At 65.8% G+C, this 57,476-nt stretch carries 47 protein-coding genes; 19 read left to right on the forward strand and 28 right to left on the reverse strand.

What is annotated here, in order from left to right:
* Positions 1–1,860, reverse strand: a 1,860-nt coding sequence (locus N5D45_RS16320; protein WP_279939280.1) for an ABC-F family ATP-binding cassette domain-containing protein, incomplete at its 3' end; no start/stop codon positions are given.
* Positions 1,861–2,194: 334 nt separating this feature from the next.
* Between N5D45_RS16320 and N5D45_RS16325 the strand changes: the two genes are divergently transcribed.
* Entirely contained in the window at positions 2,195–4,582 is a 2,388-nt protein-coding gene (locus N5D45_RS16325) for a TonB-dependent receptor (RefSeq protein ID WP_227200419.1), read from the forward strand.
* Between the two features lie 104 nt (positions 4,583–4,686).
* Here the strand turns inward: N5D45_RS16325 and N5D45_RS16330 are convergent, their stop codons facing one another.
* The 3 genes from N5D45_RS16330 to N5D45_RS16340 form a co-directional block, all read right to left on the reverse strand.
* Positions 4,687–5,538, reverse strand: coding sequence for a hypothetical protein (locus N5D45_RS16330; RefSeq protein ID WP_279939282.1), 852 nt, complete (start codon positions 5,536–5,538; stop codon positions 4,687–4,689).
* A gap of 156 nt (positions 5,539–5,694) precedes the next feature.
* Complete coding sequence (locus tag N5D45_RS16335; protein ID WP_279939283.1) at positions 5,695–6,192, reverse strand: hypothetical protein; 498 nt, start codon at positions 6,190–6,192, stop codon at positions 5,695–5,697.
* A gap of 79 nt (positions 6,193–6,271) precedes the next feature.
* Positions 6,272–6,775: a hypothetical protein gene (locus N5D45_RS16340; protein ID WP_279939285.1), complete on the reverse strand. Its 504-nt coding sequence runs from the start codon at positions 6,773–6,775 to the stop codon at positions 6,272–6,274.
* A gap of 483 nt (positions 6,776–7,258) precedes the next feature.
* Here N5D45_RS16340 and ybaL point away from each other — a divergent pair, with 483 nt between their 5' ends.
* On the forward strand, positions 7,259–8,956 hold the full coding sequence (ybaL, locus tag N5D45_RS16345; protein WP_049411118.1) for a YbaL family putative K(+) efflux transporter: 1,698 nt from the start codon (positions 7,259–7,261) through the stop codon (positions 8,954–8,956).
* 275 nt (positions 8,957–9,231) lie between these two features.
* On the opposite strand, the gene N5D45_RS16350 is transcribed toward ybaL, so the two are convergent.
* A complete protein-coding gene (locus tag N5D45_RS16350) occupies positions 9,232–10,518 on the reverse strand; it encodes an aminotransferase class V-fold PLP-dependent enzyme (protein WP_049454259.1) in 1,287 nt (428 codons plus the stop codon).
* A gap of 182 nt (positions 10,519–10,700) precedes the next feature.
* On the opposite strand from N5D45_RS16350, the gene N5D45_RS16355 reads away from it, so the two are divergent.
* From N5D45_RS16355 to N5D45_RS16365, 3 genes are all read left to right on the forward strand, one after another.
* Positions 10,701–11,438 (forward strand): response regulator transcription factor, encoded by a 738-nt coding sequence (locus N5D45_RS16355; RefSeq protein WP_164194026.1) that lies wholly within the window; start codon positions 10,701–10,703, stop codon positions 11,436–11,438.
* A complete protein-coding gene (locus N5D45_RS16360) occupies positions 11,435–12,724 on the forward strand; it encodes an ATP-binding protein (RefSeq protein ID WP_053443414.1) in 1,290 nt (429 codons plus the stop codon). The genes N5D45_RS16355 and N5D45_RS16360 overlap by 4 nt, the downstream gene beginning before the upstream one ends.
* A 140-nt stretch (positions 12,725–12,864) precedes the next feature.
* Positions 12,865–13,665: a MipA/OmpV family protein gene (locus N5D45_RS16365; protein WP_057502347.1), complete on the forward strand. Its 801-nt coding sequence runs from the start codon at positions 12,865–12,867 to the stop codon at positions 13,663–13,665.
* A gap of 72 nt (positions 13,666–13,737) precedes the next feature.
* Here N5D45_RS16365 and clpB read toward each other — a convergent pair whose 3' ends face one another.
* Together clpB and N5D45_RS16375 are read right to left on the reverse strand one after the other, a co-directional pair.
* Positions 13,738–16,323, reverse strand: a complete 2,586-nt coding sequence (gene clpB / locus N5D45_RS16370; protein ID WP_164194028.1) for an ATP-dependent chaperone ClpB — start codon at positions 16,321–16,323, stop codon at positions 13,738–13,740.
* Between the two features lie 179 nt (positions 16,324–16,502).
* Entirely contained in the window at positions 16,503–17,324 is an 822-nt protein-coding gene (locus N5D45_RS16375) for a DUF3014 domain-containing protein (RefSeq protein WP_279939288.1), read from the reverse strand.
* Positions 17,325–17,494: 170 nt separating this feature from the next.
* On the opposite strand from N5D45_RS16375, the gene N5D45_RS16380 reads away from it, so the two are divergent.
* Entirely contained in the window at positions 17,495–18,205 is a 711-nt protein-coding gene (locus N5D45_RS16380) for a glutathione S-transferase (protein WP_279939289.1), read from the forward strand.
* Between the two features lie 27 nt (positions 18,206–18,232).
* Here the strand turns inward: N5D45_RS16380 and N5D45_RS16385 are convergent, their stop codons facing one another.
* The 4 genes from N5D45_RS16385 to N5D45_RS16400 form a co-directional block, all read right to left on the reverse strand.
* Entirely contained in the window at positions 18,233–19,843 is a 1,611-nt protein-coding gene (locus N5D45_RS16385) for a hypothetical protein (protein ID WP_164194032.1), read from the reverse strand.
* Positions 19,844–20,453: 610 nt separating this feature from the next.
* Positions 20,454–22,172, reverse strand: a complete 1,719-nt coding sequence (locus N5D45_RS16390; protein WP_164193724.1) for a thiamine pyrophosphate-dependent enzyme — start codon at positions 22,170–22,172, stop codon at positions 20,454–20,456.
* A gap of 109 nt (positions 22,173–22,281) precedes the next feature.
* Positions 22,282–23,139 carry an SH3 domain-containing protein gene (locus tag N5D45_RS16395; protein ID WP_164193727.1) on the reverse strand — a complete coding sequence of 286 codons (858 nt, stop codon included), beginning with the start codon at positions 23,137–23,139 and terminating at the stop codon, positions 22,282–22,284.
* Between the two features lie 36 nt (positions 23,140–23,175).
* On the reverse strand, positions 23,176–23,658 hold the full coding sequence (locus tag N5D45_RS16400) for a DUF3574 domain-containing protein (protein ID WP_164193729.1): 483 nt from the start codon (positions 23,656–23,658) through the stop codon (positions 23,176–23,178).
* Positions 23,659–23,872: 214 nt separating this feature from the next.
* On the opposite strand from N5D45_RS16400, the gene N5D45_RS16405 reads away from it, so the two are divergent.
* From N5D45_RS16405 to otsA, 4 genes are all read left to right on the forward strand, one after another.
* Positions 23,873–26,308, forward strand: a complete 2,436-nt coding sequence (locus N5D45_RS16405) for a TonB-dependent receptor (protein ID WP_164193732.1) — start codon at positions 23,873–23,875, stop codon at positions 26,306–26,308.
* 166 nt (positions 26,309–26,474) lie between these two features.
* The gene (gene otsB, locus N5D45_RS16410; RefSeq protein WP_010481547.1) at positions 26,475–27,233 is read left to right on the forward strand and encodes a trehalose-phosphatase; all 759 of its coding nucleotides are present in this window, start codon (positions 26,475–26,477) and stop codon (positions 27,231–27,233) included.
* A 39-nt stretch (positions 27,234–27,272) separates the two neighbouring features.
* Complete coding sequence (locus N5D45_RS16415) at positions 27,273–29,054, forward strand: glycoside hydrolase family 15 protein (RefSeq protein WP_049481918.1); 1,782 nt, start codon at positions 27,273–27,275, stop codon at positions 29,052–29,054.
* Positions 29,051–30,415, forward strand: coding sequence for an alpha,alpha-trehalose-phosphate synthase (UDP-forming) (otsA, locus tag N5D45_RS16420; RefSeq protein WP_049413347.1), 1,365 nt, complete (start codon positions 29,051–29,053; stop codon positions 30,413–30,415). The genes N5D45_RS16415 and otsA overlap by 4 nt, the downstream gene beginning before the upstream one ends.
* Positions 30,416–30,487: 72 nt before the next feature.
* Here the strand turns inward: otsA and N5D45_RS16425 are convergent, their stop codons facing one another.
* Genes N5D45_RS16425 through rluD form a run of 4 tightly spaced genes read right to left on the reverse strand, consistent with a single transcriptional unit; the run spans position 30,488 to position 33,186 of the window.
* Positions 30,488–30,925 carry a thiol-disulfide oxidoreductase DCC family protein gene (locus N5D45_RS16425; protein ID WP_164193738.1) on the reverse strand — a complete coding sequence of 146 codons (438 nt, stop codon included), beginning with the start codon at positions 30,923–30,925 and terminating at the stop codon, positions 30,488–30,490.
* Complete coding sequence (locus tag N5D45_RS16430) at positions 30,900–31,406, reverse strand: DUF4166 domain-containing protein (RefSeq protein WP_019338720.1); 507 nt, start codon at positions 31,404–31,406, stop codon at positions 30,900–30,902. Before N5D45_RS16430 ends, N5D45_RS16425 begins: the two co-directional genes overlap by 26 nt.
* Before the next feature lie 20 nt (positions 31,407–31,426).
* On the reverse strand, positions 31,427–32,197 hold the full coding sequence (pgeF, locus tag N5D45_RS16435; protein WP_109814728.1) for a peptidoglycan editing factor PgeF: 771 nt from the start codon (positions 32,195–32,197) through the stop codon (positions 31,427–31,429).
* Positions 32,197–33,186: a 23S rRNA pseudouridine(1911/1915/1917) synthase RluD gene (gene rluD / locus N5D45_RS16440; RefSeq protein WP_010481528.1), complete on the reverse strand. Its 990-nt coding sequence runs from the start codon at positions 33,184–33,186 to the stop codon at positions 32,197–32,199. Before rluD ends, pgeF begins: the two co-directional genes overlap by 1 nt.
* A 114-nt stretch (positions 33,187–33,300) precedes the next feature.
* On the opposite strand from rluD, the gene N5D45_RS16445 reads away from it, so the two are divergent.
* Positions 33,301–34,188 carry an outer membrane protein assembly factor BamD gene (locus tag N5D45_RS16445; protein ID WP_029379759.1) on the forward strand — a complete coding sequence of 296 codons (888 nt, stop codon included), beginning with the start codon at positions 33,301–33,303 and terminating at the stop codon, positions 34,186–34,188.
* Between the two features lie 190 nt (positions 34,189–34,378).
* The gene (locus N5D45_RS16450) at positions 34,379–35,578 is read left to right on the forward strand and encodes a lipase family protein (RefSeq protein WP_279939293.1); all 1,200 of its coding nucleotides are present in this window, start codon (positions 34,379–34,381) and stop codon (positions 35,576–35,578) included.
* A 120-nt stretch (positions 35,579–35,698) separates the two neighbouring features.
* On the opposite strand, the gene N5D45_RS16455 is transcribed toward N5D45_RS16450, so the two are convergent.
* From N5D45_RS16455 to sucC, 3 genes are all read right to left on the reverse strand, one after another.
* A complete protein-coding gene (locus tag N5D45_RS16455) occupies positions 35,699–37,333 on the reverse strand; it encodes an NAD+ synthase (protein ID WP_279939294.1) in 1,635 nt (544 codons plus the stop codon).
* 224 nt (positions 37,334–37,557) lie between these two features.
* Positions 37,558–38,433, reverse strand: coding sequence for a succinate--CoA ligase subunit alpha (gene sucD, locus N5D45_RS16460; protein ID WP_005410793.1), 876 nt, complete (start codon positions 38,431–38,433; stop codon positions 37,558–37,560).
* Positions 38,434–38,453: 20 nt separating this feature from the next.
* Positions 38,454–39,623: an ADP-forming succinate--CoA ligase subunit beta gene (gene sucC, locus N5D45_RS16465; protein WP_004154430.1), complete on the reverse strand. Its 1,170-nt coding sequence runs from the start codon at positions 39,621–39,623 to the stop codon at positions 38,454–38,456.
* Positions 39,624–40,028: 405 nt separating this feature from the next.
* Between sucC and N5D45_RS16470 the strand changes: the two genes are divergently transcribed.
* Positions 40,029–41,642 (forward strand): ATP-binding protein, encoded by a 1,614-nt coding sequence (locus tag N5D45_RS16470; RefSeq protein WP_164193746.1) that lies wholly within the window; start codon positions 40,029–40,031, stop codon positions 41,640–41,642.
* Between the two features lie 60 nt (positions 41,643–41,702).
* Entirely contained in the window at positions 41,703–43,076 is a 1,374-nt protein-coding gene (locus tag N5D45_RS16475) for a sigma-54 dependent transcriptional regulator (RefSeq protein ID WP_109814725.1), read from the forward strand.
* 185 nt (positions 43,077–43,261) lie between these two features.
* Here the strand turns inward: N5D45_RS16475 and pilB are convergent, their stop codons facing one another.
* From pilB to N5D45_RS16490, 3 genes are all read right to left on the reverse strand, one after another.
* Positions 43,262–44,989, reverse strand: coding sequence for a type IV-A pilus assembly ATPase PilB (gene pilB, locus N5D45_RS16480; RefSeq protein WP_019336432.1), 1,728 nt, complete (start codon positions 44,987–44,989; stop codon positions 43,262–43,264).
* 128 nt (positions 44,990–45,117) lie between these two features.
* Positions 45,118–45,528, reverse strand: a complete 411-nt coding sequence (locus N5D45_RS16485; RefSeq protein ID WP_080355120.1) for a pilin — start codon at positions 45,526–45,528, stop codon at positions 45,118–45,120.
* Between the two features lie 232 nt (positions 45,529–45,760).
* A complete protein-coding gene (locus N5D45_RS16490; RefSeq protein WP_279912834.1) occupies positions 45,761–46,243 on the reverse strand; it encodes a pilin in 483 nt (160 codons plus the stop codon).
* A gap of 338 nt (positions 46,244–46,581) precedes the next feature.
* Between N5D45_RS16490 and N5D45_RS16495 the strand changes: the two genes are divergently transcribed.
* From N5D45_RS16495 to coaE, 3 genes are read left to right on the forward strand one after another with little or no spacing between them, the layout of a single operon-like run.
* A complete protein-coding gene (locus tag N5D45_RS16495) occupies positions 46,582–47,841 on the forward strand; it encodes a type II secretion system F family protein (RefSeq protein WP_049401613.1) in 1,260 nt (419 codons plus the stop codon).
* An 8-nt stretch (positions 47,842–47,849) separates the two neighbouring features.
* A complete protein-coding gene (locus N5D45_RS16500; RefSeq protein WP_032128827.1) occupies positions 47,850–48,713 on the forward strand; it encodes an A24 family peptidase in 864 nt (287 codons plus the stop codon).
* 11 nt (positions 48,714–48,724) lie between these two features.
* Positions 48,725–49,336, forward strand: coding sequence for a dephospho-CoA kinase (coaE, locus tag N5D45_RS16505; protein WP_279939296.1), 612 nt, complete (start codon positions 48,725–48,727; stop codon positions 49,334–49,336).
* Positions 49,337–49,491: 155 nt separating this feature from the next.
* Here the strand turns inward: coaE and N5D45_RS16510 are convergent, their stop codons facing one another.
* From N5D45_RS16510 to rimK, 5 genes are all read right to left on the reverse strand, one after another.
* Positions 49,492–49,878: a hypothetical protein gene (locus N5D45_RS16510; protein WP_279939298.1), complete on the reverse strand. Its 387-nt coding sequence runs from the start codon at positions 49,876–49,878 to the stop codon at positions 49,492–49,494.
* A 480-nt stretch (positions 49,879–50,358) separates the two neighbouring features.
* On the reverse strand, positions 50,359–51,726 hold the full coding sequence (locus tag N5D45_RS16515) for a HAMP domain-containing sensor histidine kinase (protein WP_032952284.1): 1,368 nt from the start codon (positions 51,724–51,726) through the stop codon (positions 50,359–50,361).
* On the reverse strand, positions 51,689–52,366 hold the full coding sequence (locus N5D45_RS16520; RefSeq protein WP_005410804.1) for a response regulator transcription factor: 678 nt from the start codon (positions 52,364–52,366) through the stop codon (positions 51,689–51,691). Before N5D45_RS16520 ends, N5D45_RS16515 begins: the two co-directional genes overlap by 38 nt.
* Before the next feature lie 13 nt (positions 52,367–52,379).
* On the reverse strand, positions 52,380–52,865 hold the full coding sequence (locus N5D45_RS16525) for a hypothetical protein (protein WP_057504389.1): 486 nt from the start codon (positions 52,863–52,865) through the stop codon (positions 52,380–52,382).
* A 278-nt stretch (positions 52,866–53,143) separates the two neighbouring features.
* Positions 53,144–54,022, reverse strand: coding sequence for a 30S ribosomal protein S6--L-glutamate ligase (rimK, locus tag N5D45_RS16530; protein WP_005418651.1), 879 nt, complete (start codon positions 54,020–54,022; stop codon positions 53,144–53,146).
* A 131-nt stretch (positions 54,023–54,153) separates the two neighbouring features.
* Between rimK and N5D45_RS16535 the strand changes: the two genes are divergently transcribed.
* Positions 54,154–54,576, forward strand: coding sequence for a thioesterase family protein (locus N5D45_RS16535; protein ID WP_071306350.1), 423 nt, complete (start codon positions 54,154–54,156; stop codon positions 54,574–54,576).
* Between the two features lie 109 nt (positions 54,577–54,685).
* Here N5D45_RS16535 and N5D45_RS16540 read toward each other — a convergent pair whose 3' ends face one another.
* Positions 54,686–55,867, reverse strand: a complete 1,182-nt coding sequence (locus N5D45_RS16540) for a hypothetical protein (RefSeq protein ID WP_279939299.1) — start codon at positions 55,865–55,867, stop codon at positions 54,686–54,688.
* Positions 55,868–55,978: 111 nt separating this feature from the next.
* On the opposite strand from N5D45_RS16540, the gene N5D45_RS16545 reads away from it, so the two are divergent.
* On the forward strand, positions 55,979–56,836 hold the full coding sequence (locus tag N5D45_RS16545) for a PoNe immunity protein domain-containing protein (RefSeq protein WP_279939301.1): 858 nt from the start codon (positions 55,979–55,981) through the stop codon (positions 56,834–56,836).
* Between the two features lies 1 nt (position 56,837).
* On the opposite strand, the gene N5D45_RS16550 is transcribed toward N5D45_RS16545, so the two are convergent.
* Positions 56,838–57,242 (reverse strand): DUF805 domain-containing protein, encoded by a 405-nt coding sequence (locus tag N5D45_RS16550; protein WP_019336442.1) that lies wholly within the window; start codon positions 57,240–57,242, stop codon positions 56,838–56,840.
* Between the last annotated feature and the right edge of the window lie 234 nt (positions 57,243–57,476).

The following is a 57,476-nucleotide window of genomic DNA, read 5'->3' on the forward strand; positions in this document are numbered from 1 at the left end:
GCGCTGTCGTTCCATCCACGCTGCCTCAGCTTTTTCCAGCTGGGCGGCGGCGGTTTCGCGGTCACGGCCGATCACCGCCATGCGGGTGGCATCGGCGTAGTTGGCCGGGTCGGCCAACTGGCGGTCCAGCTCGGCCAGCGCGCCTTCCAGCTCGGCTACCTTGGCCTCGGCGGCGGCCAGCTTGTGCGGGTTCACCGGCTTTTTCTGCACCACCTGCGCCACCGGCGCGGTCTTGACCACCACCGGCTCTTCCACCTGCTCCATGCGGGCCTTGGTGCCCTGTGCCTGCGGGCGGGTACGCAGCCACGCGGCGTAGGCATCCAGATCGCCGTCGAACGGCTCGACCACGCCATCAGCCACGCGCCAATAGGTATCGCAGACCAGGCCGATCAGGTGGCGGTCGTGCGAGACCATCACGATCGCGCCTTCGAAGGTGGCCAGTGCTTCGGCCAGCGCTTCGCGCATTTCCAGGTCAAGGTGGTTGGTCGGTTCGTCCAGCAGCAGCACGTTCGGCTGCTGCCAGGCGATCAGCGCCAGCGCCAGGCGCGCACGCTCGCCACCGGAGAAACCATCGACCGGCTCGAACGCGCGGTCGCCCGGGAAATTCCACTTGCCAAGGAAATCGCGGAACGACTGGTTCGGCGCATCCGGGGCGATTTCGCGGAAGTGCTCCATCGGCGACTGGCCTTCGTGCAGCGACTCCACCGTGTGCTGGGCGAAGTAGCCGATCTTCAGATCGGGATGCGCCATTCGCTCGCCCACGATCGGTGCCAGTTCGCCCACCAGGGTCTTCACCAGGGTGGTTTTACCCGCACCGTTCGGGCCGAGCAGGCCGATGCGCTGGCCCGCTTCCAGGCCGAAGCCGACGTTGTGCAGGATCACCGCATCCTTGCCGTAACCGGCCTCGACGTGGTTCAGGCGAATCAATGAGAACGGCAGCTTGGCCGGCGGCGCGAATTCGATGCGGAACTCGCGCTCGGCACGCACCGCTTCGGTACCGGCCAGCTTGGCCAGGCGCTTCATGCGGCTCTGCGCCTGCGCGGCCTTGCTGGCCTGCGCCTTGAAGCGGTCGATGAAGCTCTGCAGGTGGGCGCGCTCGGCCTGTTCCTTCTCGTGCGCGATCTGCTGCTGGCGCAGCTGTTCGGCGCGCTGGCGCTCGAAGTCGGTGTAGCCGCCCGGGTAGAGCTTGGCGCCGCCACCGTGCAGGTGCAGGGTGTGGGTGGCCACGTTGTCGAGGAACTCGCGGTCATGCGAGATCAGCAGCAGGGTGCCCGGGTACTTCAGCAGCCACTGCTCCAGCCAATACACCGCGTCCAGATCCAGGTGGTTGGTCGGTTCGTCCAGCAGCAGCAGGTCACTGGGCATCATCAGCGCGCGGGCCAGGTTCAGGCGCACGCGCCAGCCGCCGGAGAACGAGGACACCGCGCGATGGTGGGTCTCGGCCGGGAAGCCGAGGCCATGCAGCAGCTTGCCGGCGCGCGCTTCGGCGTCGTAGGCATTGAGCTCGGCCATCTTCGTGTGGGCTTCGGCCACCGCTTCCCAGTCTTCACGGGCGGTGGCCTCGGCCTCGGCGGCCAGCACCGCGGCCACTTCGATGTCGCCGCCCAGCACGAAGCTCAGCGCCGGGTCGGGCAGCGACGGGGTTTCCTGGGCAACGCTGGCGATGCGCACCTTGCCGGGCAGATCGACATCGCCCTTGTCCGCCTCCAGCTCGCCCTTCACCGCCGCGAACAGGCTGGACTTGCCAGCACCGTTGCGGCCGACCACACCCACCCGGTAACCGGCGTGCAGGGTCAGGTCGACATTGGACAACAGCAGCCGCTCGCCGCGGCGCAAGGCGAAATTACGAAGGGAGATCATCGGGGGAGGCGTCCATATAACCGAATGGAATGTGCTGGTGAGCACTGTTCCTGCGACGCAATTCTAGCGTTAACGAATACTTGACGCGCCCTGGGATGCGCAGCGGCCGGCGTTTCTCTCTCCCACGTCCTCGCCGCGCGCCTCCCGGGCCCCTCCCCGCAAGCTCCGATCCGGGCTAAATGGTTGCTTCTGCAACGTTTTTCCCGATGACCGGCATTTGACAGCCACTGAATATCCCGTTAATTCCTGCTTTGCGCACCGCAACAACCGCCGTCCGCCTCACCCCCGTGATGTCGATTCCGGTGCCGCCCCCGCCAACCGGAGCCCCATCCCGATGACCCGCAAGACCAGCCTGATCGCCGCCGCCGTCGCTGTCGCACTCGGTGGCTCTCCGTTCGTTGCCGCTGCCCAGCAGGCCGGCACCGCCGCCAACACCCTGGACACGGTGATCGTCACCGGCACCCGCGTGGCCGACCGCACGGTCGCCGAATCGCAGTCGCCGATCGACATCATCACCCCCGAAGCCCTGCAGTCCACCGGCACCAGTGAACTGGCCACCGCGCTGTCGCGCGCGCTGCCCTCGCTGAACTTCCCGCGCCCGGCCCTGACCGATGGCACCAGCGGCGTGCGCCCGGCGCAGCTGCGCGGCCTGTCACCCGACCAGGTGCTGGTGCTGGTCAACGGCAAGCGCCGCCATACCTCGGCGATGATCAACGTCAACGGCAGCATCGGCCGTGGCTCGTCCGCCGTGGACATCAACGCGATTCCGATCGCCGCCATCGAGCGCGTGGAAGTGCTGCGTGACGGTGCGTCGGCGCAGTACGGCTCGGACGCCATTGCAGGCGTCATCAACATCGTGCTCAAGGGCAGCGGCAGTGGCGGCAGCCTGGCGGTGGACTACGGCCAGTACTCGGCCGGTGACGGCAACAAGTACCAGCTCTCCGGCGATACCGGCGTCGAGTTCGGCAACGGCCGTGGCCGCGTGCACGTGGCCGGCCAGATCAGCCAGCAGGACGAAAGCAACCGCGCCGGCCCGTACCGCGGCACCACGCCGAACACCGGTAACTTCCCGAGCATCGGCCAGAAGACCTTCATCGTCGGCGACCCGCGCGTGGATGCGACTGCGGCATCGGCCAACGCCAGCTTCGACTTCAGCGACCACGTGACCGGCTACGCCAGCGCGCTGCTGAGCAACCGCGACATCACCTCGTTCGCGTTCTACCGCTCACGCAACCACAGCGGGCAGAGCGCGCTGCTGGCGCAGACCTACCCGGATGGCTACGTGCCGGAGATCAACCAGTATTCCAAGGACCGTTCGCTGGTGGCCGGGGTCAAGGGCAACACCGACAACGGCTGGACCTGGGACCTGAGCCTGAACCATGGCGAGAACACCCTCGATTTCCACACCCGCAACAGCATCAACTACAGCCTCGGTGCGACCAGCCCGCGCTCGTTCTACGACGGCACGCTGAAGTACCAGCAGGACATCTTCAACGCCGACCTGACCAAGTCACTGGACTGGGGCCTGGCCTACCCGGTAACGCTGTCCTTCGGTGGTGAGTACCGCAAGGAGAAATGGGACCAGAAGCCGGGCGAGCTGAACTCGTACACCGGCAGCGGCGCGCAGGGCTTCGCGGGCTTCACCCCGACCAATGAAGTGCATGCCGACCGCCACAACTACGCGGTCTATGCAGGCCTGGAAGCGGACCTGACCGAGAAGTTCTCGGCGGGCATCACCGGCCGCTACGAGGACTACTCGGACTTCGGCGACCGCTTCTCCGGCAAGCTGTCGGCGCGCTATGCATTCACCGACAAGGTCGCGCTGCGGGCCACCGCATCCAGCGGCTTCCGTGCACCGTCGCTGGCGCAGCAGGGTTACCAGGCCGTCACCAGCCAGTTCCTCAATGGCGTGTTCGTTGAACGCGGCACCTTCCCGACCACCAGCCCGGCCGCGCAGGCACTGGGCGCCTCGCCGTTGAAGGCCGAGACCTCCACCTCCTACAGCCTGGGCCTGGTGCTGCAGCCGGTCGACCGCCTGTACATCACCGTCGATGCGTACCAGATCGACATTGATGACCGCATCGCGCTCTCGTCCAGCATCACCACCAACGCCGCCACCAGCGCGCTGCTGGGCACCCTCGGCCTGCCGCAGGTGACCGCGTTCTCGTACTTCACCAACGGCCTGGATACGCGCACCCGCGGCGTCGACTTCGTCTCCAGCTACACCGTGCCGTTCAGCGCCAGCAGCCTGGAGCTGACCGCCGCCTACAGCTACAACGACACCGAAGTGCGCCGCGTCGGCGGCACCCCGGCGGTGTTTGGCACGCTGGGCCTGACCCAGTCACTGATCGGCCGAGATGAGATCGGCCGCATCGAGGACAGCTACCCGCGCGACAAGGCGATCCTGAGTGGCACCTGGCGTTCGGACCACTGGGAACTGGGCCTGGCCGCAACCCGCTACGGCAAGTTCACCGTGCGCAACTCGGCCACCGCGCTGCGCGACCAGACCTACGGCGATGCCTGGGTGGTGGATGCTTCGGCCAGCTACAAGCCGAGCAGCAACTGGACGCTGACCGTGGGCGCCGACAACCTGCTGGACAAGTACCCGGACCGTACCGAAGACCTGCAGAACTCCACCTTCGGCATGCTGCCGTACAGCAACTACTCGCCGTTCGGCTTCAACGGCGCGTATGTGTACGGGCGGATCAAGTACACCTGGTAAGCGACGCTCTGGTAGTGCCGGCCGCTGGCCGGCAACTCCTAGCCGCATCTCTCACACCCGCCGGAGTGATCCGGCGGGTGTTTTGTTATGTGCTGCGGGCAAGATCAGCCGCGCGGCTGGCAATTGGACGTGCGATGACCTTCTACGATCACACGGACAGACTCGAGACAGTTATCCAGACTGTCAAAATTCACGCTCACTTGAAGACCAGGCAGCGACCACCTCGCGCTGCCAAACGTTCCTTCATCAAGCCAACGACTGGCTCGTTGATCCATGCGCTCTTCGAGAATGGACGGCGGATCATCGAATTGAAGGCCGAATGGCAGCGGCCCAGCCCAGGCTCTTGAGTTTCCCAGTCGATCGCGGACGAAACTGATGCCGGTGCATACCGGATGGCTACCGGGCACGCCCTGCCTACTGTCGAAGTAAAGGATGAAGCCATGCTCGTCGGCTCTATCAACGACCTCGCTGCTCGCCTCCGCCATCAGACTCGCAAGACCAAGGTCCCGGAACGCGACCTGGAAATCGGGGTCATTGGTCGATCTGCCGAGGAAAGAGAGCACCTGCTCCGCCGAAGGGTACTCGCGCGTTGCCGGTGCGCAAGCCAATGGATGCATGGGAATTCCCAAGCTGATATCAAAGATCCCACACGCTCCTGCCTGTTTGATGCATCCAGCCTGATACGTCAGACGGATGCGGTAGTCAGGCAACCACCACGCGTCACGCCTGCCGGCGTGCAAGCTATCCCCAAAGCCCGCCGTGGCGAGCCTTTCGCGCGCTGTCGTCCTGTCGTCCTCCCATTGCAGGCCAAACAGCAGGTCGCCTTCGTACCTGCGCATGACATCCGGAATGCCGGCCGTCACCGCAACGTTGGTGAAGATCAGCTCACCGCTCTTGCCGTGCGAAGCAATGGATCGCCCGTTCCAGTAGTTGCGCTCGCTGAAGGAGAACAGCATGCCCCGCGCGCTCACACGCACAATCGCCTCGTAAGGGCTTTTGGCAGGACGGGCCAGCTCTGGCCTTCGCCTGACGCCAAGCGACTGCAGCATCGTTGAGACGGCTGGGTCAGTGGCGCTTCTGCCAAACAAGGCCGTTATCGCCTGTAGGTCCATTCATTCCTCTTGTGGCAGCCCCAGGCTGACGCAGCGGACTCCCCTTTCACCGTCGTAGTCGACAGCCAGCTCCAGCTTTCCGAGCATCCATGCGTCGACATTGCCAGACAGACCAAACACCATTGGCGCCCCCAGATCGGCAGATGCGTCCGACCTGATCTGGTCCCTGGACATCAGGAAGTTCAGGCCGAAAGGTATCGGCCCTTCATACTGGGTGCCGGTGTCATTTCGCCAGCCCCAGAAGATCACGTCGGTGAGCATCCAGGGGCCATCATCGATGTCGTGATAGGCGGTCTCTGAGACCAGACCGGCATCCTTGAATTCAAGCTGCAGTCCAGCAGCGTCATCTGCCCAGATCCGGTGACCACTGACACCCAGGCGGTAATCATCCAGATTCTGAAGCTGGATTCCGATCCTGGAAAAGATGGTTTCGAGTTCCTTCGATTCCGAATCTCTACCGATCGCGGCGATGAACTCTTCAACGGTGGGATGATTCATGAAATTCCGCCTATCTGTATGGGCGAGATGCGCCTACGTAGCGCTTACGGATGGTGATCGCTACGCTTGATGGGGATGCTCAACGAATGCAGCGAATCGAGTCATCTGGACCAGAGAAATCAACCGCAAGCTCCAAGCCACTGACGCACCAGACATCCACCTCACCATCAAATCCCATTTCAACAGCATTCCCTGCACTCAACGCGGCGAGTCGCTCCCTTACATGCTGGCGCAGCATGGAAAAGCTCAGTCCACAGGGCAACGGGCCTGAGTAGGCAGGCTTCTCCTTCCTGACTTTGTTCTTCTTACTCACTCTCGCTCCCCAGAGCGCTACGCTCGTCAGTACCCAGGGCCCTTCGTCCAGGTCGTGGTAAGGAATGTCCACCAGCAGCCCGACGTCCTTGAATTCCAACTGCAGCGTATTTTCCTCGTCAGTCCAGAACCGCATTCCCGCCAACTTCAACGGATAGTGACGAAAGTCGCGCTCACCAATTTCCAGATCAAGGAGCAAGCGGGACAGGGGCGCCGAGCTTGTGTCTTGACCTATCGCCTGAATCACTACGTCAATGGCGGGAAGCTTCATGTGGTCGTTCGCCCATGCGGTCTGGAGAGAGCAGGCCCCTCTGATTGGTCAGCAGAACGGAGTAGCGGACACATGGTGACGTGTTCCGGACTCGAGGAACCCTCCGCCAGATTGCAAACTTCAGCCCCGTCGCCTGCGCCTCCCGGCCGGCCACCGGCCCTTGGATGCTGTCGCATCGACTGAAAACCTTGGCGCACAGGGGCAAAGGGTCCTGCGATGGCACCGCCGCGTATCGAACCCATCCCCTTCCCTTGCCTTTCTCGGGTGGCGTCGGCCTGGCTGCGGTTCACGGTCCAGAGCCACTGGCCACCCCAAATAGGTCCGATCCCGACAGCGCCACCCTCGACCGCCCCGCACACGCCAGGTCGGACGCCGACCACTGATGGCTCCGCCCACGCAACGATCCGATACGCTGGCCCGGTTTGCCGTATCTGGCCGCATCGGTGAAAATCGGGGCATTCCCCCGATTTCCTGCGAGTGCCGATGCACCATGACACCGACCTGATCAACATCGTTGCCGTTGGCCTGGGGCTCGCCTTCATCTTCGGCGCGCTGGCCAACAAGCTCCGCTTGTCTCCCCTGGTCGGTTACCTGATTGCTGGCATCTGCGTAGGCCCGTTCACCCCCGGCTTCGTCGCCGACCAGGCGCTGGCCAACCAGCTGGCCGAACTGGGCGTGATGCTGCTGATGTTCGGTGTCGGCCTGCACTTCTCGCTGAAGGACCTGATGGCGGTCAAGGCGATCGCCATCCCCGGCGCCATCGGCCAGATCGCGGTGGCCACCCTGCTCGGCTGGGGTGTGGCCTCGCTGATGGGCTGGCCGGCCATCCATGGGGTCATCTTCGGTTTCTCGCTGGCCACCGCCAGTACCGTGGTGCTGCTGCGGGCGATGGAGGAACGCCGGCTGCTGGAGACGATGCGCGGCAAGATCGCGGTCGGCTGGCTGATCGTGGAAGACCTGGCCTGCGTGCTGGCACTGGTGATGATGCCGGTGATGGCCGGCGTGTTCGGTCCCGACGCGGCCAAGGAATCGCACTCGCTGGGCAGCGTGCTGGCCGACATCGGCTGGACCTTCGTGCAGCTGGGCCTGTTCGTGGCGGTGATGCTGGTGGTCGGCCGCCGGGTCATTCCGTGGATCCTGGAGCGTATCGCCGGCACCGGCTCGCGCGAGCTGTTCACCCTGTCGGTGCTGGCGATCGCGCTGGGCGTGGCGTTCGGCTCGGCCATGTTGTTCGGCGTCTCCTTCGCGTTGGGCGCGTTCTTCGCCGGCATGCTGCTCAACGAATCGGAGCTGAGCCACAAGGCCGCGACCGATTCGCTGCCGCTGCGCGATGCGTTCGCGGTGCTGTTCTTCGTCTCGGTCGGCATGCTGTTCGACCCCAACATCCTCGTCCAGCACCCGTGGCAGGTGCTGGCCACGGTGCTGATCATCATGTTCGGCAAATCGGCCGCGGCGTTCTTCATCGTGCGTGCGTTCGGCCATCCGACCAGCACCGCGCTGACCATCTCGGCCAGCCTGGCGCAGATCGGCGAGTTCGCCTTCATCATCGCCGGCCTCGGCGTCGCCCTGCAGATCCTGCCGAAGGAAGGCCAGTCGCTGGTGCTGGCCGGTGCGCTGGTGTCGATCATGCTCAACCCGCTGGTATTCGGGCTGCTGGACCGTTGGCAGGCCAAGCAGGAGCAGTCACCCCAGGCCGCCGAGCCCGAAGAGGCCACCGGTCCCTCACGTGACCTGCATGACCACGCCATCGTGATTGGTTATGGCCGCGTGGGCAGCGAACTGGCCCAGGTGCTGCGCGACCGTGGCGTGCCGGTGCTGGTGATCGATGACAACAAGGAGCACGTCGAGCAGGCGCACGCCAAGGGCCTGGCGGCGATCCGCGGCAGCGCCGCCGCCGACCGGGTGCTGGCCGAGGCCCATCCGGAGCGCGCGAAGATTGCGGTGCTGGCGATTCCGCAGCCGCTGGAAGCCGGTGAGGCGCTGGCCAAGCTGCGGGCGATCAACCCGGACCTGACCCTGCTGGCGCGCGCACACAGCGATGCGGAAGTGAAGCATCTGCTGGAACACGGTGCCGATGGCACGGTGATGGCCGAACGTGAGCTGGCGTATTCGCTGGCGGAGATGATCATGTCCACGCCGCCGTACCGGAATCTGGGGCAGCACAGCATTCCGGTGGTGTGAGGGGTGTGGGTGCGGCAGGGCTTGCAGCCCTGCACCTGCCGAGGCAACGGCAAAAGCAAAGGCTGACTATCCGTGGGATGGCGGGGTGGGTCCCCGCTGCTGTTGGTGGGTGTCGACCTTGGTCGACACGGCGACACAAAAAAATCCCCGGTCGACCCGCATCGACCGGGGATCTGGATCGCCACGTTGCCATGCCTTGGAGAGGCAGTTCCACCGTAGCGCATCGCGGTGCCGGTGGTGATCGCCAGTAGCGATGACGACCAAGCGCGTAGCTATCAGGCGCCGGCCAGGGCCTGTTCCAGGTCGGCGCGCAGGTCGCCGATGTGCTCGATGCCGATCGACAGCCGCACGGTGTCTTCGCTGACGCCGGCCTTGGCCAGTTCGGCGGCATCCAGCTGGCGATGGGTGGTGGAGGCCGGATGGGTGGCCAGCGACTTCGCATCGCCCAGGTTGACCAGGCGGGTGAACAGCTTCAGCGCATCGAGGAAACGTGCACCCGCCTCACGGCCGCCGGGCAGGCCGAAGGTCAGTACGCCCGAGCCGTGTCCCCCCAGGTAGCGCTGCGCGGCGGCGTGCTCCGGGTCGTCGGCCAACCCGGCGTAGCGTACCCAGGCCACCTTGTCGTGCGCCTTCAGGTACTGCGCGACGGCCAGTGCATTGGCATTGATGCGCTCCATGCGCAGGGCCAGGGTCTCGATGCCCTGCAGGATCAGGAACGCGTTGAACGGTGACAGCGCCGCGCCGGTATTGCGCAGTGGCACCACCCGCGCGCGGCCGATGTAGGCCGCTGGCCCCAGTGCTTCGGTATAGACCACGCCGTGGTAGCTCGGATCGGGCTGGTTGAGGCGTGCGAAGCGTTTGGGCTGCGCGGCCCAGTCGAAGCGGCCGGAGTCGATGATCGCGCCGCCGAGGCTGTTGCCGTGGCCGCCCAGGTACTTGGTCAGCGAGTGCACGACGATGTCGGCACCGTGCTCGAACGGGCGCAGCAGGAACGGTGTGGCCACCGTGTTGTCCACGATCAGCGGCACGCCGGCGGCATGCGCGACCTCGGCGATGGCGGCAATGTCGGTGACGTTGCCACGCGGGTTGCCGATCGATTCGACGAACACCGCCTTGGTGCGCTCGTCGATCAGCGCGGCGAACGCCGCTGGATCGGCGGGGTCGGCGAAGCGCGCCTGGATGCCGTACTGCGGCAGCGTGTGGGCCAGCAGGTTGAGGCTGCCGCCATACAGCGCGCTGGAGGCAACGATGTTGTCACCGGCCTCGGCGATGGTCTGGATGGCATAGGTGATCGCGGCCTGTCCCGAGGCCAGCGCCAGTGCGCCGATGCCACCTTCCAGGGCGGCCAGGCGCTGCTCCAGCACGTCGGTGGTGGGATTCATGATGCGCGTGTAGATGTTGCCCGGCACCTTCAGGTCGAACAGGTCGGCGCCATGCTGGGTGTCATCGAAGGCATACGCCACCGTCTGGTAGATCGGCACCGCCACCGCGCGGGTGGTCGGATCGGGCCGATAGCCGCCATGCACGGCCAGGGTTTCCAGTTGCCACTGCGGGTCGCTCATTGCACCAGGCTCCATCCGGGGAAACCGCCACCATAGGCCAGCCGGGGCGTGGCACTGAGAGCCCCTGGCGATGACGTCCGTACCGCCGGTTATCAGGTTGGCCGCGATTCAGGCAGCCGTCATGGGCCGTTGCTAGGCTTCGCCGCCGGGCGCTCCTGCCCGGGCACGGAGGCCCCACGCGCATGCAGCCATCCCCTTGGACACCCACCGCCAACGGCACGCCGACACCGGTCCTGCTGGTGGAGGATGATCGTCGCCTGGCCGAACTGGTCAGCGACTACCTGAACGAGCATGGCTTTGCCGTGCAGCACGTCGCCCGTGGCGACCTGGCCGGCGCGGCCTGCCGCCAGCATGCGCCGGAACTGGTGGTGCTGGACCTGATGCTGCCCGGCCTCGGCGGCATCGACGTGTGCCGGCAGATCCGCAGCTTCTCCGACGTGCCGATCCTGATGCTGACCGCGTGCGAGGACGACATCGAGCAGGTACTGGGCCTGGAATCCGGCGCCGACGACTATGTGCACAAGCCGATCGAACCGCGCCTGCTGCTGGCGCGCCTGCGCGCGCTGCTGCGCCGCCGCCACGGCAGCAGCAACACTGGCACGCCCTGCCGGCTGATGCATGGTGAACTGCTGATCGACCGCATGCAGCGCGAGGTGCATCTGCATGGCCAGCCGGTAGACATGGGCACCACCGAATTCGAGATCCTGTGGCTGCTGGCCAGCCAGCCGGGGCAGATCCTGTCGCGCGACCAGATCCTGCAGGCGGTGCGCGGCATCGGCTTCGACGGCCTGGACCGTAGTGTCGATGTCAGCATCGGCAAGCTGCGCCGCAAGCTGGGCGATGACGCGCGCGAACCGCGGCGGATCAAGACGGTGTGGGGCCGCGGCTACCAGTTCAACCCGTCGGCCTGGACCGCATGAAGCGGCTGTTCCTGTGGCTGTGGTTCGTCACTGGTGCCTGCTTCCTGGTGTCGGTGTTTTTCCTCAACCACATCCTGGACGGCATCTACACGCCTGTGCAGGATCGAGTGTTCGTCGAGCAGGTGCGCGGGCAGGTGTACGCCCTGCGCAGTGGCCTGGCCGGCCTGGACGCCGGCCAGCAGCGTGAGCGCCTGCAGCAGTGGCAGCCACACTACGGCATCGCGCTGACCCTGCTCGACAGTCCGCCCGTGCTCGACCCACAGGAACAGGCAGCCGTGCAGGCCGATGGCTTCATCGTGCGCGATCAATACCAGCAGGTCCTGCTGCCCATCGAAGGCATCGGAGGCCGCTGGCTGCACCTGCGCCTGCCTGGCGCGGTGCAGATGACGACGTACATGACAATCGCGGCATACCTCAGCATCCTGCTGCTGGTCGGCGCCAGCCTGTACGCCTGGGTGCGCCTGCTCTGGCGCGATCTTGAAGCGCTGCGCCTGCACGCCGACCGCATCGGTGCCGGTGATCTGCAAGCGCGCGCACAGGTCTCGCCGCGCTCGCAGATCCGGGTCATCGTCGAACATTCCAACCGCATGGCGGCACGCGTAGCCGAACTGGTGCAGCGCCAACGCGACCTGACCCATGCGATCTCGCACGAACTGCGCACGCCGATCGCGCGCGTGGCCTTCGGCCTGGACCTGATGCAGGACAGTGATGATCGCGAACGCCGCGAACGGCTGGCACAGGGCCTGCACGGCGACCTGGCCGAACTCAACCGGCTGGTCAGCGAACTGCTGGCCTATGAGCGCCTTGAGCATCCCAGCGAAGGCGAGCCGATGCAGCGCATCGAAGCCGACGACTGGCTGCAGGCCTGTCTGGCCGATGCACGCCGTGATGCCGAACGCGGCGGCGTGGTCCTGCGCGTGCAGCCCAGTGCGTTGCCACGGGTGGATGCCGAGCCGCGCCTGCTGCAGCTGGCACTGAGCAATCTGGTGGGCAATGCGCTGCGCCACACGCATTCGCAGGTGGAAGTCTCGCTGGTCGGCGTCGGCGGCCGGGCCTGCCTGCGTGTGGATGACGACGGCCCCGGCATCGCCGAAGCCGATCGCGAGAAGGTGATGCGTCCATTCACCCGCCTGGACGACAGCCGCAGCCGCGACACCGGCGGCTTCGGCCTGGGCCTGGCCATTGTCAGCCGCATCGCCGCCCGCCACGGTGGCGAGCTGCGCATCAGCCGCGCCACGCTGGGCGGCGCGCGCCTGGAAATGCACTGGCCGCTGGCTGCCAGCTGAACGCCCACGGGCACGATTACAGTTGATTACAACTCCCGCACAACTGCGGACGGATCGGTCGCCGGCGTATCGCCACGCTAACGACCCTGCAGCACTCGCCGGATGCGCGCGCTGCCTTCCTCCCATTGTCGAGAGTTTCCATGTCCCAGCTTCGCCGTTCCCCTGCCCTGCTCTGCCTGGCCCTGTTGCCGCTGTTCGCCGCACCGATCGCCCACGCCAAGGATGACCACTGGACCTTCGAGGTCGCTGCCGGCGGTGGCGTGGCACCTCGCTACAGTGGCAGCGAGGAGTATCGTGCAACGCCTTCGCTGTCCTTCGATGTCACCTCGCCAGGGGGCTGGTTTCTGGGCACCAGCGGCATCGGCTGGGGCACGTCCATCGGCGAGCACACGCGCGTGCGTGCCTACGTCGGCGCCAGCGGCATCCGCAAGGAAAAGGACTCCCTGCTTGGCGGTTCGGACTTCCTGCGCGGCATGGGCGATATCGATACCCGTCCCCTGGTCGGCGTCTCGGCTGGTTATACGCTGGGCGAAGCCGTGCTGAGCGGCTCCTGGCAGTTCACCCGCAAGGACGAGGACAAGGCCGAGAACGGCCTGGCCACCCAGCAGATCCATCTGAACCTGAGCATGCCGCTGTTCGACCTGGCCGGCGGCGTGGTCAGCGGCAGCGTGTCCACCGACTACGGCAACCGCGGTTACATGCAGACCTGGTACGGCGTCAGCCCGGAACAGGCGGCGCGTACCGGCTTTGCCGAGCACAAGCCAAAGGCCGGCCTGGTCAGTGCCGGTGTCGGCCTGAAGTGGAGCCACCGCGTGGGCCGCAACGGCAACTGGTACATCTCGGCCGAAGGCACGCGCCTGCTCGGTGATGCCGCCGACAGCCCGATCGTGCAGAAGGCGAACCAGTTCGGCTTGATGAGCGGCTATACGCACCGCTTCTGAGTGAGCGCCGGGCAAGGCCCGGCATACCTCGCAGGAAACGGGGCGCTGCGATCAGGCAGCGCCCCGCATGATTCACGCCCTGGCGAACACCAGGTGACCGCCGTCGTTGCCGACTTCGATGGTGTCGCCGTTGACGAAGGCACCGGAGAGGATCTTCTGCGCCAGCGGATTTTCCAGCTGTGCCTGGATCGCACGCTTCAACGGACGCGCGCCATACACCGGATCGAAGCCAACGTTGCCGAGCAGGTCGAATGCTGCGTCGGACACCATCAGCTTCAAGCCACGCTCGGCCAGGCGCTTCTCCAGCCCACGCATCTGGATGCGCGCGATCTGCTTGATCTGCTGCTTGTCCAGCGGGTGGAACACCACGATGTCGTCCAGGCGGTTGATGAATTCCGGGCGGAAGTGTGCCTGCACCACGCCCATCACCGCCGCCTTCATCTGCGTGTAGGCCTCCGGGCTGTCGTCGGTGCTCATGTCCTGGATCTGGTGCGAGCCCAGGTTCGAAGTCATCACGATGACGGTGTTGCGGAAGTCCACGGTGCGGCCCTGGCCATCGGTCAGGCGGCCATCGTCCAGCACCTGCAGCAGGATGTTGAACACATCCGGATGTGCCTTCTCCACTTCGTCGAGCAGGATCAGCGAATACGGGCGGCGACGCACGGCCTCGGTCAGATAGCCGCCTTCCTCGTAACCGACGTAGCCCGGAGGTGCACCGATCAGGCGTGCGACGCTGTGCTTCTCCATGAACTCGCTCATGTCGATGCGGATCATCGCGTCGGCGCTGTCGAACAGGAACTCGGCCAGCGACTTGCACAGCTCGGTCTTGCCGACACCGGTTGGGCCAAGGAACAGGAACGAGCCGGCCGGACGGTTCGGATCAGACAGGCCCGCACGCGAACGGCGCACAGCATCGGAGACGACCTTGATCGCTTCCTCCTGGCCGACCACGCGGTTGTGCAGCACCTCTTCCATGCGCAGCAGCTTGTCGCGCTCGCCTTCAAGCATCTTGTTGACCGGGATGCCGGTCCAGCGCGACACGACCTCGGCGATCTCCTCGTCGGTGACCCGGTCCTGTACCAGCTTGAAGTCCTTGTGCTCGGCTTCCTGCGCGGCGGCCAACTGCTTCTCCAGCTGCGGCAGCAGGCCGTACTGGATCTCGCTCATGCGCGCGAAATCCTGGCGGCGCTGCGCGGATTCCAGCTCCAGCTTGGCCTGCTCGACCTGCTCCTTGATCTTGGTTGCACCCTGCAGCGCGGCCTTCTCCGACTTCCAGATTTCATTGAGGTCGGAGAACTCGCGCTCCAGCGCATCGATGTCGTTTTCCAGATCGGCCAGGCGCTGCCGCGAGGCCTCGTCCTTCTCCTTCTTCAGCATCTCGCGCTGGATCTTCAGCTGGATCACCCGGCGTTCCAGGCGGTCCAGTTCCTCCGGCTTGGAGTCGATCTCCATGCGCAGGCGCGAGGCGGCTTCGTCCATCAGATCGATGGCCTTGTCCGGCAGCTGGCGGTCGGTGATGTAGCGATTGGACAGCGTGGCCGCCGCCACGATGGCCGGGTCGGTGATCTCCACGCCGTGATGCACGGCGTACTTCTCCTTCAGCCCGCGCAGGATCGCGATGGTGTCCTCCACCGACGGTTCGCCCACGAACACCTTCTGGAAGCGGCGCTCCAGCGCTGCATCCTTTTCGATGTACTTGCGGTACTCATCCAGCGTGGTAGCGCCCACGCAGTGCAGCTCGCCGCGTGCCAACGCCGGCTTGAGCATGTTGCCGGCATCCATCGCACCGTCGGCCTTGCCGGCACCGACCATGGTGTGCAGCTCATCGATGAACAGGATGATCTGCCCTTCGCTCTTGGCCAGGTCGTTGAGCACGCCCTTCAGGCGCTCCTCGAATTCACCGCGGAACTTGGCACCGGCAATCAGCGCGCCCATGTCCAGCGACAGCACGCGCTTGCCGCGCAGGCCCTCGGGCACTTCGTCGTTGACGATGCGCTGGGCCAGGCCTTCGACGATCGCGGTCTTGCCCACGCCGGGTTCGCCGATCAGCACAGGATTGTTCTTGGTCCGGCGCTGCAGCACCTGGATGGTGCGACGGATCTCCTCGTCACGGCCGATCACCGGATCGAGCTTGCCGCTCTCGGCACGCGCGGTCAGGTCGATGGTGTACTTCTCCAGCGCCTGCCGCTGTTCCTCGGCATTTTCCGACTGCACGTTCTCGCCGCCGCGAAGCTTGTCGATGGCAGCCTGCAGGCGGGTCTTGTCGGCACCGGCGGCGCGCAGCGCCATGCCCAGCGTGCCGTTGTCTTCCAGCGCGGCCAGCACGAACCACTCGCTGGCAATGAAGGCATCGCCATTCTGCTGAGCCAGCTTGTCAGTGTGATTGAGCAGGCGGCCGAGGTCATTACCCATCGAAACGTTGCCGGCCTGGCCGGACACCTTGGGCAGCGCATCCAGCGCCTCGGTCAGGCGCTCGCGCAGCACCGGCACGTTCACCCCGGCCTGGGCCAGCAACGGGCGCGTGCTGCCGCCCTGCTGGTCCAGCAGCGCGCTGAACAGGTGAACCGGTTCGATGATGCTGTTGTCACGGCCCACGGCCAGCGACTGTGCGTCTGCCAGCGCCTGCTGGAAACGCGAGGTGAGCTTGTCCATCCGCATTGCGAATCCTCATCGGTCATCAGGGCCGGCCCGCGCCGGCGATGCTGGAAAGATGCGGTTGCCCCACCCCGTTTCAAGGGTGACTGCGACTGCACCCCGAGGCCAGTCAGCCTGCGGCCAGCATGCCGGAGTGGGTGTGGTCGGCGCGTTGATCCCGATCAGTTCCGCGATGGACGGGCTCAGCGGGTGATCGCGGTGCGGATCGCCCGCAACTGCTGCTTGACCGCCCGGGCCTGTGCCGGGTCCATACGCAACAGCGCCTTCTGGCCGATCGAGCGCGACTGCAGGGTGGAATCGACAAAGCGGTAGCGACCGCGCTCATCACGCTGCACCAACGGTGCCTGCGCCAGTTCCGGGGTCTCCAGCAGATGGTCGATCACCGCCACCAGACGGTCGTTGAAGTAGCCCTCAGGCCGGCCCAGGTCGACGTAGGCCTGCTGGATCAGCGGATAGAAGCGCTTGTAGGCGGTGGCCGTTGCCGCCGGGTCGAGCGCGGTAAATGCCTGCACGTAGGGCGCATAGCGCGCCGCGTTGCTGGCGGCGATGCGTTCGCCACCCTCGCCCGGCTCGACCTGCAGGTTGCCCGGCAGCGGCCGCGCGGCCAGCGCGGTCGGCGGCACGCTGGGCTTGTCCAGGTTGTCGACCTGGGTGACCAGGCGCTGGATCAGATGATCGCGCAGCAACAGGGTCAGCGGGCCCTCGCCCTGGAACAGCTGGCTCAGTGCGCCCCAGGCAGCGGCATCGCTGTCAGCCAGCTTCGGCAGCGCCGGATCGGCTGCGGCCTCGGTATCCAGCGGATGCTTGATCGGCGGTGGCGCTGGCGCGGGTTCTGCGGCCGCCTGCGGTTGTGGCGGTGTACTGGTACTGGAGGGGGTTGATTGCACCGGCACCGAGACACCGTCTGCCAGGCGCTTCAGCTGATCGCGGAACAACCAACCGCCCGCGCCACCGATCACCATCACACCCAACACCCAGGGCCATATCGCCTTTCCACTCTGCATGACGCAGCACCTCATTTCACACGCATGGAGAGGGTGTGACCCCACCGATTCCAGCGGGTTCCCCACCTGTTCCGCTGCCGTTCGGGTTCGGACCTGCAGCAGAGCCGCGCTCACGCCTGCTTTGCACGCCACGCGCGAGGCTGTGGGTCTTGTCCTGTGGAGGCACTGCCATGCAGTACGCGCTGTATTACTGGACTGGCATCCAGGGCCGTGGCGAGTTCGTGCGCCTGGCGCTGGAAGATGCCGGCGCCGATTACATCGACATGGCGCGGGTGCACGGCGATGCAGTGATGCAGCCGTTCCTCGACGGTGGCAGCGAAGGTGCGCAGCCCTTCGCACCGCCGTTCCTGAAGGCCGGGCGACAGGTCATCGCGCAGGTCGCGGCCATCCTGGATTTTCTCGGCCCGACGTTGGACCTGGTGCCGCAAGCGGCCTCGCGGCGGATGCAGGCACTGCAGTTGCAGCTGACCATCGCCGACCTGGTGGCAGAGGTACATGACACCCACCATCCGATCGCCGCATCGAAGTACTACGAAGACCAGAAGACCGAAGACAAGGCCCGGGCCACGTCGCTGCGCGGCGAACGGTTGCCGAAGTTCCTTGGTTACTTCGAACAGGTGCTGGCCGCCAACGGAGGCCGACATGCATTGCGCGAGCATTCCTATGTGGATCTGTCGCTGTTCCAGCTGCTGAGTGGGCTGGACTACATGTTCCCGCGCCGCATGCAGGCACTGGCGCCGACCCTGCCCCTGCTGCGTGCGCTGCAGGAGCGGGTGGCGAAGCGGCCGAACATCGCCGCCTACCTGGGCTCGGAACGGCGGCTGGCGTTCAACACGAATGGCATTTTCCGCCATTACCCGGAGCTGGACGCCGAACGGTAGCGCCGGGCCATGCCCGGCGTCCCCCGGTCAATGATCGGTGCCTTCACCCAGCGGCTTCACCGGCTGCTTCTGCAACGACAGCAACCCCAGCAGTACCGCCAGTGCCACATACGCGCCTGCGAACTGCCAGCTGATGATGCGCGCCAGGCCTTCCAGATCCCACGGCAGGTAGATGCCACCGCGCGGGTCCACCGAGTGGATCAGGCCGAACAGCGTCAGCACCGCCGCCACCAGCAGGAAACCGCAGGCCCGGCGCAGGCGTCCATCGACCATCGCCGCCACCGCCGAGATCCACAGCATCGAGGTGATGATGAAGCCATTGCCGAGGGTGAAGATCACCGCCAGCTCGGGCAGGCCGTGGCCGTCGAGCTTGGTCAGCAGCTGCGGCAGCTGGTCCGGGGCGATCCAGCCGGGTGCCTTGATCGCCAGCAGGTAGGCCACGGACGGCAGGAAACCGAACACCATCGCACCGGTGTGGTGACGTGGCGTGGCCTGGAAGGCCTGCGTGGTGATGTCGATGGCCACGTACACGATGATCGGTGCCAGCACCGCCAGCGGCAGCCACTGCACCAGCCCGGAAATGATGCCGAGCATGCCGCCGATGCCGACGAACAGGCCGGTCAGCAGCGTATAGCCGCTGCGTGCGCCCATGTGCTTGTAGGCCGGCTGGCCGATGTACGGCGTGGTCTGCGCAACGCCGCCGCAGACACCGGCCACCAGCGTCGCCACCGCTTCCACCAGCAGGATGTCACGGGTGCGATAGTCATCGCCGGCCGCACGTGCGCTCTCGGAGACGTTGATGCCACCGACCACCATCAGCAGGCCGAACGGCAGCAGCAACGGCAGGTAGGTCATCGCCGTGGGCAGGCCTTCAAGGAAGCCCAGCGTCGGCAGCGGCAGCACCACCTGCGGTGGCACCCATTCCGGCACATGGAAGCCCGGTGCACCCAGTCCGGCCACGCCCAGGCCGTAATACAGCACGGTGCCGAACACGAAGGCCAGCAGCACGCCGGGGCCACGCACCGGCAGCTTGCCCTTGGCGATCAGCACATACAGCAGCAGGCCCAGCGTGGTGAAGCCGACCAGCGGCGAGCGCAGCGTTTCCAGCAGTGGCAGCAGGCCCATCAGCACCAGCGCGATGCCGGCAATGGAACCCAGCAGCGCCGCACGTGGCAGCGCGCGGGTGACCGCTTCGCCGAAGAACGACAGCACGAACTTGAGCACGCCCATGATGACCAGCGCGGCCATGCCCAGCTGCCAGGTGGCGATGCCCGCTGCGTGCGGGTCCATGCCCTGCTGCTTGAAGACGAGGAAGGCCGGGCCGAGCACCAGCAGCGCCATGCCGATGCTGGTCGGCGCATCCAGGCCCAGCGGCATGGCGGTGACATCGTCGCGGCCGGTACGTGCGGCCAGCCGGCGCGCCATCAGGGTGTACAGCAGGTTGCCGACCAGCACGCCGAAGGCCGTGCCGGGGAACATGCGGCCGAACACCACATCGGCGGGGAACTGGAAGATCCCGACCAGGGCCATGGCGATGAAGCCGAGGATGGAGAGGTTGTCGACGACCAGGCCGAAGAAGCCGTTGAAGTCGCCGGAGACGAACCAGCGACGCGGTGCGGCGGAAGCGGGAGCGGACATGGAAGGGGCGGTGGGGGTGGGGATCGCCGATGGTAGGCCCAGCGGGGCCGGCGCGCCAATTCCGTCGTGGAATGATGGGTTCCAGCCAACGGCGGGGCCCCTCGTGGCTGGGCGCGGGTAGAGTCGACTGTTAGTCGAATGGCATTGCGAGTTGAGCCGGTCGGGATGGGCTGCGCAGGACACGCCGTAAACCCGTCCCTGGGGGCTCGATGGCGCCATCCATGGCGCCAACGGTCCTGCGCAGCCCATCCCGACCGGCCTCCCACAGTTTCCTGCGCGTGCCAGCCACGGAAAGGAATCAAAAGATCAAAAGCAAAAGCGGGTCGCTTCGCTTTGAGCCGAGCATGGCTCGGCTCTACACGAACAATTCGATCATTTCCACGCTATCCACGCATGGCGTGGATCTACCGACAGATCGCAGGAAACTGTCGAAGGCGGGGTGGGTCCGGTTGCGGGGGCGTGAGCGCCATGGATGGCGCGATCGAGCTTACATGGACGTACTTGCAGCGTCCCCCGCAACCGGACCCACCCCGCCATCCTCAGGAAACCCGCTTCTGCTCTGGCTCTGGCTCGTAGCGGGTGCAGGGCGCAGCCCTGCATCGACCACCCCCTACTTCTTCAGGAAGTTGTCCACCAGCAGATGCTTCACGTCGTCGAAGCGGCCGTTCAACACCGCCTTGGCCGCATACAGCGCGGTACCGGCCACCTGCTTGGCTTCGATCTGTGGCGGCATCACCAGCTCGGCGCGGCTGGTGTGTACGTCCAGCAATGCCGGGCCACGCTGCGACAGGAAGTCCTGCACCGCTTCCTCCAGATCCTCGCTGCGGGTCACGGTGCGGCCGTGGAAGCCGATCACCTCGGCCAGGCGACCGAAGTCCGGGTTCTTCAGGTCGGTGTAGTTGTCCAGCAGGCCTTCCACCTTCTGTTCCAGCTCGACGAAGTTCAGCGAGCCATTGTTGAACACCACCACTTTGATCGGCAGGTCTTCCTGCACTGCCGTCAGCAGGTCGCCCAGCAGCATTGCCAGGCCTCCGTCGCCGGACAGCGATATCACCTGGCGGCCCGGGAACGCCTTCTGCAGGCCCAGCGCCTGCGGCATCGCGTTGGCCATCGTGCCGTGCAGCAGGCTGGTCAGCGTGCGGCGGCGGCCATTCACCCGGATATGCCGCAGCACCCAGACCATCGGCGAGCCGCCGTCGGCGGTGAACAGCGCATCGTCGGTCGCATACTTCGACAACAACGCGGTCAGGTGCTGCGGGTGGATCAGCTCGCCTTCACCCGGCTGTTCTTCCTGTTCGCGCTTCTTCAGCGCCTTGTCGCGACGCTCGATGCACTCGTCCAGGAAACTGCTGTCCTCGCGCGGCGGCAGCATCGGCAGCAAGGCATCCAGCGTCGGCGCGATATCACCGACCACGCCCAGGTTCACCGGGTGGCGGCGACCCAGATGACTGCCATCGCGGTCGACCTGGATGATCGTGGCCTTGTCCGGGTAGAACTGGCCCCAGGCGAAGTCGGCGCCGAGCAGCAGCAGCGTGTCGCACGCCATCAATGTGTGGAAGCCGGACTCGATGCCGAAGATGCCGGTCATGCCCATGTTGTACGGGTTGTCCGGCTCGACGAAGTCCTTGGCGCGCGAGGTGTGCGCGATCGGCGCCTGCAGGCGTCGGGCCAGTTCCAGCAACTGCGCGTGCGCGCCCTGGCAACCGGCACCCGCGTAGATGCCGATGCGCTTGCCCTGCCCCAGCAGCTCGGCGATACGCTGCAGTTCGGCGTCGGAAGGACGCAATACCGGCTGGGTGTAGTGCACCGAGAACGGCACATCGTGCTTCACCTCGGCCTGGCTGATATCGGCCGGGAGGATCACCACCGCCACGCCGCGGCGGCTGATCGCCGCCTGGCAGGCCAACGTGACCACGCGGCGTGCCTGTTCGGCGCTGTGTACCTGTTCGCAGAACACCGAACAACTGGCGTACACCGCCTTGAAGTCCACTTCCTGCGGGAATTCCATGCCCAGTTCGCTGGTCACCACCTGACTGGCGATCAGCACCATCGGCGCGCGGTTGCGGTTGCTCTCGAACACGCCGTTGATGAAATGCAGGCTGCCGGGCCCGCAGGAGCCGGCGCAGGCGGTCAGTTCGCCGCTCACCAGCGAATCGGCGCCGGCAGCGAACGCTGCCACTTCTTCATGGCGCACGTGCACCCAGGCGATCTCGCTGCCATGCATCGCATCGGTCACATGGTTGAGCGTATCGCCCACGATGCCGTAGCAACGGCGGACACCGGCCTGCTGCAGGGCGTCCACCACGATTTCGGCCACGCGCTTGCTCATCGGATACATCCTCGAACGGGGGAACGCCCGAGGCTAGACCTGATGAAGTGATGCCCCCGTGGGCACGTCGCCCGTCGCCTCGATGTGCAAACTGCGGGCAGAGGTCTCGTCAATCATTGACGTTGATCCAGCCCAACACCGCGCCCTGCTTCGGGTTGCGGTAGCGCAGCTTCACCCAGCCGTCCTGTTCATCCAGCATTTCCACGCGATCGCCCTGCACGAGGTAACGCTTGGTGCTGGACGCACCGGGCCGGTCGAACAGGAACAGGCGCGCAGGTACCACGGTGGCCTGCTGACCACGCAACGGCCCATCCGGTGGTGCACCCAGGCCATCGGCAATGGCGCTCTCCAGCACACGGCCGGCGGGGTCATAGGTGCGCCAGACCGCCAGAGGGCCCTGTTCTTCGGTCTGTTCCCACTGCAGCGCGGCGTTCAACGTATCGCCCAGCATCAACACGCTCTCGGCGCGGTACAGGTAGAGCTTCGCACCCGCGAACCGGTACTGGTCGGCGTACCACATCGGGCCGCTGCGGCAACTGCTGGTGAGGGTGCGGGTGGCAACGTCCACGCTCAGCCCCATCAGGTCACCGCAACTGTCCTTGTCGTGGGTGTCGGCCTGCAGCACGCGATACGAAGCGCTGGCCGGATCGAACCGGTATACCGCCACCGCTTCGTTGACCATGCCCACCGATGCGCGCGCGACCAGCTCCGGGTAGCCATCGAAATCGACGTCCTCCAGACCCCACCGTGAATTGCCGTCGGCATCCGCCGCGCCCGCCAGCGTCTGGCGCTTTCCTGACGGCGACAGCTGCACTGCGATGCTGCCATCCTGTTGGGGATCGGCGTGCGCCTGCACGTGCGCGGCCACCTGGAATCGCAGCGTTTCGCCGTCGTCGCCACTCGCCTGCGCCGACGGTGCCAGCAGTCCTGCCAGCGCCACGCCCAACACGCAGTCCCTGTGTTTCATCATCGCTCCCTGCAGCGCCACGGCGGCACCTTCAACTCAGAACGATACCTCGACCGGCTGCCGCGACCACAGCACCGATTGATGCTGGGTCTGCTGCTTCCACGCCAGGCGGATCGCTTCGATATCGGCGCGACGCTGCGGGGTGTCCTCATGCAGCACCACCAGCACCTTGGTGCGCAGGCGGTTGGGCGCGGCATCGCCGCGGAACAGCCACTGGCCGTAGGCATCGAACACGGTCAGGCCATCCGGGAAGCGCGGGGTCACCTGCTTGTCCAGGAAGGCGCGCCACTGCGCCTCGCTGATGGTGTCGGCCTGCGGACGGTTGCCCGCGCCCTGCTCCTCGCCCACGCCGAAGTACAGCTCGCTGCGCACCCAGCCGTGGCCATCGGACGGGCGCGCGGCATCGCCCTTCAGTTCGGCGGTGGTGGCCGTGGCATAGGCGCTGGGCGCCTGCGAGGACAGGCTGGCGCAACCGCTGGTGGCCAGCAGCACGGCAAAGACGAGGCCAAGGTGTTTCATCGGTACAGCTCCGGGGAAGGGGGACAGGGCGAGCCGGCAGCGTACAGCGCCACCGGCCCGGCGTGCTGATGCCAACAGGGCATCAACTCATGCCGGACCGGCAGGGGCTTGCATCGGCACCGGCCATCACGCGAAGATAATATATCGCTTCATCCGGATGGATGTAAGTGAAACTATCTCCCCCTTCCCCGTCGTCGTTGTTGCTGGAGCCCCCATGTCCGCCCGCCTGCCCGCGTCGCCGCTCGGCCTCGCCATCGCCCTCGCGCTTTCCTCCGCCGCCCTCCCGGCCCTGGCCCAGGACGCCACCAACCTGGACACGGTGATCGTCACCGGCACCCGTGCCGCCGACCGCACCGTGCTTGAGTCCACCTCGCCTGTGGATGTGCTCACCGCCGAGGACATCCGCAAGGCCGGCGTGGTCAACGGTGAGCTGGGCAGCGCGCTGCAGGCGCTGCTGCCGTCGTTCAACTTCCCGCGCCAGTCCAACTCCGGCGGCGCCGACCACGTGCGCGCCGCGCAGCTGCGTGGCCTGTCACCGGACCAGGTGCTGGTGCTGGTCAACGGCAAGCGCCGCCATCACACCGCGCTGGTCAACACCGACAGCAAGATCGGCAAGGGCACCACTCCGGTCGACTTCAACTCGATTCCGGTCAGTGCAATCAAGCGCATCGAAGTGCTGCGCGATGGCGCCGGTGCGCTGTACGGCTCCGATGCGGTCGCCGGTGTGATCAACGTGATCCTGGACAACGGCGGCGACGGCGGCGAGATCGAGGCCAGCTACGGTGCCAACCACACCGACCTCAAGCCGATCGGCCGCACCCTCACCGACGGCCAGACCGGCAACATCAGCGCCAAGGTCGGCACCTCGCTGGGCGAGGACGGTGGCTTCCTGCGCGTCGGCCTGGAATACAAGCACCGCAACGGCACCAACCGCGCCGGCTTCGACCAGATTCCGCCGTGGGACCAGACCCCGGACAACCTGGCATTGCAGGGCAAGCGCAACTACGTGCTGGGCGATGGCAAGAGCAAGGACATCAACCTGTGGCTGAACACCGAGATCCCGGTGGGCCAGACCTCGACGTTCTACGCGTTCGGTACCTTCAACCAGCGGGATACCGAAGGCGCGAACTACTTCCGCTACCCCGATGGCGATGCCAACTGGAAGCAGATCTATCCGAACGGTTACCGGCCGATATCCGAAGGCGAGAACCGCGACGTGCAGACCGTGGCCGGCGTGCGTGGGCAGTGGGGCGAGTGGAGCTACGACGGCAGCCTGGATTATGGCCAGAACGACTTCACCTACCGCCTGCGCGATTCGCTCAACGCCTCGCTGGGCCCGACCAGCCGGACCCGCTTCAAGACCGCCGATTACGAGTACGCACAGACCGTGGGCAACCTCGACCTGAGCCGCGTGTTCACCCAGAGCGAGAGCATCAGCCACACCCTGGGCCTGGGTGTGGAAGCGCGCCACGAGCGCTACCAGACCCGCCCCGGTGACCCGGCCAGCTACGCGGCCGGCCCGTTCACCGACCGCCCGACCGGTTCGCAGGCCGGTGGCGGCCTGACCCCGCAGGATGCAGCCACCCTGTCGCGTGATGTGGCCAGCGCCTATGCCAGCCTGTCCAGCCAGTTCGGCGAAAAGTTCTCTACCGATCTGGCCGCGCGCTACGAGCACAACGACGATTTCGGCGGTGAACTGACCGGCAAGCTCGGCCTGCGCTACGAATTCACCCCGGCGTTCGCGTTGCGTGGCGCCATCTCCAACAACTTCCGTGCGCCGTCGCTGGCACAGATCGGCTACGAGTCCACCTCCACCGGCTACAACGCTGGCGGCCAGCTGGTGCAGGGCCGTTTGCTGTCGGTCAACAATCCGATCGCGCGTGGCCTGGGTGCGCAGAACCTGAAGCCGGAGAAGTCGATCAACACCTCGCTGGGCTTCACCAGCCGCATCGGCGAGCACTTCGACCTGTCGCTGGACTTCTTCCAGATCGACATCGACGATCGCATCGCGCTGTCGGAGAGCATCACCGGTGATGCGCTGACCGACTATGTGGCGGCCAATTACGGCGTCACCGGCCTGCAGAGCGCCAGCTTCTTCGTCAACGCCGCCGACACCCGCACCCGTGGCGCCGAGCTGGTGACCAACTGGCGCCAGTCGCTGGGCGATGGCCAGCTGCTGCTGACCGGCACCTATGCGTATACCAAGACCACGCTGAAGAACGTGCTGGCCACGCCGGCACAGCTGCGTGCGCTGAACCCGGACTACGTGCTGTTCGGCATCGAAGAAACCAACACGCTCACCGATGCCACGCCGCGTACCCGCGGCAGTTTCTCGGCGGCCTGGAGCAACGACCATTGGTCGCTGAGCACCCGTGTGAACCGCTATGGCAGCGCCACCCGCGTGTTCAACTTCGGTGACGGCTACATCCCGCGCCAGACCTACCAGGCCGAGTGGCAGCTGGATGCGGAAGTCGAGTACCGCATCACTCCGCAGTGGAGCGTGGCCATCGGCGGGCAGAACCTGACCGACAACTACCCGGATCGATCCAACAGCGATATCCACTACTTCGGCAACCTGCCGTACGACGTGCTGTCGCCGATCGGCAGCAACGGCGCCTACTACTACGGCCGCGTTCGCTATACCTTCTGATTGCTCTGGGTGTAATTGCCTTGGGTGGGTGCGGACCGTTGGTCCGCACTGTCTGGGTTCAATGCAGGCTGACCCTTTGTGCCGACCCACGGTCGGCACCCACCGAAGCAAGGCCGTAGCCTGCCCTCGACCCCACGTACACGCCCACGCTGGCAAGCTGGGCGTCATGGCTGAACCGCTCCCCCTGCGTCCGCCACCGCCATTGCTGGACGACGCCTGCGCGTTGTTCCTCGATGTCGACGGCACCCTGATCGAATTCGCTGCGCGCCCGGATGCCGTGCAGCTGCTGCCGGATGTGCGTGAAGCCATCGGCCGCATCAGCGACCGCCTGGAAGGTGCCGTGGCACTGGTCAGTGGTCGCCCGCTTGAACAGCTGGATCAACTGTTCGCTCCCCTGCAACTGCCTGCCGCTGGCCTGCACGGCCATGAACTGCGTGGCCAGGATGGTCGTGTGCTGCGTGACGAACACGATGACGACACCGCCGAGTGGCTGCACGCACTGCACCAGCAGGCGATGCGCTTCGCCCACGGCCATCCCGGCGTACTGGTGGAAGACAAGGGCGTCGGCCTGGCCCTGCACTGGCGCGGCGCGCCGCATGCCGCCAGCGATGTCCGCGCCTTCGCCGACCGCCACGTGCGTGGCCGTGCCAGCTACCGCCTGCAACCTGGCGACCATGTGGTCGAGTTCGTGCCTGTCGGCACCGATAAGGGTCGTGCCGTGCGCCGGATGATGCAGTACCTGCCCTTCCGCGGCCGCCTGCCGGTGTTCCTCGGTGACGACCTCACCGATGAATTCGGCTTCGACGCTGCCAACGTCCAGCATGGCTGGAGCGTGCTGGTGGGCGAGCGGGAACCGAGCAAGGCGGTGTTCGCGCTGCCCGACATACGCAGCGTGCACGCCTGGCTGCGTGAGAATGCCTATTGACCCGGCCACCCCACGGCCGCAACCGAGATGTACCGCGTGATGACCCAACCCGATCTTGATCTGGGCGTGGTCGGCAACGGCAGCTTCGGCGCCCTGGTCGACAAACGTGCCCGCGTTGTCTGGAGCTGCCTGCCCACCTTCGACGGCGACCCCACCTTCTGTGCCCTGCTCGGTCCCAACCAGCAGACCGGTGGCGACTTCGCCATCGAGTTGGAGGACTTCGCGAGCAGCGAGCAGGAATACCTGACCAACACCGCGATCCTGCGCACCGTCCTGCGCGACGCGCACGGTGGCGAACTGGAAATCCTCGATTTCGCCCCGCGCTGGCGCCAGAACGACCGTTTCTATCGCCCGGTCAGCCTGATCCGCCAGGTGCGTCCGCTGGCCGGCAGTCCGCGCATCACCGTGCGTGCGCGACCACTGGCGGACTGGGGCGCGCGCGTGCCGGAGTCCACCTGGGGCAGCAACCATGTGCGCTGGATCCTGCCCGAGCATGTGCTGCGGCTGACCACCGATGTACCGGTGCGCTTCGTGCGCGACGGTCTGCCGTTCGTACTCAACCATCCCATCCACCTGATCCTGGGCGTGGATGAATCGCTCAACCGCTCGATCAGTGGCTATGTGCAGGAAGCCTTCCAACGCACCCGCGACTACTGGCGCGAATGGGTGCGTTACCTGTCCATTCCGCTGGAATGGCAGGACGCGGTGATCCGCAGTGCGATCACCCTGAAGCTGTGCCAGTACGAGGACAGCGGCGCGATCATCGCGGCAATGACCACCTCCATTCCGGAAGCCCCCGGCAGCGTACGCAACTGGGACTACCGTTACTGCTGGCTGCGTGATGCCGCGTTCGTGGTGCGCGCACTGAACCGCCTCGGCGCAACACGCACGATGGAGCAGTTCCTCGGCTACATCTTCAACCTGGCCACCACCGACGGCACGCTGCAGCCGCTGTATGGCATCAGCTTCGAAGCCAAGCTGGACGAGGACGAAGTACCCAGCCTGTCCGGCTACCGTGGCATGGGCCCGGTGCGACGCGGCAACCTGGCCTGGGTGCAGCGCCAGCACGATGTGTACGGCAGCGTGGTGCTGGCGTCCACGCAGCTGTTCTTCGACCGGCGCCTGCAGGACCCGGGTGATGCACACACCTTCGCCCGCCTGGAGCCCCTGGGCGAACAGGCGTTCGCCCTGCATGACGTACCCGATGCCGGCCTGTGGGAATTCCGCGGCCGCACCGAAGTGCATACCTATACCAGCGCGATGTGCTGGGCCGCGTGCGACCGCCTGTGCAAGATCGCCGTGCGCCTGAAGCGTGATGACCGCGCCCGCTACTGGCGCGAGCGCGCCGACACCATCCACGCGCGCATCATGGCCGAATCCTGGAGCGAGGAGCTGGGCCACTTCACCGATACCTTCGGTGGCCATCGGCTGGATGCCTCGCTGCTGCTGCTGGCCGATATCGGCTTCATCGACGCGCTGGATGCGCGCTTCATTGCCACCGTCGATGCCATCGGCCGAGACCTCAAGCATGGCAATTCGCTGTACCGCTATGTCGCGCCGGATGACTTCGGCGAGCCGGAAACCAGCTTCACCATCTGCACCTTCTGGTACATCGATGCGCTGGCAGCAATCGGGCGCATGGACGAAGCACGCGAGATGTTCGAGCTGCTGCTGAAGCAGCGCAACCATCTGGGCCTGCTGTCGGAGGATCTGGCCTTCGACAGTGGCGAGGCCTGGGGCAATTTCCCGCAGACCTATTCGCACGTCGGCCTGATCACCGCCGCGATGCGCCTGTCGCGGTCCTGGCAGGAGGCATCGTGAGTCGCCTGGTCGTGGTATCAAATCGTGTGGCCGTGCCCGGCGAGAACCGCGCAGGCGGCTTGGCGGTCGGCCTGCTGGCCGCCCTGAAGGAGCGCGGCGGCCTGTGGTTCGGCTGGAGCGGCAAGACCGTAAAGGAAGGCAGCGGCACGCTGCACCGGCAGAAGGACGGTGACATCGACTACGTCACCATGGACCTGAGCAAGCGCGAAGTCGATGGCTACTACAATGGTTTCGCCAACCGCACGCTGTGGCCACTGCTGCACTTCCGGCTGGACCTGGTCGACTACGACCGCGGCACCCGCGAGACCTACCACAAGGTCAATGCGCTGTTCGCCGACAAGCTCGCGCCATTGCTGCGAGAGGATGACATCGTCTGGATCCACGACTACCACCTGATCCCGCTCGGCGCACTGCTGCGCGAGCGCGGCATCGGCTGCCGCATCGGCTTTTTCCTGCACATCCCGATGCCGTCGGCCGACCTGCTGCAGGCGATGCCCGACCACCTGCGACTGTTCTCCGCGCTGTACGCCTACGATCTGGTCGGCTTCCAGACCCAGCGCGACGCCGATCGTTTCCAGACCTACCTGCGCCTGTTCGGTGGTGGCCGCGTACTCGACAACGGCGAGCTGGAAGCACCGGGCGGGCGCCGCTTCCGTGCGGCGGCTTTCCCGATCGGCATCGACACCGAGCTGATCGCACGCCAGGCCGGCACCGCCGCCACCAAGGCCGCGGTGAAGAATCTGCGCAACAGCCTGCGTGACCGCCAGCTGGCGATCGGCGTAGATCGCCTGGACTACTCCAAGGGCCTGCCCGAGCGCTTCCTCGGCTTCGAGCGCTATCTTGAGCGCCACCCCGACCAGCGCGGCTCGCTGACCTACCTGCAGATCGCGCCGGTCTCGCGCGGCGACGTCACCGAGTACCGGCAGCTACGCAGCCAGCTGGAACAGATCGCCGGCCACATCAACGGTGGCCACGCCGAGCCGGACTGGACGCCGCTGCGCTACGTCAACCAGAACTTCACCCATGCCACGCTCACCGGCTTCTACCGGGCGGCGGCGGTCGGCCTGGTCACGCCGCTGCGCGATGGCATGAACCTGGTGGCCAAGGAGTACGTGGCCTCGCAGGACCCGGAGGATCCCGGCGTGCTGGTGCTGTCTCTGCTGGCCGGCGCTGCCGACGAACTGAAGCAGGCACTGCTGGTGAACCCACATGATCTGGACGGCGTGGCCGACGCCATCGCCACGGCAGCGACGATGTCGCTGAGCAGGCGCAAGGAGCGCTGGCACGCGATGATGGAACATCTGCGCACCTACGACATCAACCACTGGCGCCGCAGCTACCTCGACGCGCTGGAAGGCTGAGGGAAAAAGGGGACGGAGGGGATTAAGTCGTTTGTGCACAAACGACTTAATCCCCTCCGTCCCCTTTTTTCTTCAATCCAGGAACCGCGCGGCCTGCTCCGGTGCGGGCAGGTAACAGGCGTCATGCCGCCCGAACCAGCGGTAACGGTTGCGTGCCAGCGCGCGATACGCGGCATCACGCCAGCCGCGCGGCACTGCCCGCAGCACGCCGCTCAAACGCCAGGCGCCGCCCAGCCCCGCCAGCACGCGCAGGATCGCATCGGTATCGGTCCAGGCGCCCTGCGCGTCCAGCAGCAGGAACGACATCGGATCCTGCGGGTCCAGCCCATGCGAGCGCAGCAGCGCACTGCCATGCTCTCCCTGCATCGCCGCAAAACGATAGCGCCCCCTGCGGTCGAAGCGCAGCAGGAAGCGCACCCAGCGGTTGCACAGCGCGCATACGCCATCGAATACGATCACCGCGCTGCCAGCCTCGGCGGCGGCCTCACTGCGGTTCGAGCCAGCCTTCATAGCGGATCAGTGCTCCCACCCAGGGCAGCGTCACATCGACCAGGAAAGTGTAGCGCTCACCCTGCCAGGCTTCGCGGCAACGCACGCCACCAAACCAGCGCCTCGGCAGCGGCAGCAGCCCGAAGGCCCAGACCCGCCGCACAGACCAGTCGATGCCACCTTCGCGGGCCTGCAGATCAAATTCGAAGCGCACCGCGCCCAACTGCTCGCGCAGGTATCCCTCATGCGCCCACAGCCGCGACACCATCGGCCAGCGCCCAAAACGCCGCGCCCACTGCTCGCCCTGCCCGTGTGCCCTGAACGCCACTTCGGTCGGCAGCGCGTCTCCGTCCTTTGGCAACCGTGCCAACGCAGCCAGCAGCGGCACCAGCCAGTGCCACCCCCTCACGATGCGCGCCTGCCCCACGTAGCGGCATGGCAACGGCGCGGCATGCAGCGCCTGCACCGGCGCGGCCAGGGTGGCGAAGGCCGGCCCCAGCACACGTGCGAACAGCGGAGTGGTCAGGGCGCGATCCAGGCCAGGGTTGCCATGCGCCCGGTGCGACGATCGCGCCGGTGCGAATACAGGTCCGGATCGGCCATGGTCGACACCGTGCCGCCATGCACCTGCGCCGGGTCCATGCCCGCCGCCTGCAGGCGCTGGCGGGCCAGCGCGAACAGATCGACCTTCCAGTGACCCGGCCGCGTCGCCACGAACGCCGCTTCGGCCGCCGGATCATGGCCGACGAAGGCGTGGTAGACCTCCTCGCCGATCTCGTAGTCGGCCGGTCCGGCGGCCGGGCCCAGCCAGGCCCGCAGCTGCGCCGGCGGCGTCTGCATGGCGGCCACCGTGGCCTCCAGCATACCGTCGGCCAGGCCACGCCAGCCTGCGTGGGCCGCGCCCACCTCACTGCCATCGGCGGCGGCGAACACCACCGGCAGGCAGTCGGCGGTCAGGATCGCCAGCACCACGCCCGGCACCGAGGTCACCGCGGCATCGGCCACCGGTTCGCTGGCGCCGGGCACCGGCGGCGCGCTGAAGCGCAGCACAGTGCTGCTGTGCACCTGGCGCAGCCAGTGCGGGGCCGACGGTAGCGCCAACCCCTGCTGCAGCAGCTGGCGGTTGTGCTCGACGTTGGCGGGGGTATCACCATCGGCCGCGTGCCGGTTGCCCAGGTTGAACTGCGCGAACGGCGCCGGCGAGATGCCCGCACCGTGCCGGCGCGTGGTCAGCGCATGGACGCCCGGAGGCGCCGGCCAGTCCGCCCGCAGCAAGGGCAGCGCGGCGTCCATCACCAGCGGTCCCGCTCGCGCGCGGCGAAGGCTTCGCTGTCTTCGCGCAGCACCTTCATCAGGTGCAGCATGTCGTCCGGCACCGGCGCGGTGTTGCGCACCGGCTCACCGGTGATCGGGTGCGTGAACTCCAGCGTCTCGGCGTGCAGGGCCTGGCGCTTGAAGCCGCGCAGCGCGGCCACCAGCTCGTCGCTGGCGCCCTTGGGCAGCTTCAATGCACCGCCGTACAGCGGGTCGCCGATGATCGGATGGCGCACGTGCGCCATATGCACGCGGATCTGGTGGGTACGGCCGGTTTCCAGGCGGCACTCCAGCGCGGTATGCGCACGGAAGCGCTCGCGCAGGCGGTAATGGGTGATCGCCTCCTTGCCGTCCTCGCGCACGGCCATCTTCAGGCGGTCGCGCGGGTGGCGGTCGATCGGGGCATCAGCGGTACCGCCGGCCACCAGCGCGCCCATCACGATGGCCAGGTACTGGCGGTGCACGTCGCGTGCGGCCAACTGCTCGACCAGCGCGGTCTGCGCTTCCAGGGTCTTGGCCACCACCATCACGCCGCTGGTGTCCTTGTCCAGGCGGTGCACGATGCCCGCGCGCGGCAGTACCGCCACCGAAGGGTCGCGGAACAGCAGGGCATTGACCAGGGTGCCGCTGTGGTTGCCGGCGCCCGGGTGCACCACCAGGCCGACCGGCTTGTTGATCACCAGCAGGTGCTCGTCCTCGAACAGCACGTCCAGCGGGATGTCCTCCGGCTGGGCGTCGGTCTGGGTTTCCAGCACCACGTTGAGGGTCACCACCTCGCCGCCGCGCAGCGGATCGCGCGGACGCACCTGGGCGCCGTCCAGCAGGACCTCACCGGCTTTGATCCACTCGGTCAGGCGCGACCGCGAGTATTCGGGGAACAGTTCGGCCACGACGGCGTCGAAACGGCGGCCGGCAGCGGTGTCGGGGACGATGGCCTGGCGGGCCGATTCAGAGGGTTGTTCAGACATGGCAGGGGGGCATTCTTTGAAATTTTGGGGTCCCGGCGGCCGGTTTCAGTCGCTGGACAGGACACTAGGCTATCATCGACCCTTCGTATTCCAGCCGCGTCCCGCCTCGACCCCATGATCCGACGCTCCGCCATGCTCTCCGCGCCCGTCCGCCTCACCGCCCTGCTGCTGGTGCTGGTCATCGCCGCCACCGGCTGCCACCGTGGTGCCAAGAAGGGCGATCGCCCCGATGAAGGGACGCCGGTCGAACAGTTGTACGAGAAGAGCCACAAGCTGATGCAGGGTGGCAACTGGAGCGGCGCCGAAGCCAGCTTCCGCCGCCTGGTGGCCCAGTATCCGTACGGCCCATACACCGAGCAGGCGATGATCGAGACCGCCTACGCCCAGTACAAGGCCGGCAAGCACGATGACGCGGTGTCCAGCATCGACCGCTTTATCCGTACCTACCCGACCCATCGCAACATCGCGTACCTGTACTACCTGCGCGGCCTGGCCAACTCCAATCGCAGTACGGTTTTCCTTCGTCGCGTATGGTCACTGGATGCCAGCCGCCGCGATCTGTCCACCCCGCACCAAGCGTATTCGGACTTCAACATCGTGGTGGACCGCTACCCGAACAGCCGGTACGCCGCCGATGCGCGCCAGCGCATGCTGGAGCTGCGTGACGTGTTCGCCCAGCACGAGCTCGACAACGCCCTGTACTACATGCGCCGCGGCGCCTGGGTCTCGGCCGCCGGCCGCGCCAACTACCTGCTGGAAACCTACCCGCAGAGCGCGTTCCAGTACGACGCCGTCGCCGTCCTGGCCGATTCCTACACCCACCTGGGCAACAAGACCCTGGCCGACGACGCCCGCCGCGTCCTGCAGCTGAACCAGCCGGACCACCCGTGGCTGGAAGGCAAGTGGCCGAAGTACCCGTGGATGATCCGCAAGCTGAACCCGTTCGCTGGCGAGAAGTCCGCCAGCACCGGCCAGCGCAACGCGCGACTGGAAAAGAAATAAGAAAAAGGCCCCGCAAGGGGCCTTTTCTTTGTCGGTTATCCACGCCATGCGTGGAGGGTTCGTGCGCCCATGGACCACGACACTAGGAATTCTACGAATCCCCGGCGGATGCGACGCCGGTCCCAATCGGCGCGGGCGAGCCCCTCCACACTGCGGCGCAACGGCCATCCCGGCCGTGAAGGAGCGCCTCATGACCCCACTACCCCGCCGTTTCCGCCCTCTCGCCGGCCTCCTCGCCACTGCCCTGCTGGCGCTGTCCCCGGGCCCCCTGGCCGCCGCACCGGTTGCACCGGGCGACCTGCTGTCTGCTGCCCCCTATCGCGCGTCATGGGTGCCGTCCAAGGCCGCGCAGGCCTACAAGCTGCACTACCGCACCCCGGATCATCGCGGCCAGCTGGCCGAAGGCACCGGCCTGCTGTACCTGCCCGCCGGCGCGGCGCCTGCAGGCGGCTGGCCGGTGGTGTCCTGGGCACATGGCACCCAGGGCATCGCGGATCGCTGTGCGCCCTCGGTGTCCGGCCCCTACCAACCCCAACGCGACGGGCGCTTCCTCGATCAATTCCTGGCGCAGGGCTATGCGGTGGTCGCTGCGGACTACCAGGGCCTTGGCAGTCCAGGTGACCATGCCTATCTGCATGTGCGCACTGCCGCGCGCAACGCCATCGACCTCGTCAAAGCCAGCCGCCAGTACCTGGGCAACGCGCTGTCACCGCGCTGGGTATCGGTCGGCCATTCGCAGGGTGGCGCGGCCGCGCTCACGGCAGGCCACATCGCCCCCACCCATGGAGGGCCGGCGTTGCACTACCGTGGCAGCTTCACCACCGGTACGCCCACGGCAGTGGAGTTGACCGCGCTGGTGATGAAACCGGACAACCGCAGCCCCAATCCCGGTGCAGTCAACGCGTATCACGCGTATCTGCTCGACGGCCTGCTGCAGGTCGCGCCGCAGATCGACCGCGTCCTCAGCGACACCGGCCGCGCCCGCGTGGCAGTGGCACGTGAGCAGTGCCTGGGCGAACTGGCCGCCACCCTGGACGGTGCGGATATCGGCAGCATGTTCACTGCACCGCTGACCAGCGTGCCGGGCATCTGGGCGGTGCTGTACGACTATCTCGGCGTACCGCGCCGCGGCTTCAGCCAACCACTGATGCTGGGCCATGGCAGCGCGGACCGCGATGTGCCCTATCTGACCACGCTGCTGTACGCCGCAGGCCTGGCCCTGCGAGGCGAGCCGGTCGCGTTCCGCCGCTACCCGGTCGACCACCGCGGCACGCTGGATGCGGCGGCGGCGGATGGCCTGGCATTTGTGCGTGCACGGCTTGAGGGCGGCCACTTCAGCGACGCTGCGGAAACCGCCGGCCTCGAACAGCTGCTCGACGAAGCCCGGTAGATCCACGCCATGCGTGGATGATCTTCGACCATCGTGCGGACCAGGGTCCGCACCCACCGGAGAGGGCCAACGGGTTGCCGGCCATCGGCCGGCACTCCCTGTCGTCTGATGGACCGGGCCTCAGCCCTTGTAGCCGTTGCTGATCGGGTAACGACGCTCACGGCCGAACGCCCGGCGCGAGACCTTCGGCCCGGGCGCGGCCTGATGCCGCTTCCACTCGCTGATGCGCACCAGGCGAAGCACACGGTCGACCACGGTCGCGTCGTAACCGGCCGCCACGATCTCCGTGCGCGACTGCTCCTGGTCGATATAGCGGTACAGGATGCCGTCCAGCACGTCATAGGCCGGCAGCGAATCCTGGTCCAGCTGGTTCTCGCGCAGTTCGGCCGACGGCGGGCGGCTGATCACCGCTGGCGGGATCACCGGTGCGCCGCCCACGGTGTTGCGCCACTTGGACAGCCCGAACACCTCGGTCTTGTAGAGGTCCTTCAACGGCGCATAGCCACCGCACATGTCGCCGTAGATGGTGGCGTAACCGACCGCGTACTCGCTCTTGTTGCCGGTGGTCAGCAGCAGGCCGCCGAACTTGTTGGCCAGCGCCATCAGGATCACGCCACGGCTGCGCGACTGCAGATTCTCTTCGGTCACGTCCGGCGTGGTGCCCTCGAACATCGGCGCCAGCGATTCCATCAGGCCCTTGAACGCCGGCTCGATCGACACCGCCTCCAGCTTCACGCCCAGTGCCTGGCACTGCTCGGCCGCCAGGTCGTTGGAAAGGCCTGCGGTATAGCGCGACGGCAACCGCACGGCGGTGACGTTCTCGGCGCCCATCGCGTCCACGGCCATGGCCAGCACCAGTGCCGAATCGATGCCACCGGACAGGCCCAGCCACACCTTCTTGAAGCCGTTCTTGCGGCAGTAGTCCTGGATGCCACGGGTCACGGCACGCCAGGCCAGCGCGTCCATGCTCTCGTCGCCATCGTCCATCCACACATGCGGCATGAAGCGGCGGGTTTCACCGTCGTACTCCACCACCAGCCACTGGTCGACGAAGGCGGCGGCGGCCGGGTGCACGGTACCGTCGCCATCGGCCACCACCGAGGCGCCATCGAACACCAGCGCGTCCTGGCCACCGACCACGTTGAGGTAGGCAATCGCCGCCCCGCTCTCACGGGTGCGCGCGGCCAGCACCGCATCGCGCTGGGCATGCTTGCCCCGCTCGTACGGCGACGCATTCGGCACCACCACCAGCTGCGCGCCGGCGCGCACGGTGTCGGCCAACGGCTCGGCGAACCACAGGTCCTCGCAGATCAGCAGGCCCACCGGAATACCGTTGACCTCGAACACGCAGCTGCCGCCATCCGGATCGACATCGAAGTAGCGGCGCTCGTCGAACACCGCGTAGTTGGGCAGCTCGCGCTTGCGGTAGGTCTGCTCCACCAGGCCATCGCGCAGCACGCTGGCAGCGTTGTAGACCACCGCGCCGGCCGCCTGCGGCCAGCCGACCACCGCGGTGATGCCACGGCAGGCGGCAGCGATGCGGGTCATTGCCTGCTCGCACTCGTACAGGAAGCCCGGGCGCAACAGCAGGTCCTCCGGCGGGTAACCGCTCACCGCCAGCTCGGGGAACATCACCAGCTCGGCGCCGTACTCGTCGCGCGCCTGGCCGATCATCTCGATGATGCGCTCGGTGTTGCCGGCGACATCGCCGACCGGGAAGTCGAACTGCGCCATCGCGATGCGGATCGAAGCCATGGGAATCCAGCCTGTGGTTGCAATGCCGCCATTGTAGCGCTGCGCCATGCGCGCGCCGGGCGCGCTCACTGCGTGGACAGCCCTGGCTCAGTAGATCCCCACCATGCGTGGATGGGCCGACCAGGCGGCCGCCAGACGCAGAAAAGCCGCCCGAGGGCGGCTTTTCCAAAGCAAGCCGAGCGCGGGCTCGGCTCTACAGAATCGGCTGCCAGAGGCAGTCGTTCTTATTTCACCAGCTTGGCGATGGCAGCGCCCAGGTCGCCCGGCGAGCGGACGGTGACGACACCGGCAGCTTCCATGGCGGCGAACTTGCCTTCGGCCGTGCCCTTGCCGCCCGAGGCGATCGCACCGGCGTGGCCCATGCGCTTGCCGGCCGGAGCCGACGCACCGGCGATGAAACCGACGACCGGCTTCTTCACGTGGTTCTTGATGTACTCGGCGCCGGCTTCTTCGGCGTCACCGCCGATTTCGCCAACCATGATGATGCCTTCGGTCTGCGGGTCTTCGTTGAACAGCTTCAGGCAGTCGACGAAGTTCAGGCCGTTGATCGGGTCACCACCGATGCCGATGCAGGTGGACTGGCCCAGGCCGACTTCGGTGGTCTGCTTGACCGCTTCATAGGTCAGGGTGCCCGAGCGCGACACGATGCCGATCTTGCCCGGCTGGTGGATGTGGCCCGGCATGATGCCGATCTTGCACTCACCCGGGGTGATGACGCCCGGGCAGTTCGGCCCGATCAGCACGGTATCCGGATGCGAACGGGTCAGCACGTTCTTGACGCGCAGCATGTCCAGCACCGGGATGCCTTCGGTGATGCAGACGATGACCTTGATGCCGGCAGCAGCGGCTTCCAGGATCGCGTCGGCCGCGTACGGCGGCGGCACGTAGATGACCGAAGCGTTGGCGCCGGTGCTCTGCACGGCGTCGGCAACGGTGTTGAAGACCGGCAGGTCGATGTGGGTGGTGCCACCCTTGCCCGGGGTCACGCCGCCAACAACCTGGGTGCCGTACTCGATCATCTGAGTGGCGTGGAAGGTGCCCTGCTGGCCGGTGAAGCCCTGCACGATCACCTTGGTGTTCTTGTTAATCAAAACAGACATGGGAATTCCTTGGTGTCGAATCAGGCAGCGTTCTTGACAGCTTCAACGATCTTCTTGGCGCCATCGTTGATGTTGTCAGCCGGGATGATGGCCATGCCGCTGTCGCGCAGCAGCTGCTTGCCTTCTTCCACGTTGGTGCCTTCCAGGCGCACCACGACCGGAACCTTGACGCCCACTTCCTTCACGGCGGCGATGATGCCTTCGGCAATCATGTCGCAGCGGACGATGCCGCCGAAGATGTTGACGAAGATGCCTTCAACCTTGTCCGAGGACAGGATCAGCTTGAACGCTTCGATGACGCGCTGCTTGTTGGCACCGCCGCCCACGTCCAGGAAGTTCGCCGGCTCGCCGCCGTTGAGCTTGATGACGTCCATGGTGGCCATGGCCAGGCCGGCGCCGTTCACCATGCAGCCGATGTTGCCGTCCATGGTGACGTAGTTGATGTCCAGCTCCGAAGCGATCACTTCGGTCGGATCTTCCTGGGTCTTGTCGCGCATGGCGACCAGGGCCTTCTGGCGGAACGCGGCGTTGTCGTCGCTGTCGAACTTGCCGTCCAGCGCGTACAGGTTGCCGTCGTCCAGGATGGCCAGCGGGTTGATTTCAACCAGGGCCAGGTCCTTTTCGTTGAACAGGCGGTACAGGTTCACCATGATGCTGGCGAACTGGCCGGCCTGCTTGGCGGTCAGGCCCAGCTTGAAGCCGAAATCACGGCCGTGGTAACCCTGCACGCCTTCGACGAAGTCGACGTTCAGCGAGTGGATCAGCTCCGGGGTTTCAGCAGCGACCTGCTCGATTTCCACGCCGCCTTCCGAAGAGGCGATGTAGGTGATGGTCTTGGTGCCACGGTCGACCAGCACCGACAGGTACAGTTCCTTGACGATCTCGCCGGCGGTGGTCACCAGCACCAGGTTGACCGGCAGTTCAACGCCTGCGGTCTGGTAGGTGGCCATCTTGGTGCCGAGCATCTTGGCCGCAGCGGCCTTCACGTCGTCGGTGGTCTTGCAGAACTTGACGCCGCCAGCCTTGCCGCGGCCGCCAGCGTGGATCTGCGCCTTGACCATCCAGGGGCCCTGGCCCAGGGAGTTGGCAGCGGCAACCGCTTCGTCCGGGGTCGCAGCGACCTTGCCGGCCGGGACCGGGATGCCGTACTCGGCAAGCAGTTGTTTTGACTGGTATTCGTGGAAATTCATGCGTCACCGTGGGAATAGGAACGACCGCACGCAATTCCTCAGGGCCCCGGCGGGGCGCCGGCATGGACCGCGGCGGGCCCACTATTGTGGCCGAGCGAGCGCCGGGGCGCAAAGAAGTCTGTACAAAACGCCAGACCCGGCCAGATTTCCACCGTCATTCAGGCAGTTGCGCCCGGGCCGCCGTTGGCCACCGGTATCCACGGCGGGCCAAATGCGCGATCCGGGCGGCTCCGGCGGCGCCCTGCCGGGGGCCCTATACTGGTCAACCAAGGTGTGTAGTGTCGGGCCTGCCCGGCTGCTTCCACCGCAGGCCACAGAGAAGCGACGTACCCGCCCGGCTTCAGGGGATGCCAGGCAGGACCGCCGCAGATTCCAGACCCAGGCAGCCAGAAGGGGAGTTCCGGCGTGTCACCCAGTGCTTCATTGATCGACCGCATCGAATCGATTCCGCGGCGTGAGCTGTACTTCTTCGCGCTGTACCGGGTGCTGATCGCCGCGGTCATCGCCGGCCTGCTCTACAGCCCCCTGTCCGGCATGGTCGGCGAGGCCCATCACCCGCGCCTGGCCGATACCGTCGCGGCCATCTATCTGCTGCTGTCGCTGCTGGCCCTGGCGATCGGCCGCAACGAACGCTGGCTGCGCCCGATCGTGGTCAGCAGCGTGCTGGTGGACATCATCGCCGCCACCCTGCTGGCGCATGCCCTGCCCGGTGCCAGCGCCGGCATCTCGATGTCGCTGCTGTTCAACATCGCCGCTGCCGCCACCCTGCTGCCATTGAGCTGGGGCCTGAGCCTGGCAATCGTCGCCAGCCTGGCCACCGGTACCGAATACCTCTGGAAGGTGCTCGAAGGCGGCGACCCCACCCGCACGCTGGCCGAGCTGGCCATGTTCGCCACCAGCTACCTGGCGCTGGCCTTCATCAGCTACCAGGTAGGCAACCGCGCGCGCCGCAACCAGCAGCTGGCCAACCAGCGCGGCGACGAAGTGGCCAACCTGTTCCAGATCAACGAACTGATCATCCGCCGCATGCGCACCGGCGTGCTGGTGGTGGACGCCGACAACCGCATCACCCTGGCCAATGAAGCGGCCTCGATGCTGCTCGGCGACAACGACGGCATCGGTGAGACAGGACGCCTGGATCTGGCCAGTGCCGCGCCGGAACTGGCGCGCCGCCTGCAGCGCTGGCGCAACGGCTGGGCGCAGGACGAACTGCCGCTGCAACTCAACCCCGACCAGCCCGAAGTGCAACCACGCTTCGCCCGCCTGCTGGCCGGCAGCGAGCTGGCCCTGGTGTTCCTGGACGATTCCAGCGTGGTCTCCCGGCGCGCCGAATCGCTCACTCTGTCGGCAATGGGCCGCTTCTCGGCCAGCCTTGCCCATGAAATCCGCAACCCGCTGGCGGCAATCAACTACGCCGTGCAGCTGCTGGAAGAAGGGACCGGTTTCAACGAAAGCGACCGCCGCCTGCTGCAGATCATCCGCCAGCAATGCCAGCGCACCAACGGCATCGTCGAGAGCGTGCTGGGGCTGGCACGGCGCGAACGCGCCACGCCCGAGAACGTGGACCTGGTCGCCTTCGTGCGCCGCTTCGTGCTGGAGTACAAGCAGGGCCAGACGCTGGAGACCGACAGCATCGAACCGATCATCAGCGACACGGCGGTGATGGCGCAGGTCGATACCAAGCACCTGTACCAGGTGCTCACCGTGCTGGTGCACAACGCATTGAAGTACGGCCGCATCGGCCAGCAGCCGGCGCGGGTGCGCCTGCGCGTGGCACAACACGAACGCAGCGCGGTGATCGACGTGATGGACCGTGGCCCCGGCATTCCCGAGAGTGTGGCCGCACAGCTGTTCCGTCCGTTCTTCACCACCTCCGAGCACGGCACCGGCCTGGGCCTGTATATCGCCCGCGAGTTGTGCCGCGCCAACCAGGCACGGCTCGACTACATCCCAGTGCCGGCAGGCGGCTCCTGCTTCCGCCTGGTGCTGCCCGGCCCGCACACGCTGTTGCCCACCTGATCCCAGATCTGTGCGTCAAACATTTGTCGCATCCAGCCCCCTCGTTTATCTTTCACGCCCATGAACGAAACCCGCAGCGCCCTCGTCGTCGACGATGAACGCGACATCCGCGAACTGCTGGTACTGACCCTCGGCCGCATGGGGCTGCGCATCAGTACCGCCGCCAACCTGGCCGAAGCACGCGAGCTGCTGGCCAGCAATCCGTACGACCTGTGCATCACCGACATGCGCCTACCGGATGGCAACGGCATTGAGCTGGTCAGCGAGATCGCCCAGCACTACCCGCGCACGCCGGTGGCGATGATCACCGCCTTCGGCAGCATGGACCTGGCCGTGGAAGCGCTGAAAGCAGGCGCCTTCGACTTCGTCAGCAAGCCAGTGGACATCTCGGTGCTGCGTGGCCTGGTCAAGCACGCGCTGGAACTCAACAACACCGAACGCCCTGCGCCCGGCCCCGCCACCGAACAGGCTGCACGCCTGCTGGGCGCTTCGCCGGCCATGGACGTGTTGCGCACCACCATCGGCAAGGTCGCGCGCAGCCAGGCGCCGGTCTACATCCTCGGTGAATCCGGGGTTGGCAAGGAACTGGTCGCTCGCACCATCCACGCCCAGGGCGCGCGTGCGGCCGGCCCGTTCGTTCCTGTCAACTGCGGCGCCATTCCCGGCGAGCTGATGGAGAGCGAATTCTTCGGCCACCGCAAAGGCAGCTTCAGCGGCGCGCATGCCGACAAGCCCGGCCTGTTCCAGGCGGCGCACGGCGGCACCCTGTTCCTGGACGAAGTGGCCGAGCTGCCGCTGCAGATGCAGGTGAAGCTGCTGCGCGCGATCCAGGAGAAGTCGGTGCGCGCGGTCGGTGCGGCCAACGAAGAGCCGGTGGACGTACGCATCCTCTCTGCCACCCACAAGGACCTGGCCGAGCTGGTCGAAGATGGGCGCTTCCGCCACGACCTGTACTACCGCATCAACGTGATCGAACTGAAGGTGCCGCCGCTGCGCGAGCGCCGCCAGGACCTGCCGGAGCTGGCGGCCGCCGTGCTGGCGCGGCTGGCCCGCAGCCACGGCCGCGCCACCCCGCTGCTGGCGCCGTCGGCGCTGGAGGCGCTGGCCCACTATGCGTTCCCGGGCAATGTGCGCGAGCTGGAGAACATTCTGGAACGTGCGCTGGCACTGGCCGAAGAAGACCGCATCGGTGCCGACGACCTGCGCCTGCCGCAGCACGCCCCACGTGCGCCCGGCGGCGCAGCTCCGGCCGAAGCCGTGGCCGACCTGCAGCCCGGCAGCGCCGCCCTGCCCTCGTACATCGAGCAGCTGGAACGCAGCGCCATCCAGCGCGCGCTGGAAGAGAACCGCTGGAACAAGACCCGGACCGCCGCGCAGCTGGGCATCACCTTCCGCGCGCTGCGCTACAAGCTGAAGAAGCTGGGAATGGAGTAAGGGCTGAACGGCCCTGGCAGGCGCCAACCTTGGTTGGCGCTGCGCCGCCGCGCCCTCCACGCATGGCGTGGATCTATTATGGGATCCGTGGCCGATCATCCACGCATGGCGTGGATCTACTGTAGAGCCGAGCCCACGCTCGGCTGCTCTTCGGGCCATCAGCCGAGCATAGGCTCGGCTCTACCTCAATCCTTGGTCACGCGATTGATCTCGGCCAGGCTGGTCACACCCGCGGCGGCCTTCTTCAACGCCGACTGTCGCAGGTCATTCACCCCGATCTGCTGCGCCGCCTCGGCAATCTGCAGCGCATTGCCACCGGCCAGCACGATCGTGGCGATCTCATCGGTCATCGGCATCACCTGGTAGATGCCGGTTCGGCCCTTGTAGCCCTCGGTGCACTCATCGCAGCCCACCGCCTCGTACAGCTGGATGCCCGCATCCAGCTGCGCCTGGGTGAAGCCCTCGGCCAGCAGCGCATGCTCCGGCAGATTGGCTGGGCGCTTGCAGTTGCCGCACAACCGGCGTGCCAGGCGCTGCGCGATCACCAGCGTCACCGAGCTGGTGATGTTGTACGGGGCGATACCCATGTTCATCAGGCGCGCGATGGTCTGCGGCGCATCGTTGGTATGCAGCGTGGACAGCACCATGTGGCCGGTCTGCGCCGCCTTGATCGCAATCTCGGCCGTCTCCAGGTCGCGGATTTCGCCGACCATGATGATGTCCGGATCCTGTCGCAGGAACGAGCGCAGCGCCGCGGCGAAGGTCATGCCGCGCTTGTTGTTCTGCTGCACCTGGTTCACACCGGGCAGGCGGATTTCCACCGGGTCTTCGGCGGTGGAGATGTTGCGCGTCTCGTCGTTGAGGATGCCCAGCGCGGTATACAGCGACACCGTCTTGCCCGAACCGGTCGGGCCGGTCACCAGCACCATGCCGTACGGCTTGTGGATGGCGTCGTGGAACAGCTTCTGCTGGTCCGGTTCGTAGCCCAGCTTGTCGATGCCCAGCTTGGCCGCGCTGCCATCGAGGATACGCAGCACCACCTTTTCACCGAACAGGGTCGGCAGCGTGCTCACGCGGAAGTCGATCTGCTTGGTCTTGGACAGGTTCAGCTTGATGCGCCCGTCCTGCGGCACGCGCTTCTCGGCGATATCCAGCTGCGCCATCACCTTCAGGCGCGCGGCGATGCGCTGGTTCAACTTCACCGGCGCGCGCGCCACCATCTTCAGCAGGCCGTCGATGCGCAGGCGCACGCGGTAATCATCTTCGTAGGGCTCGAAGTGGATGTCCGATGCGCCCTTGCGGATCGCATCCACCAGCACCTTGTTCACGAACTTCACCACCGGGGTGTCGTCGCCCTTGGCGTCGATGCCAGAGTCGCCACCCGCGTTGTCTTCGTCGCCCAGGCCAACATCGAGGTTGGCCATACCCTCGTCGTCGCCGCCCAGCGCATCGCCGATGGTGTCGTGGCTGGCGTGCCACTGCTCCAGCGTCCGGCGGATCTGGTCTTCATCAACCAGGATTGGTTCCACCACCAGATTGGTGTGGAACTTGATCTCGTCCAGCGCATGGGTCGGGTTGCTGGTGCCCACGAACAGCTTGCCACCGCGTTTGAACAGCGGCAGCACGTTGTGCTTGCGCAGCAGCTCCTCGCTGACCAGGCTCATCGCGTTCTGGCTGGCATCGAAGGTGGACACGTCGAACAAGGGCATGCCGAACTCGACCGCGTTGGCGGCGGCAAGCTGCGAAGCACTGACCAGCTTGTTCTGCGCGAACCACGTCGGCAGCGGCTGACGGGCCGCCGTGGCCTTGGCCATGGCGTCGCGGGCGGATGCCTCGTCCAGGGCGCCGTCTTGGACCAGGCGGCGGGCCAGGCCGGTGATGCCGACGAGGTTTGGGGTGGTGACTGTGTTCATCGCTTTTACTCCTACTCCCCAGCGGAGGTTACCGGAGCATCTAGCTGGTTGAAAGCACTCGAACGAATGGATCAAACAATTTAACCAAGATCCCACAGGTGCCAACGGACCATGACACTAGACATGTCTCAACGACACTCCGGCGGGATGTACTTCCTCTCCCCGTCGACTGTGCTACACCGCCAGCGGACCACTTCATTGGGATTGTAGGATGGTGCAAGCTGCAAGGTAATCGCGCCTGCTTTCACGGTGGTTCTAACCGTAAGCACCCCATTGCCTGAGCAGCTCATCGAGGCGACATTCTCTGTCCCAGAAGCAAGCGCATCGACACCGAGACAAGCAGATGAATCCAGCGCGTTCTTGTTGTTTACATTTTCGGTGACGGTGACTTTGGCATACGAGGCGAGAACAATGGCCTCGGAAACCCGTGCCTTAACGGTGTAGTTCTGATAGGCCGGCAATGCAATCGCCGCTAGGATTGCAAGAATTGCGACAACTATCATCAACTCAATGAGGGTAAAGCCGCGTTGAACATTCATACCCTGTGCCTCCCCATGGCACGAAACAGAAAAATACTGCCCCCACCCACTCTCGACTGTGAGCGTCGCTCAGAATTGGGCGAACACGCAGTCAACGAACAGGTAGTAGGAAGGTGCTTTCCCGGCCAAGGAGCTCCCCTGTTGGCCATCTTCCACATTGCGAGCCAAGAAATGAAAATGGGGGGCAGCTGCCCCCCATCTTTTTAGTCAAGCTCTGGCATCAAGGCCGATATCAGCCACCCGAACCGCCACCCGAACCGCCACCCGAACCGCCACCACCAGCAGCGGCAGCGCGGCACTCAGCCGGGTAGTACTTCGCTGCACTACCGCTACCAACACACTTCCAGGTGGTACCAACTGCACCGGCCTGCGCAGTCGGGGTGTAGGTCAGCACAGTGCTCTTGCCCTTGTCTGCGGTCATGGTCACCGCAATGGCACCAGAAGCGGGCGTGCAGGTCATTGAGGCAACGTTGGGATTGTTTGCTGGGATAGCAGTATCCACGCCGACGCATGCGTCAGCAGGAACCGCGCCGCCATTGTTTGCAATGTTTTCGGCAACAGTAGTCTTTGCACCGGATGCCAACACGGCCGCCTCTGAAACGCGGGCACGGACGGTGTAGTCCTGGTATGCCGGCAGAGCAATCGCGGCAAGAATGGCGATGATCGCAACAACGATCATCAATTCAATCAGGGTGAAGCCCTTTTGGTTCTTCATGGTGATACATCCCCAAGATAAGTGGTGATTAGATTCGAGTGCCCGGCCGAGCAGGCCGACGGTCCCGCGGGTGGAGCAACGCAGGTTGCATGCCAACTCCCGGCATGCCTCCCCCTGGATTTCCCCGAAGCAATGATGGCAGCAATTCTGCGGATGGGAACCCCCCCCAGTCGTTTTTGCGATGGACACAACAATGTGACGCTTTGCGTCACCTTCCGCCACAGAGTGCCAAGAACCCTGTGCTGCGTCACGTTGGCAGTCTCCCCTGATCGCTCCGAACCCGCTAACATCCCTAGCCATGGTGCCCGCCTGGGGATGGCGGGCCTTGGGGAGCTAACATGTCTGTCAGTCGCAGTGCGATCAAGAGTGGGTCTGTGGCGCGAGGCGCCATGGAATTGCAGCCGTTTGTCTGGGAGGGGACCGACAAGCGGGGTATCAAGATGAAGGGCGAGCAGCTGGCGAAGAATGCCAACCTGCTACGTGCCGAGCTTCGGCGTCAAGGAATCAACCCAAGCCAAGTAAAACCAAAGCCCAAACCTCTGTTTGGCAGTGCCGGCAAGGCCGTCAGCGCAAAGGACATATCCTTCTTCAGTCGTCAGATGGCGACAATGATGAAGTCGGGCGTTCCGATCGTTTCTGCACTGGAGATCATCGGCAGCGGGCATAAGAACCCGCGAATGAAAAAGATGGTCGACACAATCCGCACGGATATCGAAGGCGGCTCCTCTTTGTACGAGGCCATCAGCAAGCACCCTGTCCAATTTGACGAACTCTACCGCAACCTAGTAAGAGCAGGTGAAGGCGCAGGTGTCTTGGAGACCGTGCTCGACACGGTTGCCACTTACAAAGAGAACATCGAAGCCCTCAAGGGGAAGATAAAGAAAGCCTTGTTCTATCCGGCGATGGTTGTGGCGGTCGCAGTCATAGTATCTGCCATTCTGCTGATGTTCGTTGTTCCCCAGTTCGAAGAAGTCTTCAAGGGATTTGGTGCCGAGCTGCCGGCGTTCACTCAGATGATCGTCGCTGCCTCCCGCCTGATGCTGTCGTGGTGGTGGCTGTTGTTAATCCTGACCGTCGGGTCGGTAATTGGGTTTGTCGTGGCATACAAGCGATCCCCAAAGCTGAAGCATGGCTTGGACCGTACCATCCTCAAAGTTCCGGTGATCGGCCAGATCATGCACAACAGCTCGATCGCCCGTTTCGCCCGCACCACGGCAGTGACATTCAAGGCTGGCGTGCCGCTGGTGGAGGCCCTGGGCATCGTGGCTGGCGCCACAGGTAACAAGGTCTATGAGGAAGCCGTACTGCGAATGAGGGACGACGTCTCGGTGGGCTACCCGGTCAACATGGCCATGAAGCAGCTGAACCTGTTCCCGCACATGGTCATCCAGATGACCGGCATCGGCGAAGAGGCGGGCGCCCTGGACGCCATGCTGTTCAAGGTGGCTGAATACTACGAGCAGGAAGTGAACAATGCCGTGGATGCCTTGAGCAGTCTGCTGGAACCGATGATCATGGTGTTCATTGGTACCATTGTCGGCGGTATGGTCATCGGCATGTACCTGCCCATCTTCAAACTCGGCGCCGTCGTCGGCTAAAGGTATCAATGGCATTTCTCGACCAGCACCCCGGCCTCGGCTACCCCGCCGCGGCCGCCCTGGGACTGCTGCTGGGCAGTTTCCTGAACGTGGTCATCCTGCGGCTGCCCAAGCGGCTGGAGTGGCAGTGGAAGCGCGATGCGCGCGAAGTCCTGGAGGAACCGGACTTCTATGAGCCCCCGCCACCGGGGATCGTGGTGGAGCCGTCGCACTGCCCCCACTGCAAGCACAAGCTGAGCTGGTACGAGAACATCCCGCTGTTCAGCTGGATCATCCAGGGCGGCAAGTGCCGCCACTGCAAGGCGCCGATCTCGCTGCAGTACCCGCTGGTGGAGGCCCTGACCTCGGTACTGGTGCTGGCCTGCGTCTGGCAGTTCGGCTTCGGCTGGCAGGGCTTCGGTGCCATCGTGCTGACCTGCTTCCTGATCGCTTTGTCCGGTATCGACCTGCGCACGCAGCTGCTGCCCGACCAGCTGACCCTGCCGCTGATGTGGCTGGGGCTGATAGGCAGCATCGACAACCTGTACATGCCGGCCAAGCCCGCCCTGGTGGGTGCGGCGGTGGGTTACCTGTCGCTGTGGACGGTCTGGTGGCTGTTCAAGCAGCTGACCGGCAAGGAAGGCATGGGCCACGGCGACTTCAAGCTGCTGGCGGCGCTGGGCGCCTGGTGCGGGCTGAAGGGCATCCTGCCGATCATCCTGTTGTCGTCGGTGCTGGGCGCCATCATCGGCTCGATCTGGCTGTACAGCCGCGGTCGTGACCGGGCCACGCCCATCCCGTTTGGCCCCTATCTGGCCATCGCCGGCTGGCTGTACTTCATGTGGGGTGCGCCGCTGGTGGAGCAGTACCTGGTGATGAGCGGGCTGCGCTGAGGGGAGTCCCCATGAGCCGCTATGTAGTTGGCCTGACCGGAGGCATCGCCTCCGGCAAGAGCGAAGTGACCCGGCGCTTCGAGGCGCTGGGGATCGTGGTGGCCGACGCCGATCTGGCTGCCCGTGCCGTAGTGGCCGCCGGCAGCCCGGCGCTGGCCCGCATTGCCGAGCGCTTCGGCGCCGACATGCTGCTGGCCGACGGCAGCCTTGACCGGGGCCGCCTGCGCGCTCACGTGTTCGCCGACCCGGCCGAGCGGACGGCGCTGGAAGCGATCACCCACCCGGCTATCCGCCTGCTGATGCAGCAGCAGTGCGAGCAGGCCACCAGCGCCTATGCGATTGCGGCCATTCCGCTGCTGACCGAGGTGGGTGGGCGGAAGGCCTACCCGTGGCTGGACCGGGTGTTGCTGGTGGATGCGCCCGAAGCCGTGCAGCACGCCCGGCTGATGCAGCGCGATGGTATCGACGCGGCGCTGGCCGACCGGATGATTGCTGCCCAGGCCAGCCGCGCACAGCGGTTGGCGCTGGCCGACGACGTGGTGGTCAATGATGGGCAGCCGGAGGACCTGCAGGTGCAGGTGGAACAGTTGCATGCGCGGTATCTGGGGTTGGCCAGGGGTTGAGGCCGGGTTGCCGGCCAGCGGCCGGCACTACCGAAGCGAATCCTCGCGTGGATCTGGGGATCTGCTGTAGAGCCGAGCCCATGCTCGGCTGCGACCATCAAGCCGAGCATCGGCTCGGCTCTACAAAGCGCTCTGCATCCACGCGTGGCACGGATCTACTCCAGCTGCAGGCGGGCGTAGTGGGCGAGTTCACGGGCGCCGAGCAGCAGGCCGTCGACCACATCGGGATTGAGTTGCTGGTGGGCGCCGCCCTGCTCTCGCGCGATTTCCGCAGCGTGCAGTAGCTGGATCAGGGTGCCCAGACCAGCGAGCGTGCGGCTGAGGCCGGCCATCGTGGCTGCCTGCGCCGGGCTGCCCCCCTGCACGTCCAACGGCTGGCCGTCGGCGGCGTCGCGGCCATCCATGCGCGCCAGCAGGGCGGGCAGCAGGTCCTTGGGGTCATCCAGCAGAACCTCGACACGCTCGGTGACGTCGGCAGGCAGCAGGTTGGCCGCGTCGCCGATCAGGGCGTGCAGCTGGGGGAACAGCGGGCGGGTGGACATGGTGGAGCTCCTCGCAGTCGGCAGGCCACCTGCAGATGCAAGGTGGCGGACGGTGCGGGTTGGCGTACCGGACAACTCCCAGATGGATGGAAACTCCGGCGGATTCCCGGGAATCCCCACGCACCGCCCGCCATGAAGCGAGCACAGTGCATTGTCCGCGATGCCGCGCGAGGCATCGGAAGCTTTCCATCTAACAGTTGATTTCAGGACGCCAATCCCGGCCAAGGCACCTGCCCCGGCCAGGCCATCAGGCCATCGCCGCACGCGGCGATCTGTAAGGAAATTCCCAAGTGCGGCGCGGGCTTGCCAATGCGTGCGCTGGAACACGCGCGGGGCGCGGCAGCGATCACGGTGGTGTCGTGTTGGGCCTGAGGCCCGATCATCGCGCGAGGGGAATTCGGTGGCACAAGCGACACAGCGCGCGATGCAAGGTCGGCAGGGTTCGTGCCGACCGAGGTCGGCACCACCAAAGCAGGGCCCTTACAGCGGCTTCGGCGAGAACGTCAGGGTGGCGATCACGCCACGCTGGCCACCGGGGCGCACGCTCACCTGCCAGCCGTACAGATCGCACAGGCGGCTGACGATCGACAGGCCGATGCCGCCGCCCTGCGAATGGCCGGCGTGGGTGCCACGGTAGCCACGCTGGAACAGCTTGGCTGCGTCTTCCTCGCTCAGGCCCGGGCCGCTGTCGGTTACCGACACCGAATTGGTGCCGACGAAAACGCGTACCTCGCCGTCCTGCGAGTACTTCACGGCATTGCCGATCAGGTTGCCCAGTGCCACCGACAGCGCCGCCTCGGGCGCATCGATCACCAGGTTGCGCTCACCTTCCAGCAGCAGTTCCAGCGGCTTGCCACCCAGCTGCGCACGATGCGCGTCCAGCAGTTGCTCGGCCACGCGGGCGACGTTGCTGGTGCCCTGCCCGCGCTCGTTGCGCGACAGCAGCAGCAGCGCGCCGATCAGGTCGCTGCACTGCTGTTCGGCACGCTGGATGCGCTGCAGGCGCTGCAGCACCTTCTCGTCCAGGCCGGGCCGGGTCAGCAGCAGCTCGGTGGCGCCACGGATCACCGCCAACGGCGTGCGCAGCTCATGGCTGACGTCTGCATTGAACTCACGGTCGCGCTGCACCACTTCGGTCAGTCGCGAGGAATAGTCGTCCAGCGCCTGTGCCAACTGCCCCACTTCGTCGTCGGGGAAGCGTGGCGCCAGCGGTTCGGGATCGCTGGTGCCGCCGCGATAGGCACGCAGCCGCGCAGCCAGATCCGACACCGGCTTCATCACCTTCGACGCCGACCACCAGCCCAGCACCAGCGACAACACGCTGAACACCAGCACCGACAGCACCAGCGCGCGGTTGAGCTGCTTGCCGCCGCGCACGCTGTCGGTCATGTCATAGGCAAGGAAGAACCAGGCGTCGGGCGTCTTGCGCACGGCCAGCTTGTAGGAGTACGGCTCGCCGTGCTCGTCACCGCTGACGCTGTGGATGCCATCGGAGAAGCCCGCCCACTGCGCGCGTTCTTCGCGCACCCGGTCGAACTTGTCCTTCGAATAGGCATAGGCCCTGATCTGCAGCACCGGCGCGTCCGGGTTATGCCCGGGGTGCTCGTAATAGCGGCGCGCATACTCGTCGATGTTGCGGTTCATCAGCTCTTCCACCAGCTGGTTTTCCACGCGCAGGCGGGCCCAGTTGGTGGCGAACGCGAACAGTGTCGTCAGGCAGAAGCCCAACAACACGAACGAAACAATGATGCGGCTGCGCAGGCGCCGCCGATAAGGCGTGCGCCGGCGCTCCCCCTTGGTTGCCACCGAATCAGGCTTCCGGGGTGGCGATGCGGTATCCGATGCCATGGCGGGTCTGGATCAGCGGCACTTCAAACGGCTTGTCGACCACCGCACGCAGGCCATGGATGTGCACGCGCAGGGAATCGGAATCGGGCAGTTCTTCGCCCCACACACGGGTTTCCAGTTCCTGGCGGGTCACCACGGCCGGGGCCGCTTCCATCAGCGCCTGCAGGATCTTCAGTGCGGTCGGATTGAGCTGCAGCAGCTTGCCCTGGCGGCGCACTTCCAGCGTATCCAGGTTGTATTCCAGATCGCCGGTTTCCAGCACGCGGGTCTGCACGCCCTTGCCGCGACGCGACAGGGCGTTCAGACGCACTTCCACTTCCTGCAGCGCGAACGGCTTGATCAGGTAGTCGTCCGCGCCGGAATCGAAGCCCGCCAGCTTGTTGTCCAGCGAGTCGCGGGCGGTGAGCATCAGCACCGGGGTCTGCTTGCGCGCTTCGTTGCGCAACTTGCGGCAGACCTCGATGCCGTCCATGCCTGGCAGATTGAGATCCAGCACGATCGCGTCGAACTCGTGCACCACGGCCAGGTGCAGACCGGTAACCCCGTCAGCCGCGAAGTCCACGGTGTGGCCCCGGTCCTCCAGGTAGTCGCCCAGGTTGGCCGCAATGTCGCTGTTGTCTTCGATTACCAGGATTCTCACTGTCACCTCTTAATTAAAAATCGCTTGTATTCATGCGTGTGCCGAGACGTTGGGCCTGCTGCAACTGGTTATCGCTCTCTTCTCTCTTGCGATTCCGTTCGGCCACCGTCATGCAACTCGTCTGTGGCCGATTGGAACCCACAATCCGTTCGCGCCTGCATATTAGACGACTATCTTCACGCGCCTGTGTCAAAACTGTGTTCACGATCTGCTGGTCATTGAACACTTGGGTTCGTGTCGATTCAGGCATGCTCGCCGCCTCCGGGAAGCGTTCCGAAGCCGATCGCAGGCGTCCCAGCACCTCGCGCACGCGGCTGCGCTCATCGGGTTTGAGCTCCGAATAGGTCTTGCCATCATTGATATCGGTCTCGATCCGCTCGACTTCTGCCAGCAGGGGCTTGCCCGGCCGGATCACCGCGGCCTTATCGTTGCCCGCCCATGCAACGGAAGACAGAGCGGCGCAGGAAAGCAGGCACGTCAAGAGCAATCCATGTTTCATGGCAAACGTATCCTTGTTCGAATGTGAATGCCGACTGTATTGACGTCCCTTCATATGAGCAAGTGCCGCTCGGGAAGAGGAAACCGGAGCTGGCCCTCACGGGCGCTGGATCGCCATAAAAAAGACCCAGGCGGTCCCCGCCTGGGTCTGAAGTCGTATCCCGATACCGATCCTGCTGAGAGGCAGAGCTGCGGTTCGCTGAAGGCTACGCCGACGCCGATTAAAGGCGTGTTAAAGCCGGCCTCATTTGCCCATGAGAATTTCAAGTGATTGATTAATCATGGCTTTTTTATCTTCTCGACGTGCTCGATGATGCGCGTGGCCACATCCACCCCGCAGGCGGCTTCAATGCCCTCCAGCCCTGGCGTGGAGTTGACCTCCAGCACTAGCGGCCCGCGCGCGGAGCGGATCAGGTCCACGCCACAGACCGACAGGCCCAGCGCCTTGGCCGAGCGCACCGCCACCTGCTGTTCGGCGCGGCTGGCCTTGGCCGCCACCGCGGTGCCGCCGGCATGCAGGTTGGAGCGGAAGTCCCCTTCCGGCGCCTGGCGCTGCATCGACGCCACCACTTGGTCACCGACCACGAAGCAGCGCAGGTCGGCGCCCTTGGCTTCGCCGATGAACTCCTGCATCAGGAAATTGGCATACAGGCCCCGCAGGGCCTCGACGATGCCACGCGAAGCACTGGCCTTCTCGGTGAGGATCACCCCCCGTCCCTGGGTACCTTCGTTGAGCTTCACCACGTGTGGCGGCGGGCCGAGCATGGACAGCAGGTCGACGGTGTCATCCGGGTTGTCGCCGAACACGGTGACCGGCATGTCGATGCCCTTGGCGGCCAGCAGCTGGTGCGCACGCAGCTTGTCGCGCGAACGCAGGATCGCGTCGGAGGGGTTGGGCGTACGCGCCCCCATCAGCTCGAACTGGCGTAGCACGGCGGTGCCATAGCGGGTGATCGAGGCACCGATGCGCGGAATGACCATGTCCACGCCGGTCATCGGCCGGCCCTTGTAGTGCATCGAGAAACCATCGGCGGCAATGCGCATGTAGCAGCGCAGCGGGTCGAGGATGCGTACGGTGTGGCCGCGCGCGCGGGCCGCCTCGACCAGCCGGCGGGTGGAGTACAGGGAGCTGTTGCGGGACAGGATGGCGAGCTTCATCGCGGCAGGATCGGACGGCAGGCGCGCAGCATAGCGCGGGCGTGTGGCGGGTGGATGATGCCCTGCGGCGTGGCTTGACCGGCAGCGGGCGGCACACTGCGCGGACCTGTTCAGCGCGCATGGAGCGGCCGATGGCGATCACCGTGTTCCCACGATTTTCCGAGGTGGACGTGCTTGGCCACGTCACCAACACCGCCCTGCCCGTCTGGTTCGAGGAAGGCCGCCAGGAGATCTTCCGGCATTTCAGCCGCGAGGCCAGCATGCGCGACCTGACGCTGATCCTGCGTCGCTACGAGATCGACTTCCTGCAGCAGATACAGGCCGGGCACGAAGTGCGCATCGAGACCCGCATCGAGAACATCGGCCGCTCCTCGCTGTCGATCGTGCAGCAGGCATTCCAGTTCGAGGCCCTGGTGGCCACCGGGCGTTGCGTGATGGTGCATTTCGACTACACCGCCAACGCCTCGCGCGCCATCGATGCAGAGCAGCGCCGGGCGTTGTCCGGGCTGTTTACCGAGGAGTATGCGCAGCGGGTGCAGGCGGCAGACGCATGAGTCATCCGCACTCGGTACTGCCCGCAGCCCATTTCCTGAGCTTTTCCAGCGCTTTCCCAGCATGCATCGACGACGCATGCCGGAACCTCCTTGTTCGATTCAACGCTGTCTAACCTGTGACTGACGTCCGCTGATCCGCGCGGGGCAGGCGCAGCGAGAAGCGTCCTTCGCGGACACGCACGGCCAGTGCGGTTTCCCGCCATTCCACAGGCAAGGCGAGTGCCGTGTGTGGCGTGGGGATGCGTGTGATCGCGTCGAACGTCCAGTGTTCCTCATAGGCGTCGCAGCGAAGCGTTCCGTCATCGCCAGCCTCGATCACATCGATCCAGGCCGCACTGCGGGCCTTGCCGCTGCCGCCCGTCGCACGGCGGCCAATGGCCTGCCAACGCCCCTGCCAGTGGACGAGCCATACGCCCTCGATGGGACGCAGATCCCCATCAAGCACGCTGCCCGCCACCACCACGCATCGTCCGGACGGGCTGGTGATCACCGTCTCCAGATCGCAGGCGTGACGGTCACTGGGCTCGCCATCGAGACAGAGCGCGTACGGGCAGATGCGCGCGAACAGGGTCGGATGCGCGGTCAGGCGCAGATCGTCGGGCAGCAGCGGGATGGCCCGCAGCACCCGGGCATCCGGCAGGACATGCCGCAATGCCTGCGGCAGCCCGGCGGCCAGTGCGGGATGCTCCGGTTCCAGCCATAGACCCCGGCAGGGGCGCAGCGTGCTCGATCGGCAGGGAAGATCCCGCAACCACATCGCGGCTTCGGCATCCCCGCCAAGCTGCCGGCGCTCGTGCAGCTCCTGCCAGAACAGGCTGGGAACAATCGTCAGCAGATGCATCACCTTCTTGTCCGCTTCGTCGTAGACGATCACCGCTTCGCTGCGATCAATGTAGCCACTGGCCACGCGCAGCGCGCTTCCCGCCAGCGTCTGCCACTCGCCACTGGCATCGTGGCTGCCTCCGGTGGATACGCCCTCGACAATGGCGCCATCGCGCAGCATCTGGGTGCTGTAGGCCGGCCCTCCCATGCCCAGCTCCCCCCAATCCAACAGGACATCATGCGTGGGCGGGCGTGTGGCAAAGGGCAGCGTCGCCCGCGAGCGCAGCAGTGCGCCGCCTACGGCATCGCCGACCAGATCGAAGCGCTGCAGCACGCCACCCACTGCAAGGCACGCGGCCAGGGCGACAACCACGCCCAGCGGCGACCACCAGGCCACGCAGATGGCGACCAGGACCAGGAACGGCAGCCACTGGGTGAAACGGCGGAGGGCGATTCGATCAACGGTCATGCGGGCAGGGTGACTGCGATTGCGCACCATTCAAACCTTCAACGCGGTGCCAGGCAATGGGGGTCGAACCGGCATTGCCGCTAGACTTTCCCTGATGATGGAACCGATGCCGTGAACCGCCGGAATCTGCTGCTGGACGTACTACCGCGATGGAGAGCGCTGGCCAAGGATCCGGGAGTACCGCGCCGCATGCTTCGCCTGCCGGACTGGCAGGCGGACTGGAACGCGGGCATGGCCCTGCTTGCGCGTCATGCGCGCAATGGCGGTGAACCTGCGGAGGAGCCGCTGCAGGGGTATGCGACGCTGGAGCATGCCTACGGCTGGGAAGCGGTTGCCCAGACCGGCAGCAACCTGCTGCTGAAAGGCATCGACCGCGGCTTCGCCCCCACGGCATTGCAGCAGATGCATGCCGACGTGACAGAGCTGTGGCTGGAACACGCACGTTTGCTGGCGTTAGCCCGGGACAGCCTGCAACAGCAAGGCCACGACATCGCGCTGGCCGCGTCGTTGCAACCGCGTACAACGCAGCACTACGAATACGCACTACAGTTGTTGTCACTGGGCGTGCTGCTGGATGCGCAGGATCGTCTTCCGGCGCTGGTGGAGCAGGTGCTCTGCTTCGAAACCGACCGCGTGCTGGACTACCTCAGCGCGCCGGCAATCGGCCTTGCCGAAGCCAGCGATGCGATATTCCATCCGCGCCCGTTCGCCGAGCTGTTCGCGCCATTGCGCGACGGTGAAGCGTTCGACCCTTCACTGCTGGCCGGCTACCTGCAGGTGCAGTACCGCGACTTCTTCCTGCTGTCGCCCAAAGCCCAGAAGCGGACCCGACGCCTGACCGGACCGAATGCCTGGGGCTACTGGGCGCTTGAAGTAGCAGCGCTGGTGGTGCTGTATGGCGGCGACGATGCCGCGCTGCGCACCTGCCCGCACTACCCTTCCGACCTGGTGGACTTCGCCCGGCGCTGAGTCAGGCGCCCGGCAGACCGGATATGCCGCCGAATCGATTCTCCTCCTCGTTGCCCGGCAGCAGCATGACCGGGAAGAGGACGAATACGCCCAACGGGATGAAGGCGATCACGACGTACCAGCCAGACTCGTCGATGTCATGCAGTCGTCGAACGGCCAGGGCCAGCATCGGCGGAAGGAGGACGATGACCGCGCAGACCGTCATGCCCCACCCCAGCATCCGGAACGGCTCGAAGGCCTCCCCATCGAGCAGCACGGTGCCCGTCAGCCAGTATCCGCCGTCCATCAAGGTGTAGCTCGCTGCCACCACAAGCGCAGCAGACAGGGAGTACGACCAGAACTCTTTCCGGTTGGATCGCCCTGAAAAATCAAAGCAACGCCTGAGGGGCAAAAGTGCGGGGATCATTCGCGCTCCGGGCAGCGGACGATGGGTCAACGGTTAACGATCTTTTAGCATCCCCAAGCCCAGCACCAACTGAACCCTGCGGCCCGACGGGCCCGGCAGACAGCGGAGGTTGCAGGAGCCTGCCGCAGCAGCCGCGCAGCCGGAGACGCAGCGCGAACTACCGCACATTTTCATAGGCGTGGGCATTCTGAATCGAATCACTGGCTTGCAGCAGTGGCGGATTGGTCGAACTCC

It is taken from the genome of Stenotrophomonas sp. GD03819 (genome assembly GCF_029841665.1).
GTDB classification, from domain to species: domain Bacteria; phylum Pseudomonadota; class Gammaproteobacteria; order Xanthomonadales; family Xanthomonadaceae; genus Stenotrophomonas; species Stenotrophomonas geniculata.

Excerpts from the sequence above, each read along its gene's own strand:
- N5D45_RS16325 (WP_227200419.1), top strand. The coding sequence starts at position 2,195 with ATGACCCGCAAGACCAGCCTGATCGCCGCCGCCGTCGCTGTCGCACTC.
- N5D45_RS16330 (WP_279939282.1), bottom strand. The coding sequence starts at position 5,538 with ATGCTGTTCTCCTTCAGCGAGCGCAACTACTGGAACGGGCGATCCATT.
- N5D45_RS16335 (WP_279939283.1), bottom strand. The coding sequence starts at position 6,192 with ATGAATCATCCCACCGTTGAAGAGTTCATCGCCGCGATCGGTAGAGAT.
- N5D45_RS16340 (WP_279939285.1), bottom strand. The coding sequence starts at position 6,775 with ATGAAGCTTCCCGCCATTGACGTAGTGATTCAGGCGATAGGTCAAGAC.
- ybaL (WP_049411118.1), top strand. The coding sequence starts at position 7,259 with ATGCACCATGACACCGACCTGATCAACATCGTTGCCGTTGGCCTGGGG.
- N5D45_RS16350 (WP_049454259.1), bottom strand. The coding sequence starts at position 10,518 with ATGAGCGACCCGCAGTGGCAACTGGAAACCCTGGCCGTGCATGGCGGC.
- N5D45_RS16355 (WP_164194026.1), top strand. The coding sequence starts at position 10,701 with ATGCAGCCATCCCCTTGGACACCCACCGCCAACGGCACGCCGACACCG.
- N5D45_RS16360 (WP_053443414.1), top strand. The coding sequence starts at position 11,435 with ATGAAGCGGCTGTTCCTGTGGCTGTGGTTCGTCACTGGTGCCTGCTTC.
- N5D45_RS16365 (WP_057502347.1), top strand. The coding sequence starts at position 12,865 with ATGTCCCAGCTTCGCCGTTCCCCTGCCCTGCTCTGCCTGGCCCTGTTG.
- clpB (WP_164194028.1), bottom strand. The coding sequence starts at position 16,323 with ATGCGGATGGACAAGCTCACCTCGCGTTTCCAGCAGGCGCTGGCAGAC.
- N5D45_RS16375 (WP_279939288.1), bottom strand. The coding sequence starts at position 17,324 with ATGCAGAGTGGAAAGGCGATATGGCCCTGGGTGTTGGGTGTGATGGTG.
- N5D45_RS16380 (WP_279939289.1), top strand. The coding sequence starts at position 17,495 with ATGCAGTACGCGCTGTATTACTGGACTGGCATCCAGGGCCGTGGCGAG.
- N5D45_RS16385 (WP_164194032.1), bottom strand. The coding sequence starts at position 19,843 with ATGTCCGCTCCCGCTTCCGCCGCACCGCGTCGCTGGTTCGTCTCCGGC.
- N5D45_RS16390 (WP_164193724.1), bottom strand. The coding sequence starts at position 22,172 with ATGAGCAAGCGCGTGGCCGAAATCGTGGTGGACGCCCTGCAGCAGGCC.
- N5D45_RS16395 (WP_164193727.1), bottom strand. The coding sequence starts at position 23,139 with ATGAAACACAGGGACTGCGTGTTGGGCGTGGCGCTGGCAGGACTGCTG.
- N5D45_RS16400 (WP_164193729.1), bottom strand. The coding sequence starts at position 23,658 with ATGAAACACCTTGGCCTCGTCTTTGCCGTGCTGCTGGCCACCAGCGGT.
- N5D45_RS16405 (WP_164193732.1), top strand. The coding sequence starts at position 23,873 with ATGTCCGCCCGCCTGCCCGCGTCGCCGCTCGGCCTCGCCATCGCCCTC.
- otsB (WP_010481547.1), top strand. The coding sequence starts at position 26,475 with ATGGCTGAACCGCTCCCCCTGCGTCCGCCACCGCCATTGCTGGACGAC.
- N5D45_RS16415 (WP_049481918.1), top strand. The coding sequence starts at position 27,273 with ATGACCCAACCCGATCTTGATCTGGGCGTGGTCGGCAACGGCAGCTTC.
- N5D45_RS16425 (WP_164193738.1), bottom strand. The coding sequence starts at position 30,925 with ATGAAGGCTGGCTCGAACCGCAGTGAGGCCGCCGCCGAGGCTGGCAGC.
- pgeF (WP_109814728.1), bottom strand. The coding sequence starts at position 32,197 with ATGGACGCCGCGCTGCCCTTGCTGCGGGCGGACTGGCCGGCGCCTCCG.
- rluD (WP_010481528.1), bottom strand. The coding sequence starts at position 33,186 with ATGTCTGAACAACCCTCTGAATCGGCCCGCCAGGCCATCGTCCCCGAC.
- N5D45_RS16445 (WP_029379759.1), top strand. The coding sequence starts at position 33,301 with ATGATCCGACGCTCCGCCATGCTCTCCGCGCCCGTCCGCCTCACCGCC.
- N5D45_RS16450 (WP_279939293.1), top strand. The coding sequence starts at position 34,379 with ATGACCCCACTACCCCGCCGTTTCCGCCCTCTCGCCGGCCTCCTCGCC.
- N5D45_RS16455 (WP_279939294.1), bottom strand. The coding sequence starts at position 37,333 with ATGGCTTCGATCCGCATCGCGATGGCGCAGTTCGACTTCCCGGTCGGC.
- sucD (WP_005410793.1), bottom strand. The coding sequence starts at position 38,433 with ATGTCTGTTTTGATTAACAAGAACACCAAGGTGATCGTGCAGGGCTTC.
- sucC (WP_004154430.1), bottom strand. The coding sequence starts at position 39,623 with ATGAATTTCCACGAATACCAGTCAAAACAACTGCTTGCCGAGTACGGC.
- N5D45_RS16475 (WP_109814725.1), top strand. The coding sequence starts at position 41,703 with ATGAACGAAACCCGCAGCGCCCTCGTCGTCGACGATGAACGCGACATC.
- pilB (WP_019336432.1), bottom strand. The coding sequence starts at position 44,989 with ATGAACACAGTCACCACCCCAAACCTCGTCGGCATCACCGGCCTGGCC.
- N5D45_RS16485 (WP_080355120.1), bottom strand. The coding sequence starts at position 45,528 with ATGAATGTTCAACGCGGCTTTACCCTCATTGAGTTGATGATAGTTGTC.
- N5D45_RS16490 (WP_279912834.1), bottom strand. The coding sequence starts at position 46,243 with ATGAAGAACCAAAAGGGCTTCACCCTGATTGAATTGATGATCGTTGTT.
- N5D45_RS16495 (WP_049401613.1), top strand. The coding sequence starts at position 46,582 with ATGTCTGTCAGTCGCAGTGCGATCAAGAGTGGGTCTGTGGCGCGAGGC.
- N5D45_RS16500 (WP_032128827.1), top strand. The coding sequence starts at position 47,850 with ATGGCATTTCTCGACCAGCACCCCGGCCTCGGCTACCCCGCCGCGGCC.
- coaE (WP_279939296.1), top strand. The coding sequence starts at position 48,725 with ATGAGCCGCTATGTAGTTGGCCTGACCGGAGGCATCGCCTCCGGCAAG.
- N5D45_RS16510 (WP_279939298.1), bottom strand. The coding sequence starts at position 49,878 with ATGTCCACCCGCCCGCTGTTCCCCCAGCTGCACGCCCTGATCGGCGAC.
- N5D45_RS16515 (WP_032952284.1), bottom strand. The coding sequence starts at position 51,726 with ATGGCATCGGATACCGCATCGCCACCCCGGAAGCCTGATTCGGTGGCA.
- N5D45_RS16525 (WP_057504389.1), bottom strand. The coding sequence starts at position 52,865 with ATGAAACATGGATTGCTCTTGACGTGCCTGCTTTCCTGCGCCGCTCTG.
- rimK (WP_005418651.1), bottom strand. The coding sequence starts at position 54,022 with ATGAAGCTCGCCATCCTGTCCCGCAACAGCTCCCTGTACTCCACCCGC.
- N5D45_RS16535 (WP_071306350.1), top strand. The coding sequence starts at position 54,154 with ATGGCGATCACCGTGTTCCCACGATTTTCCGAGGTGGACGTGCTTGGC.
- N5D45_RS16540 (WP_279939299.1), bottom strand. The coding sequence starts at position 55,867 with ATGACCGTTGATCGAATCGCCCTCCGCCGTTTCACCCAGTGGCTGCCG.
- N5D45_RS16550 (WP_019336442.1), bottom strand. The coding sequence starts at position 57,242 with ATGATCCCCGCACTTTTGCCCCTCAGGCGTTGCTTTGATTTTTCAGGG.